Origin of the sequence: Pseudomonas sp. S10E 269, from assembly GCF_002798465.1 — a bacterium.
GTDB lineage: Bacteria > Pseudomonadota > Gammaproteobacteria > Pseudomonadales > Pseudomonadaceae > Aquipseudomonas > Aquipseudomonas pergaminensis.
The window spans coordinates 5,606,645-5,664,315 of record NZ_PHIJ01000001.1 but is presented as its reverse complement, the minus strand read 5'-3'; the positions used below and the strand labels follow the sequence as shown (position 1 = coordinate 5,664,315).

At 60.3% G+C, this 57,671-nt stretch carries 44 protein-coding genes (2 of these 44 running past the window's edge); 31 read left to right on the top strand and 13 right to left on the bottom strand.

The annotated features are described in order from the left end of the window. The 8 genes from CWC48_RS26275 to CWC48_RS26240 form a co-directional block, all read left to right on the top strand. Positions 1-6,870, top strand: partial view of a filamentous hemagglutinin N-terminal domain-containing protein gene (locus CWC48_RS26275; RefSeq protein ID WP_100490707.1) — the 3' portion only. It extends 5,448 nt beyond the left edge of the window; only the last 6,870 of its 12,318 coding nucleotides appear in the window; the start codon falls outside the window, past its left edge; its stop codon occupies positions 6,868-6,870. Beyond that, positions 6,867-7,340, top strand: a complete 474-nt coding sequence (locus tag CWC48_RS26270; protein ID WP_100490706.1) for a hypothetical protein — start codon at positions 6,867-6,869, stop codon at positions 7,338-7,340. The genes CWC48_RS26275 and CWC48_RS26270 overlap by 4 nt, the downstream gene beginning before the upstream one ends. A 246-nt stretch (positions 7,341-7,586) precedes the next feature. Further along, entirely contained in the window at positions 7,587-8,756 is a 1,170-nt protein-coding gene (locus CWC48_RS26265) for an aldo/keto reductase (protein WP_100490705.1), read from the top strand. A 117-nt stretch (positions 8,757-8,873) separates the two neighbouring features. Next, a complete protein-coding gene (locus CWC48_RS26260) occupies positions 8,874-10,007 on the top strand; it encodes an NADH-dependent flavin oxidoreductase (RefSeq protein ID WP_100490704.1) in 1,134 nt (377 codons plus the stop codon). Between the two features lie 285 nt (positions 10,008-10,292). Next, positions 10,293-11,039, top strand: a complete 747-nt coding sequence (locus CWC48_RS26255; protein WP_100490703.1) for a YkgJ family cysteine cluster protein — start codon at positions 10,293-10,295, stop codon at positions 11,037-11,039. Between the two features lie 484 nt (positions 11,040-11,523). Next, entirely contained in the window at positions 11,524-11,868 is a 345-nt protein-coding gene (locus CWC48_RS26250) for an antibiotic biosynthesis monooxygenase (RefSeq protein WP_177409455.1), read from the top strand. A gap of 358 nt (positions 11,869-12,226) precedes the next feature. Beyond that, positions 12,227-13,195 (top strand): XdhC family protein, encoded by a 969-nt coding sequence (locus CWC48_RS26245; RefSeq protein ID WP_100490702.1) that lies wholly within the window; start codon positions 12,227-12,229, stop codon positions 13,193-13,195. A gap of 54 nt (positions 13,196-13,249) precedes the next feature. Further along, positions 13,250-14,128, top strand: coding sequence for an AraC family transcriptional regulator (locus CWC48_RS26240; RefSeq protein ID WP_100490701.1), 879 nt, complete (start codon positions 13,250-13,252; stop codon positions 14,126-14,128). 172 nt (positions 14,129-14,300) lie between these two features. Here CWC48_RS26240 and CWC48_RS26235 read toward each other — a convergent pair whose 3' ends face one another. The 4 genes from CWC48_RS26235 to CWC48_RS26220 all read right to left on the bottom strand — a co-directional run bounded on the left by CWC48_RS26235 (position 14,301) and on the right by CWC48_RS26220 (position 18,627). Beyond that, on the bottom strand, positions 14,301-16,541 hold the full coding sequence (locus CWC48_RS26235; protein WP_100490700.1) for a xanthine dehydrogenase family protein molybdopterin-binding subunit: 2,241 nt from the start codon (positions 16,539-16,541) through the stop codon (positions 14,301-14,303). Between the two features lie 12 nt (positions 16,542-16,553). Continuing rightward, on the bottom strand, positions 16,554-17,027 hold the full coding sequence (locus CWC48_RS26230) for a (2Fe-2S)-binding protein (RefSeq protein WP_100490699.1): 474 nt from the start codon (positions 17,025-17,027) through the stop codon (positions 16,554-16,556). Between the two features lie 110 nt (positions 17,028-17,137). Further along, complete coding sequence (locus CWC48_RS26225) at positions 17,138-17,521, bottom strand: putative quinol monooxygenase (RefSeq protein ID WP_100490698.1); 384 nt, start codon at positions 17,519-17,521, stop codon at positions 17,138-17,140. Positions 17,522-17,712: 191 nt separating this feature from the next. Next, positions 17,713-18,627, bottom strand: coding sequence for a LysR substrate-binding domain-containing protein (locus CWC48_RS26220; RefSeq protein ID WP_010210548.1), 915 nt, complete (start codon positions 18,625-18,627; stop codon positions 17,713-17,715). Positions 18,628-18,874: 247 nt separating this feature from the next. Between CWC48_RS26220 and CWC48_RS26215 the strand changes: the two genes are divergently transcribed. The 4 genes from CWC48_RS26215 to pgm all read left to right on the top strand — a co-directional run bounded on the left by CWC48_RS26215 (position 18,875) and on the right by pgm (position 25,172). Next, positions 18,875-19,897, top strand: coding sequence for a zinc-dependent alcohol dehydrogenase family protein (locus CWC48_RS26215; RefSeq protein ID WP_100490697.1), 1,023 nt, complete (start codon positions 18,875-18,877; stop codon positions 19,895-19,897). A 693-nt stretch (positions 19,898-20,590) separates the two neighbouring features. Next, positions 20,591-22,018 carry a hypothetical protein gene (locus tag CWC48_RS26210; RefSeq protein ID WP_100490696.1) on the top strand — a complete coding sequence of 476 codons (1,428 nt, stop codon included), beginning with the start codon at positions 20,591-20,593 and terminating at the stop codon, positions 22,016-22,018. Then, positions 22,015-23,421: a PLP-dependent aminotransferase family protein gene (locus CWC48_RS26205; protein ID WP_100490695.1), complete on the top strand. Its 1,407-nt coding sequence runs from the start codon at positions 22,015-22,017 to the stop codon at positions 23,419-23,421. Before CWC48_RS26210 ends, CWC48_RS26205 begins: the two co-directional genes overlap by 4 nt. A 107-nt stretch (positions 23,422-23,528) precedes the next feature. Continuing rightward, a complete protein-coding gene (gene pgm / locus CWC48_RS26200) occupies positions 23,529-25,172 on the top strand; it encodes a phosphoglucomutase (alpha-D-glucose-1,6-bisphosphate-dependent) (RefSeq protein WP_100490694.1) in 1,644 nt (547 codons plus the stop codon). A gap of 76 nt (positions 25,173-25,248) precedes the next feature. Here pgm and CWC48_RS26195 read toward each other — a convergent pair whose 3' ends face one another. After that, positions 25,249-25,944, bottom strand: coding sequence for a pirin family protein (locus CWC48_RS26195; RefSeq protein ID WP_100490693.1), 696 nt, complete (start codon positions 25,942-25,944; stop codon positions 25,249-25,251). A gap of 219 nt (positions 25,945-26,163) precedes the next feature. Here CWC48_RS26195 and CWC48_RS26190 point away from each other — a divergent pair, with 219 nt between their 5' ends. Then, positions 26,164-28,617, top strand: coding sequence for a UvrD-helicase domain-containing protein (locus CWC48_RS26190; protein WP_100490692.1), 2,454 nt, complete (start codon positions 26,164-26,166; stop codon positions 28,615-28,617). A 73-nt stretch (positions 28,618-28,690) separates the two neighbouring features. On the opposite strand, the gene CWC48_RS26185 is transcribed toward CWC48_RS26190, so the two are convergent. After that, a complete protein-coding gene (locus tag CWC48_RS26185) occupies positions 28,691-28,963 on the bottom strand; it encodes a DUF1652 domain-containing protein (RefSeq protein WP_049708382.1) in 273 nt (90 codons plus the stop codon). 257 nt (positions 28,964-29,220) lie between these two features. Between CWC48_RS26185 and CWC48_RS26180 the strand changes: the two genes are divergently transcribed. The 4 genes from CWC48_RS26180 to CWC48_RS26165 are packed head-to-tail and all read left to right on the top strand — an operon-like array spanning position 29,221 to position 32,994. Beyond that, positions 29,221-30,030, top strand: coding sequence for an AraC family transcriptional regulator (locus CWC48_RS26180; RefSeq protein ID WP_078048407.1), 810 nt, complete (start codon positions 29,221-29,223; stop codon positions 30,028-30,030). A 49-nt stretch (positions 30,031-30,079) separates the two neighbouring features. Continuing rightward, a complete protein-coding gene (locus CWC48_RS26175) occupies positions 30,080-31,486 on the top strand; it encodes an FAD-binding oxidoreductase (protein ID WP_100490691.1) in 1,407 nt (468 codons plus the stop codon). A 26-nt stretch (positions 31,487-31,512) separates the two neighbouring features. Next, positions 31,513-31,854, top strand: coding sequence for a cupin domain-containing protein (locus tag CWC48_RS26170; protein ID WP_100490690.1), 342 nt, complete (start codon positions 31,513-31,515; stop codon positions 31,852-31,854). A 60-nt stretch (positions 31,855-31,914) separates the two neighbouring features. After that, positions 31,915-32,994: a polyamine ABC transporter substrate-binding protein gene (locus tag CWC48_RS26165; protein ID WP_078048410.1), complete on the top strand. Its 1,080-nt coding sequence runs from the start codon at positions 31,915-31,917 to the stop codon at positions 32,992-32,994. 132 nt (positions 32,995-33,126) lie between these two features. Here CWC48_RS26165 and CWC48_RS26160 read toward each other — a convergent pair whose 3' ends face one another. Beyond that, entirely contained in the window at positions 33,127-33,912 is a 786-nt protein-coding gene (locus CWC48_RS26160; protein ID WP_100490689.1) for a helix-turn-helix transcriptional regulator, read from the bottom strand. 199 nt (positions 33,913-34,111) lie between these two features. On the opposite strand from CWC48_RS26160, the gene CWC48_RS26155 reads away from it, so the two are divergent. The 8 genes from CWC48_RS26155 to CWC48_RS26120 all read left to right on the top strand — a co-directional run bounded on the left by CWC48_RS26155 (position 34,112) and on the right by CWC48_RS26120 (position 44,748). After that, positions 34,112-35,476 carry an APC family permease gene (locus tag CWC48_RS26155; protein WP_100490688.1) on the top strand — a complete coding sequence of 455 codons (1,365 nt, stop codon included), beginning with the start codon at positions 34,112-34,114 and terminating at the stop codon, positions 35,474-35,476. Between the two features lie 9 nt (positions 35,477-35,485). Then, positions 35,486-36,589 (top strand): P1 family peptidase, encoded by a 1,104-nt coding sequence (locus tag CWC48_RS26150; RefSeq protein ID WP_100490687.1) that lies wholly within the window; start codon positions 35,486-35,488, stop codon positions 36,587-36,589. Positions 36,590-36,955: 366 nt separating this feature from the next. Continuing rightward, positions 36,956-38,389: a serralysin family metalloprotease gene (locus tag CWC48_RS26145; RefSeq protein WP_078048413.1), complete on the top strand. Its 1,434-nt coding sequence runs from the start codon at positions 36,956-36,958 to the stop codon at positions 38,387-38,389. A 49-nt stretch (positions 38,390-38,438) separates the two neighbouring features. After that, positions 38,439-38,807, top strand: a complete 369-nt coding sequence (locus CWC48_RS26140) for a protease inhibitor Inh/omp19 family protein (RefSeq protein ID WP_078048414.1) — start codon at positions 38,439-38,441, stop codon at positions 38,805-38,807. 103 nt (positions 38,808-38,910) lie between these two features. Next, positions 38,911-40,662 (top strand): type I secretion system permease/ATPase, encoded by a 1,752-nt coding sequence (locus CWC48_RS26135; protein WP_078048415.1) that lies wholly within the window; start codon positions 38,911-38,913, stop codon positions 40,660-40,662. Continuing rightward, a complete protein-coding gene (locus CWC48_RS26130) occupies positions 40,659-41,972 on the top strand; it encodes an HlyD family type I secretion periplasmic adaptor subunit (RefSeq protein ID WP_078048416.1) in 1,314 nt (437 codons plus the stop codon). The genes CWC48_RS26135 and CWC48_RS26130 overlap by 4 nt, the downstream gene beginning before the upstream one ends. Positions 41,973-41,974: 2 nt before the next feature. Continuing rightward, a complete protein-coding gene (locus tag CWC48_RS26125) occupies positions 41,975-43,303 on the top strand; it encodes a TolC family outer membrane protein (RefSeq protein ID WP_100490686.1) in 1,329 nt (442 codons plus the stop codon). A gap of 35 nt (positions 43,304-43,338) precedes the next feature. Further along, complete coding sequence (locus tag CWC48_RS26120; RefSeq protein WP_100490685.1) at positions 43,339-44,748, top strand: lipase; 1,410 nt, start codon at positions 43,339-43,341, stop codon at positions 44,746-44,748. Positions 44,749-44,873: 125 nt separating this feature from the next. Here CWC48_RS26120 and CWC48_RS26115 read toward each other — a convergent pair whose 3' ends face one another. Beyond that, the gene (locus tag CWC48_RS26115) at positions 44,874-45,098 is read right to left on the bottom strand and encodes a YgdI/YgdR family lipoprotein (protein WP_078048419.1); all 225 of its coding nucleotides are present in this window, start codon (positions 45,096-45,098) and stop codon (positions 44,874-44,876) included. A 186-nt stretch (positions 45,099-45,284) separates the two neighbouring features. Between CWC48_RS26115 and CWC48_RS26110 the strand changes: the two genes are divergently transcribed. The 3 genes from CWC48_RS26110 (at position 45,285) to CWC48_RS26100 (ending at position 50,196) form a co-directional block, all read left to right on the top strand. Next, positions 45,285-46,931 carry a VRR-NUC domain-containing protein gene (locus CWC48_RS26110; protein WP_100490684.1) on the top strand — a complete coding sequence of 549 codons (1,647 nt, stop codon included), beginning with the start codon at positions 45,285-45,287 and terminating at the stop codon, positions 46,929-46,931. Next, positions 46,928-49,183 carry an ATP-dependent DNA helicase gene (locus tag CWC48_RS26105; RefSeq protein WP_100490683.1) on the top strand — a complete coding sequence of 752 codons (2,256 nt, stop codon included), beginning with the start codon at positions 46,928-46,930 and terminating at the stop codon, positions 49,181-49,183. The genes CWC48_RS26110 and CWC48_RS26105 overlap by 4 nt, the downstream gene beginning before the upstream one ends. A gap of 80 nt (positions 49,184-49,263) precedes the next feature. Further along, positions 49,264-50,196: an alpha/beta fold hydrolase gene (locus CWC48_RS26100; RefSeq protein ID WP_100490682.1), complete on the top strand. Its 933-nt coding sequence runs from the start codon at positions 49,264-49,266 to the stop codon at positions 50,194-50,196. Here CWC48_RS26100 and CWC48_RS26095 read toward each other — a convergent pair. Both CWC48_RS26095 and CWC48_RS26090 read right to left on the bottom strand, forming a co-directional pair. After that, complete coding sequence (locus CWC48_RS26095; RefSeq protein ID WP_100490681.1) at positions 50,159-51,625, bottom strand: HAMP domain-containing sensor histidine kinase; 1,467 nt, start codon at positions 51,623-51,625, stop codon at positions 50,159-50,161. The two genes, CWC48_RS26100 and CWC48_RS26095, sit on opposite strands and share 38 nt — an antisense overlap. Next, entirely contained in the window at positions 51,622-52,332 is a 711-nt protein-coding gene (locus CWC48_RS26090; protein ID WP_078048424.1) for a response regulator transcription factor, read from the bottom strand. The genes CWC48_RS26095 and CWC48_RS26090 overlap by 4 nt, the downstream gene beginning before the upstream one ends. 204 nt (positions 52,333-52,536) lie before the next feature. Here CWC48_RS26090 and msrB point away from each other — a divergent pair, with 204 nt between their 5' ends. The 3 genes from msrB to msrA all read left to right on the top strand — a co-directional run bounded on the left by msrB (position 52,537) and on the right by msrA (position 55,621). Continuing rightward, the gene (gene msrB, locus CWC48_RS26085) at positions 52,537-53,037 is read left to right on the top strand and encodes a peptide-methionine (R)-S-oxide reductase MsrB (RefSeq protein WP_100490680.1); all 501 of its coding nucleotides are present in this window, start codon (positions 52,537-52,539) and stop codon (positions 53,035-53,037) included. Between the two features lie 35 nt (positions 53,038-53,072). Beyond that, positions 53,073-54,833 carry a cytochrome c biogenesis protein DipZ gene (locus tag CWC48_RS26080; protein WP_100490679.1) on the top strand — a complete coding sequence of 587 codons (1,761 nt, stop codon included), beginning with the start codon at positions 53,073-53,075 and terminating at the stop codon, positions 54,831-54,833. A 92-nt stretch (positions 54,834-54,925) separates the two neighbouring features. Continuing rightward, entirely contained in the window at positions 54,926-55,621 is a 696-nt protein-coding gene (msrA, locus tag CWC48_RS26075; RefSeq protein ID WP_078048427.1) for a peptide-methionine (S)-S-oxide reductase MsrA, read from the top strand. Here msrA and CWC48_RS26070 read toward each other — a convergent pair whose 3' ends face one another. From CWC48_RS26070 to CWC48_RS26060, 3 genes are all read right to left on the bottom strand, one after another. Then, a complete protein-coding gene (locus tag CWC48_RS26070) occupies positions 55,622-56,050 on the bottom strand; it encodes a nuclear transport factor 2 family protein (RefSeq protein WP_099492023.1) in 429 nt (142 codons plus the stop codon). Between the two features lie 112 nt (positions 56,051-56,162). Further along, on the bottom strand, positions 56,163-57,113 hold the full coding sequence (locus CWC48_RS26065) for an alpha-E domain-containing protein (RefSeq protein WP_012724311.1): 951 nt from the start codon (positions 57,111-57,113) through the stop codon (positions 56,163-56,165). Between the two features lie 2 nt (positions 57,114-57,115). After that, a protein-coding gene (locus CWC48_RS26060; RefSeq protein ID WP_100490678.1) for a circularly permuted type 2 ATP-grasp protein crosses the window boundary here: on the bottom strand, positions 57,116-57,671 show its final stretch. 854 nt of this gene lie beyond the right edge of the window; 556 of the gene's 1,410 nt are visible here — the last part of the coding sequence; its start codon lies beyond the right edge, outside the window; its stop codon occupies positions 57,116-57,118.

Genomic DNA, 57,671 nt, shown 5'->3' with positions numbered 1-57,671 from the left:
ACCAACAGCAACGGCCAGCTCGCCAGCGGCGGACCACTGGTGATCAGCCGCAGCAGCCAGATCGACAACCAGGGCGGCCAACTCATCAGCCAAGGGGTGCTGAGCCTGCTCACCGGCAGCCTGGATAACCGCAATCGCGGTACCGTCGCGGCCAATGACAACCTGGTGATCAGCAGCAGCGGTGCCGTGCAGAACGACAGTGACGGCCTGATCTACAGCCAGAACGCTGGCGTCCGCGTCGACGCCGCGAGCCTCGCCAACGGCAAGGGCTCCCTGCAAGGGCAAGGTGCACTCAACCTGACGGTCAGCGGCGATATCGACAACCAGAGCGGTAAGCTGATTAGCCAGAATGGCGACCTCAGTGTCAGCGCGGCCAGCCTCGACAACCGTGGCGGCACCCTGGCCAGCCTCAAGGGCGCTTTCGAAGCCCATGTCGTCGGCGTGCTGAAAAACGGCTATGACCTGGCCAACAATCGCCAGGGCGGCATCATCCAGGCCCAGCGCCTCAACCTCAGGGCCCTTGGCGGGATCGACAACTACGGTGGGCGGATCGCGGCGCAAAGCGGCGATGCCCTGATCACCACCGCCGACTTCGACAACCGCAACGGCGGCCTGTACGCCCAGGGCCTGGTACAGGTCAGCGGCAACAACTTCGACAACAGCGGCGACAACGACGGACAGATCGCAGGCCAGCGCATCGACCTCAGCCTCAACGGCGCGCTGAACAACCGCCTGGGCGTTATTGAAAGCGACAGCAGTTTGAGCGTGCGTGCGGCCAGCCTCGATAACCAGACCGGCCAGATCCGTGCACTGGGCTCCGGCGGCAAGACCGACTTCCAGATCGGCGGCCTGTTCGATAACCGCAACGGCAAGCTGGAAACCGCCAACAGCGACCTGACCCTCAATGCCAGCAGCTTCCAGAATATGGGCGGCAGTCTGCTGCATGTGGGTAACGGCACCTTTGATATCAGCACCGCCAATATCACCAACGCCGGCGGCAGCCTGTTAACCCGTGGCGGCCTGACCTTGACGGCGGACAACTGGACCAACAGCAGCGTGATCCAGGCCGGGCGCCTGACGGTGAACGTCAACACCCTCAACCAGACGGCGGGCGGACAACTGCTGGCCTCGGACAGCCTGACCGGCAACGGTGGCAATTGGAACAACGATGGGCTGATCGCCAGTGACGGCACGGCCAACCTGACCCTGGCCGGCACCTATGGTGGTAACGGGCGCTACAGCAGCGTCGGCACCCTGGGCTTGAGCGCGGCCCAGGTAACCCTGGGCACTGCCACGAGCATTGCCGGTGGCGGGGATACCACGATCAATGCCGGTGGCCTGAGCAACGCCGGGCGCCTGACGTCCGGCGGTTCCATGACGGTCACCGCCAATAGTATCGGCAACACCGGCACGCTGGGAGCGACCCAGGACCTGACGCTGAAGACGCCCACCCTGGTGAACGATCACGGCCTGATCTTCAGCGGCCGAAACATGGGCTTGCTGGTCAATGACTTCACCAACGACAACGGGGATGTCTACAGCATCGGCAACCTGAACATCTCGGGACTCAATGGCGGTCGCGCCAACAGCGTGACCAACCTGGCGTCCTCGATCAATGTCGACGGGGATTTCTCGCTGTCGGCGAACAGCTTCAACAACAAGACCGAAGGGGTTATCGGCAAAGAGCGGCTGGTGTCGGGCGATATCACGTTTAACGGCAGCACGTTCTATATCGCCGAAAACTACACCTCGGAGTCGACCATCAGCGGCACGCGAGCGAGCCTGGCGGTGGCCGGAAACATTGATGGCGATGTCGGCCGCTTTTCCAACACCGCCTCGACGATTTCTGCTGGCAAGAATATTCGCTTGAACGTGGATACCTTCGAGAACCTGGGGTTGGAGGCCGGCAACTTCGCCCGTAACCGGGTCTATACCGGCGTGCGCAATATCTTCACTAACAAAACTTACGCGAACGAAGCGCTGGACGCCTACGCGCGAAGATATTCCCAGTACGTCTACCGATACACCAAGACCGTGCATGAGCCCGACAAAGGCGGGACTCACACCGAGCTCAACGATTACGGCAAACAAAAAACCACAACCGTGAACACCAAATTCGGTCAGGGACCGGATGTGGCCATTCCCGCCGGCATCCTGGCCGGCACCCTGAGCAGCGATAACAAAGTGTTTACCGCCGGGGGTTGCAGTGTCGCTTCGGTGGTCCAGGCCGGGCAGGCGATACAGATCAACGCCAAGAACACCATCGACAACAGCAATCTGCACGCCAATACCCAGTTCTCCGGGACGACGAAGACCGGGACCGGTACCCAGGTCGGCAGCGCGGCCAAGCCGACGGTCGTCTACCTGAACCCACAACTGCCGCCGAACCTGTCCCAGCAGCGGGTGGACCCCGTGGCGTCGCGGGGTTTCAGCCTGCCGGACGGACAAAACGGTCTGTTCCGCCTGAGCGGCCAGGGCGGTTCTGCGGCCCAGGCAAGCCAAACCAGTGCCGGGCCACAGAGCTGGAGCATGGGCAGCGCGACAGTCAGCAGTGCCCAGCGCCAACAGGGCGCGGATGACGTCCAGGCGCGCAACCTGCAGTTCAGCGATGCGGCGCGGATCGCCGCGAGCACTTTTCAACTCGAACAAACTACCCGGCAGGCCACGGGCGCTGGGGTGTCCGGCAGCGTGATCAGTGTCAGTGCGCCGGGCGATTCCGGCAGTGTCCAGTTGCCGGGGCAGGCGGGCGTGGTTTCCACGGTGGGCAGCCAGGTCATCAATCGCGTGCAGGGCCTGCCGGACACCTCGGGCAGGTCCAACCCGCAGAAGTACCTGATCGAAACCAACCCGGTACTGACCGACCTCAAGCAGTTCATGAGTTCGGACTACCTGCTGGCGAACCTCGGTTACAACCCCGATCAAAGCGCCAAACGCCTGGGCGACGGTTTCTATGAGCAGAAGCTGATCCAGCAGGCGGTGGTCGAGCGTACCGGGCAGCGTTTCATCGACGGCCAGACCTCCGACGAAGCGCTTTACAAGTACCTGATGGACAACGCCATCAAGAGCAAGCAGCAGCTTGACCTGTCGGTTGGGGTCAGCCTGACCTCCCAGCAGGTCGCGGCGCTGACCCACGATATCGTCTGGCTCGAAGAGCATGAGGTGAATGGCGAGAAAGTCCTGGTGCCGGTGCTTTACCTGGCCCAGGCGACTAATCGCCTGGCGCCAAACGGGGCGCTGATCCAGGGCGGGGATGTGACGCTGATTGCCGGCAAAGACCTGAATAACGCTGGTACGTTGCGGGCCAGCAACAACCTTTCCGCGACCGCGGGTAATGATCTGGTCAACAGCGGTTTGATCGAGGCCGGTAACCGCTTGGATCTGCTGGCGGGTAACGACATTATCAACAAGGCGGGCGGGGTCATCGCGGGGCGTGACGTCAATATGACTGCAATCGCCGGCGATGTGATCAACCAACGCACGGTGGTGGGTAATGACGTCAATTACAAAGGTTACAGCGGGCACAACGAGTATGCCGACAGTGGCGCTCGCATCGAGGCGGCGAATGACCTGACCATCAAGGCCTCGCGGGATTTCGTCAGCACTGGCAGCACGTTGCAAAGCGGCGGTGACACAACGATCACCGCAGGCCGGGATGCCTTCATTGCTGCCGCTGAGCAGCACAACAGCGTGGCGGCCGGCGCCAAGAGCAGCAGCGTTACCCAGTACGGCTCGGATCTGACGGTGGGGCGTGACCTTTCTGTCCAGGCGGGGCGTGATCTGGCAGTGGTCGCCAGCCAGATAGAGGCCAAGCGGGACATCGACTTTGGAGCGGGCGATAACCTTACGGTGGCTTCGGCTGCCGATGAAAGCCACTCGTATTCCAAGTCGAAGAAAGTTACGAAACAGGAAGATCACGTCAAACAGATTTCCAGCGTCGTGAGTGCCGGACAAGACGTTACTTTCAGTGCCGGCAAAGATATGGCGCTGATCTCGAGTCGGATCAATGCCGGCAACGAGGCTTACCTGGCAGCGGTTGGACAACTGGATGTACTGGCGGCCCAGGACACCGATTACTCGCTGTATGACAAAAAGAAGAAGGGCAGTTGGGGACGCAAGCAGACCAAACACGATGAGGTGACAAAAACCATCAACGTTGGCACCCAGATCACCACGGGGAGTGATCTGACGCTGGTCAGTGGTGGTGACCAGCGTTATCAGGTCGCGAAGCTTGAAAGTGGCGCGGATCTGACACTGAGAAGTGGCGGAGCCATCACCTTCGAGGGCGTCAAGGATCTGAGCCAGGAAAGCCACGAGAAGACCAACAACAGCCTCGCGTGGAATTCATCGAAGGGTAAGGGCCATACCGACGAAACCTTGCGCCAGAGCGAATTGATCAGCAAGGGCGACCTGGCGATCACTGCCGCCAAGGGTCTGCACATCGACATCAAGCAGATTGACCAGAAGACGGTCAGCCAGACCATCGATGCGATGGTTCAGGCGGATCCCCAACTGGCCTGGCTCAAAGAAGCCGAGCAGCGTGGCGATGTCGATTGGCAGCGCGTGAAAGAGGTCCACGACTCCTTCAAATACAGCAACTCCGGCATGGGCATGGGCGCAATGCTGGCGGTGGTCATTATCGTAACGGTAGTGACGGCGGGTTCGGGAACGGCCGCTACCGTTGGCGCCAGCGCAAGCGGCGCCGCGACAGCCGCGGGGATCAGTGCGACCACTGCCGCCGCGATTGGTGCGGCTGCATCGGCAGCCTATACCGCTGCCGTGGTCCAGACTGTGGTCAGTACGATAAACAACAAAGGCAACCTGAGCGCGGTCCTTAAGGATGTCACCTCGACGGAAAGCCTCAAGGGGTATTTGGTCAGTGGGCTGGTTGCGGGCTTTGCATCGGGTGTACTGGACAAGGCGTTCGGTGTTTCCGCCGAAAATGCCAGTAAAGCGACCCATGGCTTTGACCTGGCCAGCACCAATGAACTGACCAAGTTTGTTGGCTACACCCTGGCTGAAAAGGGCTTTGGTGCCGTCGCCAATACCGCGATCAATGGTGGCAGCCTCAAGAACAATCTGGCCCAGGCCAGTATCAGTGCGGCTGCGGATGTCCTCTCGGCCTCCATCTATAACCGGTTGGGTACCCAGTTGGAATTCACCGGGATTCCGGCCAAGGTCGGCGCACACGCGATTGTCGGTGGCCTGATCGCGGAAGCGGCGGGAGGCAGCTTCCGTACCGGTGCCCTGGCGGCCGGTGCCAATGAAGCCTTCGTCGCTTCGGTCGGCGAGAAGATCTTCGTGGGCGACATGCACGATCAACTGCTGGCGATGACCTCGCAGTTGATCGGCGTAACGGTCGCTGGAGCCGCAGGGGGCTCTGATAAAGAACTGGAAGTGGCGGGCTGGGTCACCCAGCAGGCCACCAAGTTCAACAGCCTCGATCACCCAACTGCCGAGCGATTGCTTAACGAGCTGAAGGCCTGTAGGTCCGGTGGAAATTGCACCGAAGCGAATCAGCGCGATCTGATAGGCAAGTATGAAAAGATCTCGGCCGAACGTTCGCAGTTGATCGACCTATGTGAAACCCGGGCCTGTGTCGAAGGCCTGAAAGCCAACACCATCGCTATGGACGACCCGGTTGCGCAGGAGTTGGTCAGCTTCTACCGGAACAAGGTTTCCTATGACATGACCGGGATGCTGGTGGGCAATCCAGGGCTCATCGCGCAACCGGCCCAAGGGTATGACCCTTGGGGCAATATCTATGTGACCGATGACCAGATCATCACTGCCAAGTACATTAAGGAAGGCTGGTTGACGCCTGCCGAGAGTGCCAATCTCAAGGAGTGGGAGAACAAGACTTCCTGGCTGGACGATGCGGCGGGTCGCAAACTCAGTGTGGTCGAAAGAGCCGCCATGATCAGCAACATGGGCAATACGTTGCTGACCGAGGGCTGGGGGACCAAGGTTGTTGCGGGTGTCGGTAAAGGCGGGAAACCCGGCAATGGTGTGTCGACGGATGCCGATGGGTTCGGAAATAGCGCCGTTGTTACGAAACCGGTCAAGCCATGCTGTTTCGCCGCAGGAACTATGGTTGCCACCCCCCAGGGCCCCCGGGCCATTGACACCCTCAGCGTGGGAGATATTGTCTGGAGTAAGCGAGAAACAGGAGGGGAGCCGTTCGCTGCCGCTATTTCGGCTACACACGTTCGTACTGATCAGCCGATTTACCAGCTTAAGCTGAAAAACATCCGGGCAGATGGAGTTTCAGAGAGGGAAACGCTTCTGGTTACACCGGGCCACCCATTTTACGTTCCGGCACGACATGACTTTGTGCCGGTTATTCAGCTTAAATCAGGCGATTTGCTTCAGTCGTTAGGGGACGGTCCTACTGAGGGTGTCTCGACCAGCGTTGAGTCTCTGGAGTTGTTTCTGCCACAAGGAAAGACCTATAACTTGACCGTGGATGTTGGCCATACTTTTTATGTAGGTAAGTTGAAGACCTGGGTGCACAACGTTGGTCTGTGCGATATCAATGGCAAGCCTGTAGTGCCGAGGAATGCCAAAAATCTAGAAGGCGGGCCTCTGGAGAAAGCCGATAAGTTCAGTGGGCATTTTATGCTGGAGGGCGGGCCTGCCAACGGGGCTCTTTATCGTGCTGATAATAAAGGGAATATAACAAGTTATGCCGTTTATGATGATAAAGGTATGATTCTCAAACGGGTCGATGTGACGGGCGATTCACATGCAGGAATTCCCACGCCTCATGCTATTGACTATGGTCGTAACACATTGCCAGATGGATCGATCAGAGTACAATCTCCGTCGAGCAAGAAACCCCCGCGGGGCATCAGTGCAGAAGAAATTCCATGAAGATAATTAAGATTACAGACGCTGTCAGTTCGCCAAAATACGAGCGTTGGAAAAGCCAATGGGAGGATCAGTCCGAGTTGGATGAATTTTCTTATATTAGTGATGTTGTACACCCTGAAGATGCCTTGATGTTTTGCAAGGTCCTATTTCCAGATTTTGTTTTTCACGAATCAGGTGTGTTTCTGGAAAGCAGATTTACTGTTGAAGCATTCTCTAGTTGGATGGAAACTTGCAACAATGATGTGGTGGCGGTTGAAAAGGTGTTGAATCATATGCATCTGTATGATGTTTTTGGAGGTTGTAGGGAAAGGGTGGATGAGGCTGTTTATGAACAGCTGTGCAGGATTGTTGCTCAGTCATGGAGGATGGTGTTGCTGAGTAAATTTCCAGAAAAGAAATTTTGTGTGCACGCGATAGTGTCCGATCAGGAATATGGCCCAGTGGTTACTTTTTCTCAGGTCAGAGAGTAGTTTCTATGGATGCCTTCTAATTTATAGTTTTATACGGTGTTGCGGTCTCACGGACTGCATTTCCACGCGCGGTCCGCTGACTGTCTGAAATGCTCAGAAGAATCCTTGGAATAGGCAGTGATGCCGACAAAACGGGCAAATGATCCCGGCAGGTGCGCTGCATACTGAAACCAGGATTCACCCGGGGTATCGACGGGTTTAACCAACGTCTATCCCATGGCAGCAATTTACAGATAGGACCCGATCATGCAGCAGGATAATAGAGGCACATCAGAAAACGCATTCCAAGATCATCCAGGCTTCAGCCGCCGTAACGTTTTGATTGGCGGGGCGGTCATTGGGGCCGGTTTGAGTGTTGCACCGCTGTCCTGGGCAGCCTCACCGGATAGCGCAAAAGGCGCTGGCGGCTCAGTGAGCGGAACGCGAGTTACAAACAAGCGCAAGCTTGGTTCTCTGGAAGTCTCGGAACTCGGTGTCGGGTGCATGAACATCAGCGCCAATTATGGGGCGCCTGCTGGCAAAGAGCAGGGCATCAAGGTCATCCGCACGGCCCATGAGCAGGGCGTCACTTTTTTTGATACGGCCGAAGTGTATGGGCCGTATACCAATGAAGAATTGGTAGGTGAGGCGCTTTCCCCGTTTCGCAACGAGGTTGTCGTCGCGTCAAAATTCGGTTTCGACATGGATGCCGGCGGCGCACTCAATAGCCGCCCGGAACATATCAGGAAGGTGCTTGAGGACTCGCTGAAGCGGCTGCGCACCGACCGTATCGATCTCTACTATCAACACCGAGTCGATCCAAACGTACCGATCGAGGATGTTGCGGGTACGGTCCAGGACCTTATAAAAGAGGGCAAGGTATTGCACTTCGGTCTCTCGGAGGCAAGTGCAAGCACCATTCGCCGAGCGCATGCCGTTCAGCGTGTGACTGCGGTCCAAACCGAATACTCCGTCATGGAGAGAAGCGTCGAGCACAACGGAGTACTTGATACCTGTGAACAGCTGGGTATCGGTTTCGTGTGCTGGGGCCCGCTGGGCATGGGCTTTTTACCCGGCACACTGAATGCCAGTACACGGTTCGACGCCAACACCGATTTACGTTCCGGGTTTGAACGATTCACGCCTGAGAACCTGTCAGCAAACGAGCCGATCATTGCTTTGCTCAGGAAGTTCGCACAGGAAAAGCATGCCACTCCTGCCCAGATATCGCTGGCGTGGTTGCTCGCGCAGAAGCCCTGGATCGTCCCGATTCCAGGCACGCGCAAGCTCGATCACCTTCAAGAGAACCTGGCATCCGTCAACGTGAAGCTGACGGCCGCCGAACTGGTGGAAATGGATGCAGCTCTGGCAAAGCTAAAAGTGCACGGTGGTCGAATGAGCCCAATGCATATGCGTGCCGTCGACGTCACCCAGTGACCGTCAGAATTTGAAAGCCGCTGAAGGCGTCCAGTAGCGACTTTCCTCCAGCCGGCGCGTTTTGGCGCGGGGTAGAGAAGGGCGTCATTGATCAACCCATTTGTATCAGGTACTCAAATGAATCAGGTTACGCGTAAGGTGTTCGAGCCATTTGTGTTCGACAACGGAATCGAGTTGCGCAATCGCGTGGCGATGGCCCCCATGACAACGTGGGCCGGCAACGCGGACGGTACAGTCTCCGACGAGGAAATTGCTTATTACCAGCGTCGGGTAAACGGTGTCGGTCTGGTGATCACCGGTTGCACGCACGTGCTCGCCAACGGTATTGGATTCACCGACGAATTTGCAGCGTTCGACGATACATTCGTTCCCAGTCTCAAGCGATTGGCCAAGTCCGCGAAGAGCGGTGGTGCAACGGCAGTGCTGCAGTTGTTCCACGCAGGTAACAAGGCCGTTTCGGAGTTGGTGCCGGACGTTGTCAGCGCCAGCGCAGTGAGTATTGACGCTGGGCCGTTCAGCGTTTCCGCTACCCCGCGCGCAATGACCAAGGAAGAAATCCACGACGTTATCCAGGCGTTTGGTAAGGCGACGCGTCGTGCCATCGAGGCAGGATTTGATGGTATAGAACTGCACGGCGCCCATGGATTTCTGATTCAGAACTTCTTTTCTCCAAAGTTCAATCAGCGCGATGACGAGTGGGGCGGCTCACTCGAGAACCGTCTGCGTTTTCCATTGGCGGTTGTTCATGAGGTTCATCGAGTGATCAAGGCACACGCTGATCGACCGTTCCTGTTCGGCTATCGCATTTCGCCAGATGAATCTGGCGAAAATGGACTGCGCCTCGACGACACCTGCGTGCTTGTCGATGGACTGATCGAAAGCGGTATCGACTATCTCCACGTCTCCTTGGGAAGCGTGCTGGAAACGGTGCCTGTCGACGGACAGGGCGACCAGACCACGGCGAAGGTGATTCTGGATCATGTCGACGGACGCATTCCAGTGATTGCCGCCGGGCAAATCAAGACGCCCCGCCAAGCCGAGGAAGCGCTTGAACTCGGCCTGTCGCTCGTCGCGGTTGGACAGGGCCTCGTCATAAATCCTGACTGGGTGGAACTGGCAGAAAAAGGCCACGACGATCAGATTCAAACGGCGCTGAACCCGGCACGCGTTTCGCAGATCGCGATTCCGCCAAAACTGTGGGGCGTAATCGAGGCCACCACGGGTTGGTTCAAGCTCCAGGGCGCACCGTAACGTAGATTTGGCCGTGGTGCGCAGCTGCGAACCTCAGTCAGCGTGCCTCTGCCACATGGGCTCTAGGCTCATTTCTGACACCAGCCCCACCCTGAGAAAGGCAATCCCGCCGCTCCTCAATCTCCCGTATTTGAGATCGCTTGAATCGAGCAAAGATGCCACTCGATCGAGCAAACACAACCGCTCTGCATTTCACATACTCCCAAGGTGCCTCAAGACCTGCCTGCGCTGTAGGCAGGTGGCGGGTGTTTCTGTGGAAAGTCGAACATACAGGCGAGTAGCGATATGCAAAACAACAGCATCCGGTTTGCGTGCAATGGCTGCGGGATCTGCTGCAAGGGGCGGTTGGTTCCACTGACGTTGAACGAGACAAGGCAGTGGCTGGAAAGAGGGCATGAGGTCGCGATCATACTGGAGGCGTTTGAGCAATCCATTTGGACTGCTGGGCCGCAACAGTTTGCCCACGCCGCAGGACGTGCAGTCGCGGTGCCTTGCGGTAATTCCCATGTGCGGGCCGTTGCAGTGTTTGCGGGCAATGCACTGGTGCAATGTCAAAGCCTCGGTGATGACGGTCGTTGCGGTATCTACGAAGAGCGGCCGCTGGTGTGCCGTATATACCCGGCGGAAATCAATCCGTTCATTGCCCTTGATCCGGAAAACAAGATTTGCCCGCCCGAAGTCTGGGAGGAGGGTGAAGTGTTGTTTACAGATCGGATCGTTGATCCGGTTCTTGCTGATCAGATTGAACGCTCCCGCCAGGCTGACAGAGAGGATGCGCAGGCAAAATTTGCGCTGTGTGAAACCTTGGGGCTGAACGTGGCTGCATGGAAAGGAAATGCGCTGGCGGTGTACTTGCCAGATCGCCTGCAGCTCGCCGAGGCGATTGCCCGCTACGATGCTGGAAAAGTGGGGCCTGCTCGTTCCAACTGGAAGGTCCGCGTCGATGCTCCGGCGTTGCGCCAGCAGCTTCACCAGGTGGGCTTGGCGTTTGATGACCAGCTGCCAACTGACTACATTTTTCATGCGCTGTAGGTACCAGCCGTTCTGATTGATTCGGGCAGCTTTCATTTCTGAAATATATTGAAATATCTCGGTCTGCGGGGTTGATGTTGCTTGATAAGCGTTGAATCAAGCAATCAATCGCGTTGATCGGGCAAGAAGCGAGGTTCGTTGGGGCAGCATACTGAGGTCATGCTGATCAACGATGAAGGACCTCAAATGGCCTCTCTTCTGGCTCCCAGCACATTAAAGGACGCCTGGACCTGGTTGGTTTCGCACGATCCTTGCCGGCAAATTCCCGCTGGTCATTCCAGGCAGCGCTCGATCCGGGCGTTGCGAGCCCCCGCGCAGCGTATTCAACCGATTGTTCACATAGGTTTGAAAACTGGAAGTGTCGATGTGCTGTGTACTTCCGCGTAGCGCTTTGCGGTGTTTGCCGATGTGCGCTCCGTCGACCACCCGCGGTAAGTACTGAAAGTGCACGTCGGCCGTACGATAACTTTTTTGGAGAGCCTTCATGACCTGGTCAAGCCGAAACTGCGGGTTCAGTCACGTCGTTGAATTTACCGTCGACCCTATCCACATGCCGGAGCTGGTGGCGTCGTTGATGAGTCGTATTGAACACTTTACCTGCTCATGTCCAGGGTTCATCAGAGCGTGCGTGCAGGTGAGTGACGAAGGCGATCGCGCGCTCATGCAGCTTCTCTGGTCCTCCAGGCAACACGGGGAGCAAGCGCTGGAGAGGGCGCAACGCCTGGAGCTCGATCTGTTTCACATGGTGGGCCAACCGTCGGCCAAAGCGCTGCTCTTCAACTCCTTTAATGTCATCGCGCAGGTGCAAGCGCACCGCTTGTCGACGTAAGCAACACGAATGATTTTCAGGGGTGTCCCATGGATCCCATGATCGGTGAGCGAGCACGTGCCGCAACCGTGAGGATCACGCCTTTGGCTGGCGGTGCCTGATACTGACGGGCAGGGCATTTGCGGGTAGTTGTTCGTGCACATCGCCGAATGCGGCAATGCCCTTCATCAGTTTAAGCAGTTGAAATCGCTGAAACATAGGGTTACAAGCGCGCTACCTCCAAGTCTTTAATCAAAATAGGCAATATTGTCGTTTGATCAGGCAATTATCGCCAGATTCGAAGACCCATACTGAGGTCGATCTTCCGTCCGCCTAAAAGGCGTTGGTCCTCGGTTGAAGTATCGGTTTGAGACCCACCATGCAAAATCTTGACGTGCAGGTCATTCAGCAAGCCCTCAAGTGGATCGAGCAAGGCCATCAAGTGTGGTTGTGTACGGTCCTGGCAACCTTTGGCTCTGCGCCGCGTGGCCCTGGGTCTATGTTGGTCGCGTTATCGTCCGGTGCGTTCTGTGGCTCGCTGTCGGGTGGATGCGTGGAAGACGACTTTCTGCAACGGCTTGGTCGACATGAGTTTGACGACTTCAACCAGATTGTTCGTTATGGCGAGAGTGGACTGCCACCGTCGCGGGCGTTGCCTTGCGGCGGGGTTCTGGATGTCCTGGTAGAAAAATTCGAACCCGATTGCGCTGCGCAGGAGCACTTCGCGGTGTTGCTGCGCGCGCTGCAGGGGCAGCATCTGTTGGTTCGCCATATCGCCCTTGGAACGTGCCGTCGACACATTGAGGTCGGTGTGAGTGTCGACGCCATTGTCGCTGTAGACATTGATCAAGTGCGCATTCTCGTGGGGGCAGCCCGGCGCCTGCTGGTCGCAGGCCTCTCACCGGTGGCCGAGTTCTGTGCCAGTTTTGCATGCTCCCTGGGCTATGAAGTGATCGTGTGTGACCCGCGCGAAGAACTGACTTCAACGTTTGCCATGCCACACGTAAAGCTAATGAAGGTGATGCCCGCCAGCTATATTTCCCAAGGCGGATGCCATGCAGCGACGGCTGTTGTCGCCTTGACTCATGATCCTCGACTTGACGACCTGACCTTGCTCGAAGCCGTCAGGACACCCGCATTTTATATCGGCGCCATGGGCTCCCGGCGCACCAGTGAAAAGCGCTTGGAAAGGGTCAGACGAATCGGCGGGCTGGACGATGATGCGCTTGATCGCATCCATGCGCCGATCGGACTCAAACTGGGAAGCAAGACCCCGGCAGAGATCGCACTTGCGGTCATGGCCGATGTTGTTCGGGTGAGTAACGGCGTGAGCCGTGCCCATCTCTAAGTCTGGTTTTTTTGGGATTTGAATGTGAATAGCGATGTGTCAAACGACCAAGTCATGACTGATATCACGCGTCTCGCCAGATCGGTTAGCCAGCTGGTACCGGGCGATGGTGACCGCATCACCGACATTCCCGGCCTGAGCCTGCATCGGCGTAAAGCCGTTACGGCGCCCATGCACTGTATCTACGGCCTGGGAATTGGCGTGACCTTGCAAGGCGGCAAGCAGGTGATCGTCGGCAGTGAAGTACTCCCCTATACGCCCGGCGAGTCGATGGTGACCAGTGTCGATCTCCCGGTCACTTCCCATGTCACTCAAGCCAGCGTGCTCAAGCCATTCCTCGGCATGATGCTGGCACTCGACAGCACCACCGTGACGCAGGTCGCCGAGCGCATGCGGTTATCGCAGCGTATGCGAGATGACGCGTTTCGTCCCGTGACCGTACAGCCTTTGGATGTGGGGGTGCTGGATGCGCTGAGGCGCTTGGTGGACCTGCTCAAAGAGCCCCACTGGATTGAGACCCTCGCTCCGCTGATCAAGGAAGAGATCATTGCCCGGCTGTTAAACGGAACCCATGGCCCGCAGTTGCTGCATGTCATTGCTGCCGGTTCACCCAGTCAGCAAATTGCCAAGACATTAGCCTGGCTCAAAGTTAATTTCCGTCAGACGTTGCGCATGGATGATCTGGCGGCACAAGCGCATATGAGTCCTTCCACGTTTCGCCAACACTTTCGAGCCGTGACCGGAATGAGCCCGCTGCAGTATCAGAAGCAGTTACGGCTACAAGCAGCTCGACAGTTGATGCTCAGCCAGAATATCGATGCAAGCAGTGCGGGCGGGCTGGTGGGGTATGAAAGCTCATCGCAGTTCAGCCGCGAATACAGTCGCCTGTTCGGAGAACCACCTCAGCGCGACATCAAGCGGATTCGCCTGTGACGGAATCAGTGGCGTGTGAGAGGAGCCTCTAACCAGGACGTTTGCAGCGTCCTGTTCGGCTCCCTCGCACGTATCCACTGGCAGGCACATAACCCCCCTCATTTCTCCCGGCCAACGCCCCCACCTCGAACCGCTGGGTGACGTTGACGGGATCTGGCTTCGCTTCGTCGATTTATGCCAGCTTGAAAGGCAGTTCGCGTATTGGCTTACCCGTCAGACTGGCAATGGCGTTTGCAAAAGCGGGGGCCAGTGCCGGCAAGCCAGGCTCGCCCATGCCTGTGGGCGGTTCGGCGCTTGGCACTATATGGACCGCGAACTCGGGCATGTCGGTGATGCGCGGAACGCTGAAGTCTGCAAAGTTGCTTTGCTGCACGACGCCGTCTTTCAGGGTGATGGCATTGCCTGGCAAACACATCGACAAGCCAATCAGCGCCGCGCCTTGCACTTGGGCCTCAACGCTGCGTGGGTTGACAACCAGGTTGCAATGGACACCGGCGGTCACGTGGTGCAGCACCGGGCGACCGTTCTGCACTGAGGCTTCCACCACATAAGCCACTACCGAACTGAAACACTCATGGACCGCAACGCCCCACGCGTGTCCGGCAGGCAGTTGACGTGTGCCATACCCGCTCTTGTCCACCGCTAATTGCAGCGCTTCGCGATGGCGCGGGCTTTGCTCGCCAAACAGCTTCATTCGGTATGCCACCGGGTCTTGCTTCGTCGTTCGCGCAATCTCGTCGAGCAATGTCTCCATCACAAAGGCGGTGTGGGTAGAGCCCACGCTGCGCCACCACAGCACGGGTACGTTGAGCTTGGGATGGTGGACTGTCAGCCGCATCGGTAGGGGATAAGGGTCACGCATGCCTTCTGTCGCCGTCGGGTCAATGCCGTTCTTAATCTGGCCTCCAAACATCGTGTCGGTAAGGATCGATTGCCCGATCAAGACATGGTCCCACGCCACCACCGTGCCGCTGTCGTCAAAGCCTATACGCGCGCGATGCAGGTGCATGGGGCGGTAATAGCCGCCCTTGATATCGTCTTCGCGGCTCCAGAGAGTCCGTATGGGAACATTCAGCCCAACTGACCGTGCGGCTTTAGCGACTTCACACGCCTGCACGATGAAATCACTGGTGGGCACGCCACGCCGGCCAAAACCACCGCCGGCCGTTTGCACGTTGATTTGAATGTGCTCGGGTTTCAGATTCAGTACCTTGGCCGCTGCGGCACTGTCACCCCCCGGAAACTGAGTGCCAACCCACAGTTGTGCGCCCTTATCGGAAATCTGCACGGTGCAGTTCAGCGGTTCCATGGGCGCATGAGCCAGGAAGGGAAATACGAACTCTGCCTCCAATTGATGCTTGGCTGTAGCAAGCGGTGCCATGTCGGCGTCAAAGTGGACCAAGCCCGGTTGACCCACTAACGCCCGGTACTGGATCAGTTGCTGTTCGCTGTCTACCTTCTCGACGGTGGCCAAGTCCCATTGCAGCTTCAATGCGTCGCGTCCAAGCTTCGCCTGCCAGTAGCCATCGGCAATCACCGCGACACCTTCGGCGCCGCCGTCCAGAGGTACTCGCAACGCGGCTTTTACCCCCTTAATTGCGCGTGCGGCGCTGTCATCCAGAGAGGCGATTTTTGCACCGAACACCGGTGGGCGCGCAACGACGGCAGTGAGCTGTCCGGGCAAGTGCATGTCGATGCCGAAATCCTGCTGGCCACTGCTCTTGGCCTTGGCATCGATGCGCGTAGTGGCCTGGCCAATGATGCGGAAATCCCTGGGATCCTTGAGCGTGACCTTGTCGGGCACGGGCAACGCCATTGCAGCCTCTGCCAGTTCCCCGTAACTCGCTTTAAGGCCTGCCGGGCCAAGCACCATGCCCGCTTGAGTGCTAAGGCGTGTGACGTCCACGTTCCAGCGTGCGGCCGCTGCCGCGAGCAGCATGGCCCGAGCGCGCGCACCCAGTTCGCGGTACTGGGTGTAGCTGTTTTTGATCGAATTGGAGCCGCCGGTGAGGTGCATGCCGAAGACCGGGTCCTGGTAGGCCGTGTTGTTATTGCCGTTGCGGCTACGCACGAGGCTCCAGTCGGCATCGAGTTCCTCAGCGAGAATCATCGGCAGTCCGGTCTGAACGCCCTGACCGAACTCCAGCCGGTTGATCGTTACAGTGACCTGTCCGCTGGAGTCGATCTGCACGAATGCAGAGGGTTGCTGACTCGGTTTGAGCAGCGCAGCGTCATCGCCAGTGGCTTCCTGCGCCAGCGCCAAGTGCGGAAAGGCACCCAGAGCCAGGCCGCCAATCCCGACGATTTTGAGGAAACTACGGCGTGGAAGTGTGAAGGCACCGTCGGCTTGGTCGCGTTCGAGTAGGTGTTGCAGGGAACGCGGAAGCTCTTGGGAAAAGATGTCGTTCAGCATGGTGAGCTCCGGTCAGGCAAGGACTTTAGCGGCATCCGCCACCGCCGCGCGAATACGGGCGTAGGTACCGCAGCGGCAAATATTGCCCGCCATGGCTGAATCGATCTCGGCAGCGGTGGGTTGCTTGCCTTTGGGTTGGGCTTTTAGAAAAGCCGTCGCGCTCATGATTTGACCGCTCTGGCAGTAGCCACATTGCGCCACGTCGTGCTTGACCCAAGCCTCATGCACGGCAGCACCGACCGGGTCGCTGCCATTTGTCGCCGCTTCGATGGTGGTGATCATGCGACCCTCGGCCGCTGCTATTGGCGTCACACAGGATCGAATGGCCTGACCATCCAGGTGAACAGTGCAGGCGCCGCACAGCGCCACGCCGCAGCCAAACTTAGTGCCGGTCATCCCCAAGGTGTCACGCAGGGTCCAGAGAATGGGGGTGCTGGGATCTACGTCAACCGTGTATTCACGGCCATTGATGGTGAGGACGCTCATGATAGGACAGCTCTCCGGAATGTGTGAGCAGCAGCTTGCTCTTAATAACGGCTAACTATAGAGCTGTGCCTGCGGGCCTGATTGCACAATCCGAGCAAATAATTGCCCAATCATTGACCTTGCTGTGCGCTGAGTTGCACCGGGTCGGTTTCGATAAGCGTTCTGGACACGATCATCGACTTTGTCGTATTCACGTATTTCTGAAAATGGGCAGATGCGATGTGGCTTTTGTAGGCCGCTTCGTTTGCATAGATTTCGAAGAAGTGAAGGCGGTTCGGGTGGTCCTTTTCCGCCACCGAATAAATCGCCAGCACGCCTGGCTCAAGGCGAACAGAGTCAGCCATTTCCTCCTTGACCGCCGTTTGGTAAGCCGCCAACTGAGCAGGGTCTATCACGAGCTGTGCAATGCGCACGACTTTTTCGGTCGGCTCGGCGGCCAACACCGAACCTACCCAAATGCATCCAGCTACAACAGCTATACGCAGGACTGACATGTGCATTTATTCCAGATGGCTACTCATGTTGCGTTCTCGGGACGTTGAGCAAGCCTGGGGGCATCCTTTTCAAGCCATCCAAAGCATGCCCTCAGATGTGCCCCCAATGTAGCAATCCACTGGAAGTGAATGGAGCTCCATGGTTTGTGGAAAGGCAGAAATGATCAGCCGCACAGCCTGCCAGACGTCGCCTAAAGACTCTCAGGGTCGCCAAAAAACATCTGAATCCGCGATCGCAACCACCGCTCCCCCGGGTCATTATCCTGCGAACCACGCCACGCCATGTGCAGTTCAAAGCTGCGCACCGGCAGCGGCGGGTCTTCCGCGCGTAAGCCGCCCGCCGAGGTCAAGGCCTCGGCCGCGTAGTCCGGCACGGTCGCCAAGATATCCGTTCCCGCGAGCAATGTGCCGAGGCCGTTGAATTGCGGCACGGCCAGTACCACGTGGCGTTTGCGGTCGAGTTTTTCCAGTTCTTCATCGATGAAGCCGCTCAGGTCGCCTGCGAAGGACACCAGGGCGTGGGGGCGGGCGCAGAAGTCGTCGAGGCTCAGGGAGCCCGGTACGCTGTCGGCGCGCAGCAGTTTCGGCAGGCTGCGGCGCAGTACTTTGCGCTTGGCGTTGGCCGGGAGGTCGGCGGTGTAGCTGACGCCGATGGAGATCTCGCCGGAGGCCAGCAGGCCGGGCATCAGGATGTAGTTGACGCGGCGTACTACCAGGACGATGCCGGGGGCCTCGGCGCGCAGGCGCTTGAGCAGTTGCGGCAGCAGGGCGAATTCGACGTCGTCGGACAGGCCGATGCGGAACACGGCAGTGCTGGTGGCCGGGTCGAATTCGGCGGCGCGGCTGACGGCGGTGGAAATCGAGTCCAGGGCCGGGGAGAGCAGGGCGAAGATTTCGACCGCTCGGGCCGACGGTTCCATGCTGCGGCCGGTGCGCACGAACAGGGGGTCGTCAAACAACCCTCGCAGGCGTGACAACGCCGCGCTGATGGCCGGCTGACCGAGGAACAGTTTCTCGGCTGCGCGGGTCACGCTGCGCTCATGCATCAAGGTTTCGAATACGATCAAGAGGTTAAGGTCGACACGACGCAGGTCGTTACGGTTCATCTTGTGTCCTGGAAGAGTCAGCAAACTTGACGAGAGCAGCCATATAAGAAGAATGACCGGCATGAATCTTACGGGTAAAGGCTGTTACTCTGCACAGGAAAATTGAGTTTTCTTACAAGCTCTGAGGCCTATTCCTCAGTTGCGGAATCAATGACAGGCATGTCGACTATTAATGGCGACCGGTGGTCTTACCCGGAAAGCCCAGATAGAGTTCATGGCATTAGAGGTTACTTTGACGAGGTTTGCGATGTCCCGCACGATCCGTTTTCACAAGTTTGGTCCGGCCGAGGTGCTCAAATGCGAAGAGCATGCAGCCGCGCAGCCCGCACCGGGCGAAGTGCAGGTGCGTGTCGAAGCGATTGGCATCAGCTGGTATGACATTCTGTGGCGCCAGAACCTGGCGTCTTCCCATGCACGCTTGCCGTCCGGCCTCGGCCATGAGATGGCAGGAGTCGTGGTCGCTGTCGGCGATGACGTGGATGATTTGGCAGTGGGCGACAAGGTGGCCAGTTTTCCGGCCGAGAGTCCCAATGATTACCCGGTGTATGGCGAACAGATCGTCCTGCCCCGTTCGGCCCTGACCCGCTATCCGGATGTCCTGAGCCCGATTGAAGCCAGCGTGCACTACACGCCGCTGCTGATTGCCTACTTTGCCTATGTGGATCTGGCGCGGGTCAAGCCTGGGCAGTTTGCACTGGTGACTGACGCCAGCCACTGCGCCGGCCCATCTTTCGTACAGCTGGGCAAGGCCCTGGGCGTACGGGTGATTGCCGCCACCAAGGACAGCGAAGAGCGCGAGTACCTACTGTCCCTCGGGGCAGAGAAGGTCATCGTCACCGAAGAGCAGGACCTGCTGATGCAAATCAACAAGTTCACTGATAACCGTGGCGTCGACGTGGTGTTCGACGGCCTGGGCGGCCCGCAGATGTCGCTGCTCGGCGATGTGCTGGCACCGCGTGGCAGCCTGGTACTGTATGGCTTGCAGGGCGGTAACCAGACGCCATTCCCGGCGTGTGCAGCGTTTCAAAAGAACATTCAGTTCTTTGTGCATTGCATCGGCAACTTCACTGGCAAGCCTGAGCTGGGCATTATCCAGGACCAGGTGGCCTTGCAGCGGGCCCTGCGCGATATCAACCAATTGACCGCCGACCGGGTGCTGGTGCCGCTTAAAACCACGGTGTTTCCGTTCAGTCAGTTTGTGGAAGCACACCGTTATATGGATGAATGCCCTTGCCGCGAGCGGGTTGCGTTGCAGGTTGAAGCTGTTTAAGCCGTAGGAAGATTCGCAAACGACGATGGCGCATGAGGCAAATGCGCCATTTGGCAGGGCTGATCCTGCACCGCCCATCAGGTGCCTGTCTGGCCCCTTAGCCCCTGGACCTCACCTTTTTCCCTGACGCCGCCCTGAATTCCAGCGCGGCGTCTTTGTGTGTGCGTTTTTTACGTGCCGGCCGTCATTCATCTGCACTGGTTTTCGGCGTTGTTCTGTATCTATTAATCATTATCCCAGCACTGATAATTACGCCTTCACCTTCATCTCAAGGAATGAGCAATGAATGAATATCCGGCACTACTGTCGCGAGGGGCCGACACTAAAGGCGCAGCTTCCCTGTGGCCTCAGAGCATTAACAATGGGCGTATAAAGCTGCAATCCAGGAAAAGGGAAAGTTGCTGGGTTTATGTGTCGGACATTTCCTTTAATGGTGGGTTAAGAATCTGCAAGGACCTGTCGGAAAGATCCTAGGGTCGTGGCTGAATGCATTTTTATCCCGTAAATCCGGCGCTCTGGCGCGTCCATGGCTTTGGGGGCTTCCCGGCGGCATCGGTGTTGTTTTGTTGCGCGGTGCTAATGTCTAGTCATCGGCGCACAAGTCTGTGTGCAGTTTTCTTACACGCGTAATAGGTCGAGCAAGTACTGTCAGCAGTTGCTTGGAACGGATATTTAAACTCAGGTAGTAGAACGATGAGCACTATTCACGAACAGGCTATGAACTATGTTTACCAGCAAGTTCTGCAACGTTTGATTGGCTACTTTAATCGCGCAGAGCGAACGGCACTCCAGTTGCTGGTCCAACGAATCGTTGTGGCGGCGGGCGGTATGGAACAGGTCGGGGATTACAAGGTGCTGGTGGCCCATGGGGGAGGTGAAGCGAGCACCTACACCCTGGCGTTGTTGCGTGCCGCGCAACTGACCATCGCCGGTCGCGCCCCCCGCACCTTTCACTTGCGGGTCGCGACGCTGCGCCATGCCGGGATGACCGAAGGCCGGCTCGACAGCCTTAACCTGGGCTATGGCCGCTTGTTTCTCCACGATGATCCCAGGGTTGAGTTACTGATGGTGGAAAACCAGGAAGTATTGCCCTTCAACCACCTGCGGCCCGCCTCTGCCGTCGGGCGGGAGATCAGCCAACGCAACATGCTGATGATCGGCCACGTGACTTCGGGTGATTGCCGCGCAACCTTGTGCAATGACACCTACTTGGCACTCGGCGATTTCTATCAGCGCGTTACCACCTGCAATGGTGGGGTGCATGCCGTGGTCAACGGCGACTCATTGCGCAAGCAAAGTCAGTTTCTGGCGTGGCTGAAAAAAACCGCCCAAGGCGCGGGGCTTGCCATCCCACCCAATTGGCCGGTGTCGCTCACGGGCCTGTTTGCGCGCATGGAGGAATGGAGCGCTGGCTATTACCGCGATGTGTATGGCGAGCATTATGTTGCGAGTGACAACCCCAGCAGGGCCGGCCATCGTCACTTGGCCTACATCGGCATTGCCGATCTGCTGGCGGATGTCGACACACAGCAGTCGCCGATGCTCAACGAGTTCATGGCCTATGCGCCCGACCCATTGGGCTTTCATTTCAGCCATCCGAGCTACTCCAGCCCACAGCTGATGGCGCACCTGCGAGGCTTGCAGGCTCAATGCTTGCGCGATCTTGACTATGAGGACGGCGTGCGAGGTTTTGTCCATCAGGCTTCCCAACGCATGCGCAGCGTGCAGGTGCCCGAAGAGTTGCTCGCGCGGGCTCAGAGCAGTGAAGGGCGCATCCAATCCAGAACCTACGCGCAGCACTACTTTGGCCTGGATGAAACACAGCTGATCTGCCTGCTGTTTTCTCCGTTTATCCATCATGGTGAGCGGCTGGAAGGCTATCTGCGCCAATGCCACCCGGGCATGCTCGTGGCCCTGCCAGAACTGCACAAGGTCCTGCAGGGCAAGCCGTCCGCCGAGATGTTGCAGCAGTGGGTCATCGATACCAGCGGCTTGCCGATGCCGCTGGTGCAACACCTGTACCGCAAGCGGCCGCTGATCGCTGGGAGCGGCAAAACAACCCACAGTGCGGGGGCCATGACTCGCGGCAGCGCGCAGGCCTGTCAATTGTCCGGGCGATGACACTGCGCGGCGCACGGCAGGCGGACTTCGCGTACCAGGCGGTTTATCGCTACATGATCACGCTGATCAACGAAGTGAGCACCAATGCCCGGGTAAAGCTGCCCTCCCTGCGGCAGTTGGCGGGGCGCCTGAATGTGTCGATCTCGACGGTACAGTACGCATACTCACTGCTGGAAAAGGAGGGCCGGGTCTACTCGGTGGCCAAGTCGGGCTATTACGCCTGGCCGCTGTCTTCAAACCCACAGGCGTGGGCCGGTGGAGATCTGCTCGACCGGCTCTACGCCGCAGCGCGCAGGCCGGGCATGGTGGTGCTCAGTGGCGATGAACCCGCGTTGCTGGCTTCGCTGGACAGCAGCCTGTTACGCCTCGAGCGAGAGTTGGTGCGCCAGTACCCACAGCATCTGCAACCCTGGTCCCAGCCTTGCGGTGTGTGGGAACTGCGCGCAGTGCTGGCGGCACGCTATACCTCGTCGCCGACGCGTTGTTGGCATGCCGATGACGTGTACATCGGAGCCGACCTGCGCGGTGTGCTGCACATTCTCATCGATGTACTGGGCCTGAGGGGGACCACGGTGATTGTCGAATCACCCTGTGACTGGTTGGTCCTGCGCCTGCTCCAGGATGCGGGGGTGCGCATCATCGAATTGCCCTGGATGCCGGACGGTCGCCTGGACCTGGTCAGCCTTGACCGCGTGTTAGCCAACGAACCGGTGCACCTGGTGCTGCTGTCATCAAAGGTCAGCCTGCCGGCAGGGGGTGTGATGCCGCACCACGACCGCCTGGCCGTTGCACAAATGCTGGATCACTACGGTTGCTGGCTGCTGGAGAACGACACCTTTGGCGAACTGGGATTCAATCATCAACAGCCAGCACTCCGGGAGCTGGTGAACCCTGAGCGGCTCATGGTGTTTTCTTCGTTCGAGAAGATCCTGGGTTCGGAAGCGCCTTATGGTTATCTGCTGTCCCGGCGCATGAGCAGTGAATTACAGCGCCAGTTCCTGCTGCGCGCCTTTCGTTTGTCGTCGATCCGCCAGCGCGCGATTGCGCGCCTGTATCAAAGCGGGCGAATCGACCAGCACCTGCGTGCATTGCGCCGAGACTTACATGAGCAGGCGCAGGCGATGAGCCAACGGTTGGACCAGCATCTGGAGGGACAGGTGAGCTTCAGTGCACCCGCTGCCGGGGCGACGTTCTGGTTGCACTCAACGCACCCGGTGGACATGCGCCAGGTATTCCAGCGGCTGCTCGGCCAGCAGGTGGTGATTGCGCCCGGTGAACTGTTCAGCGTCAGCGGCCTGCATCAACAGGATTTTCGCCTGAGCCTGACCTTTCATGGGCAGCCGGACCTCGATGCTGCCTTGGCGGCCATCGGCGAGGCGCTGCATCAGGCCCGGATGGGATGATTGCGTGAAGTTTCTCTCACTGTTGTAGGATCGATACCGTCGCGCAGGAGTCCAACTCTCAGTAAACTGCCGTTTTTTTCCCGAATCCTTCTTTCCGAGGTTTATGCATGACAATCAGTCCTTTTGCGGGCAAGCCGGCGCCAGCCCAGTTGCTGGTGGATATCCCGCGACTGGTTACGGCCTACTACACCGGCCAGCCTGATGCAGCAATCTCCACCCAGCGCGTGGCGTTCGGTACCTCCGGTCACCGTGGCAGCTCGTTTGAACTGAGCTTCAACGAATGGCATGTACTCGCCATCAGCCAAGCTATCTGCCTGTATCGCGAAGCCCAGGGCATCAATGGCCCGCTGTTTGTCGGCCTGGATACTCACGCGTTGTCGACACCTGCCGGTGCCAGCGCCCTGGAAGTGCTGGCCGCCAATGGCGTGCACGTGATGCTGGCGCAAGGCGATGAATACACGCCGACTCCGGCGATTTCCCACGCCATCATCTGCTACAACCGTGGCCGCACCAGCGGCCTGGCCGACGGCATCGTCATCACGCCGTCGCACAACCCGCCGCAGAGTGGCGGCTACAAGTACAACCCGCCCAATGGCGGCCCGGCCGACACCCACGTCACCAAGTGGATCGAAGCCAAGGCCAATGAGCTGCTGGCCAATAAACTGGCGGGGGTCAAGCGCGTCACCCACGCCCAGGCACTCAAGGCCGATACCACCCATCGCCATGACTACCTCAACAGCTATGTGGCTGATCTGGTCAATGTGATCGACATGGACGCCATCCGCAGTGCCGACCTGCGCCTGGGCGTAGACCCGCTGGGCGGAGCAGGGGTGCGCTACTGGTCGGCGATCGCCGAGCATTACCGCCTGAATCTGGACGTGGTGAACACCGAAGTCGACGCCACCTTCCGCTTCATGAGCGTCGACTGGGACGGCCAGATCCGCATGGACCCGTCCTCCAGCTACGCCATGCAGGGCCTGATCGGTCTCAAGGAACGCTTCGACGTGGCATTCGCCTGCGACCCGGACCACGACCGCCACGGCATCGTCACGCCGTCCGGTGGCCTGTTGGCACCGAACAACTACCTGGCCGTGTCCATCGACTATCTGTTCCAGAACCGTCCTGACTGGCGCGCCGATGCTGCCGTGGGCAAGACCGTGGTCAGCAGCGGCTTGATCGATCGCGTCGCGGCGCGCATTGGCCGTCGCCTGTACGAAGTGCCGGTCGGCTTCAAGTGGTTCGCCGACGGCCTCTTCGAAGGCTCGTTGGGCTTTGGCGGCGAAGAAAGCGCCGGCGCCTCGTTCCTGCGCAAGGATGGCACCGTCTGGAGCACGGACAAGGACGGCCTGATCCCGGCACTGCTGGCTGCAGAAATGACCTCGCGCAAAGGTCAGGACCCGAGCCAGATTTACCGTGGCCTGACTGACGCCCTGGGCGAACCGTTCGCGATTCGTGTCGACGCCAAGGCCACACCGGCGCAGAAAGCCTTGCTGGGCAAGCTGTCGCCGGATCAGGTGACGTCCACCGAGTTGGCCGGGGAAAGCATCCAGCAGATCCTCAGCCATGCGCCGGGTAACAACCAGGCAATCGGCGGGTTGAAGGTGATGACCGAAAACGGCTGGTTCGCTGCACGGCCATCGGGCACCGAGGATATCTACAAGATCTACGCCGAGAGCTTTATTGGCGAAGACCACCTCAAGCAATTGGTGGAAGAGGCGCAGGTGCTGGTAGACGGCGCTATCAGCCAGTAACCCATTGTAGGAGCCCGGCTTGCCGGCGGTGGCGTTCGTAAGATCGCTATCGCCGGCAAGCCGGGCTCCTACAAAGTTAAGCGAGGTCAACCAAGACAATCTCGCTGTCTTCAATCGCGGTTACCCGCAACACCTGTTCATCCTCTACGGCGACACCGTCTCGCGCTTGCGCACGCACGCCGTTGACTTCAATCACGCCCGTCGCCGGTACCAGGTACGCACGGCGTCCGCTGTCCAGCCGGTATTCAGCACTTTCCCCGGCTTTCAGGTTCGCGGCCACCAGGCGTGCATCCGCACGAATGCGCAGGCTTTCGCTGTCCCCGGCCTTGCCACTGGCCAGCATCACAAAACCTTCGCGATCCCCCTTGGGAAACGGCTTGGCGCCCCACGAAGGCGGCAGACCGGCTTCATTCGGAATGATCCAGATCTGGAAGATCTTGGTTGGCGTCTCTTCCAGGTTGTACTCGCTGTGGGCGATCCCGGTGCCGGCGCTCATCACCTGCACGTCACCGGCTTCGGTGCGGCCTCTGTTGCCGAGGTTGTCGGCGTGGCTGATCGCCCCTTCGCGCACGTAGGTGATGATCTCCATATCGCGGTGCGGATGCTGCGGGAAGCCGGTGCCCGGCGCAATGATGTCGTCGTTCCATACTCGCAGGTTGCCCCAGTGCATGCGCTTGGGGTCGTGGTATTCAGCGAATGAGAAGTGGTGATGGGCGTCAAGCCAGCCATAGTGGGCGCCGCCCAGGGAATTGAAAGGTCGAAGTTCAAGCATGATCGTCTCCTGTGGATGGCGCCTATGATCCTGCAGCTCATGATCGATAAAAAGCCGGAAATATGCCTGATTCCTATCAGTCGATTAGATGAGTTGGTGGCGTTTTGACTTTCAGTTCATCGCCTAACTGCATGACAGCAAAGCAATTGGCTGGAACTCAACGTCGATTCCGGCGACCATGGCGCACTTGTCTGAACCCAGCTCATCGCAGGAGTCCGCGTGTCGCAACAAAAGCCTGATCTTCCTCCCGAACTGCGCCCCTTGGCCGAAATGCCGCTATTGAAACGCCTGGCCGCGCGCCTGTTTGGCCATGGCTTGACCCGTTTGCGCGCTCAGCACCGGTTTTCCTGGTTGCACGGGCAGGCCGACGGTTTTCGCAGTGGGCATGAGGCAGGTGTGGAGTACGGCTACCGCGAGGGCAAGGCCGATGGCATCGAGGAAGGCCGGCAAGTCCTGCTGATTCGCGACTTCCGCCCGGATGAGCACCGAGCGCCGGGTGTGGATGACAGCCTCTTCGATGATTGGCGCCTGCCGCTGACGGCCGAGTTGAAGAAACGCATCAAGGCTGACGTTGCGCGGTTGCTGCCGGCCCACGCGCAGCCAAGCGCTGCACAGTGGAAGATGATCTTCAGCGATACGCCTTCAACCTCAGTGATAGCCGGCGCCGGTGCGGGCAAATCCACCTCCCTGGTGCTGCGTATTTTGCTCCTTACCCATTACCTGGGCTTCGAGCTGAGCTCAATGACGGTGGTGACCTTTACCCGTGAGTCGCGCAAAGACTTCATCAACAAGCTCATGGAAATTCTCAGCCTGTGGGGCCAACCCCTTGGCATGAAAGAAGCGCAGGCCGTGGTGCGAACCTTTCACTCGCGCATCCTGCCGATGGTGCGCAGCCTGCCGGGCTTTGAGCGCCTGCAAGCGTTCGAAAACCTCAGTGCAGGCTTTGAGGATATCGACAGCAACCCCTTTGACCTGCGCATCAACGACGCCCAACGCCAGCAGATGAACGCCTGTTACCACCGCCTGCACGGCCAGCATGCGCGCTTTCGCGAGCTGATAGCGCCGCTGGCACGCCAGGGCCTGCAGCTCAAGGAACTGGAGCGCGAGCATCCCGATGTGCAAAAGCGCGTGGCCGTGACCGAACTGGCGGCCAAGCGCGATGAAGAACTGTGCGATCTGATCGAAGACCTGTGGTTCCGCGTGGGTGCGTGGCCGATCAAGGGCATCGAGCCCAATCGCCAGACCCTGGAGATCAACGGCGCGCAGTTTCACTGCCATGGCTATATACCGGAGCTGGACGCCTGGGTGGTGCTGGGCTTTGACTCAAGGGAAAACGCCCAGATCAGCCGGCCAAATTCAAAATTGTCCGTACGGGCAGAATGGGCGGTAAAGCGCACCCTTTTTCAAGCTTTCTGTCGTAAGCCACTGATATGGCTCGATAGTTATGAATCTTCAAAGCGGCTCTTAAGCAGTTTGGCCGGTGATGCCAGCGCCGGGCCAGGCTTTGATTACAAGGTTAAGGGCGAACTCGCCTCTGCGCCGTTGCTGGACAGCTTTGTGATGGCGGCCGGGTTTATCGAAAACCTGGGGCTGGACGTGCCCACTGCGGTTGGGCAGATGAGCTTTGCCAAGGACGACCCGGACCGGTTCTTCTTCGAAGCGCTGAGCATCTTCTGGAAGGCCCTGGAAGATCACCTGTTGGACCAGTCGCCACCGATCATGACCTACAACCGCATGTTTTCGCTGTTCGGCGAAAACACCCCGGAAAACCTCAAGATGCTCAGTGATCCGCTGTTGCGGCCGCTGTCGCATTTGATGATCGACGAGTTCCAGGATGTCTCGCCGCAGATTGTCTCGTGGATCCGCGCCAGCCTGCGCGAGATTCGCAGTCGCGGCCCGGCCATGCACGTCGGGCGCGGTGCCCAGCGCTCGTCGCTGCTGTGCGTGGGGGATGACTGGCAGTCGATCTACGGCTGGCGCGGGAGTTCGCCCAAGTACTTCATGGCGTTCAACCAGGAATTCCCGTCACCCGCCACCACTCGCGTGATGCTTGGGGAGAACTACCGCAGCCATCAACACATCATCGACGCCGCCGAGCACATTGTGCGGGCGGCACCCGCCATCCCCGGCAAGAAGGCCAAGGCCAGCGGGGCGCCCAAGGATTTGGTGCCCGTCAAGGTGCTGGAGCGCGATGATGCCGCATTGGGGCGGCAGTTGCAGGCGCACTACCAGCGCGGCGAATCAGTGTTAATGCTTTATCGAAAAAGTAGCGATAAGTTACTGATTCAAGAGCATATTCAGTCTGTAGTTAATGTGGATTCTAGCTTGCCACCCCAGGCGCGCAGGCTAAAGCAACTGACCTATCACAGTGCCAAGGGGCTGCAGGCGGACGCGGTATTTCTGCTTGGGGATTGCCAACACGTGACCAGCTCACCGTACAAGAACCAGGTGTACCGCATGGCTGGCCTGGGCAAGGACGGTGACAGCGAGCCGTACGACACTGCGCAAAAGGACGAAGTGTTGCGCCTGGCCTACGTGGGCATTACCCGGGCGGTGAGCCATTGCTATTGGTACGTGGAAAAGCCCGAAGGCCAGGCGGTGAATGTGCCGAAAGCGTCAGAGCGGGTGGATGGCAGGAAAGCCTTCTTCGACGACCAACGAACCCCACTGTAGGAGCCGACTTGCCGGCCATGAGGTCCGGGAAAGACGTGGTGCTCCTGCGAAGCCAGCGCCTACGGAGGTCGGCTCAGGCCCGCAGGGACTGCGGCGGCACAAACGACTCCAATTCATCCTCCACCGCCTCGATAATCCGCTCTACATCGGCGGCGTTCATCACGGTGGCGCAGGGGATGCCGGCGATGGCGATCAGGGTTTCACCGCTGGCACGGTCGAACAGGCGGACGATCATGCTGCCGGGCGCATCCATGCTGCCCTCGAAGCCCATCGGATGAAAATGCCAGCGCATCAGTTGGCAGGCGTTGGGGAACGTCACTTTGTTCATGTTGCCCACCTTGTTCATTGAGCGCTTCCTTTAGCTCGCGGCAGGGGGCCATGACCTTCACTGGTCTTGGCATCGAAGAGCTTAAAAATAGCATCCGTGCGCAGCCGCAAGGTGAGTTTTTTGCCTCCGTTCGGCGGTTGTTTTCGATAAGTTTGATGTGGATCATGTCCTACTTGAAAGTGGGCAAAAGGCCATTAGTCAGAAGTTCCAATTGGCCATTGATGGCCTTGGCAAAATTCGGCAATCTCCACGGTTTACCCGCCATAGAGCCGCCCATGCCCGACATCGCCCTGGACGATGACTCCCAGCACTCCCACGCCACACGCGAGCTGGTGCTGCGCCATCACCTGTGTTGGCGCCACCGGGACCTGGAGGGCGTGATGTCCTACTACCACCCGGATATCCAGTACCACGACTTCTTCCAGAACCGTGTCGTCGGTTTCGCCGACTTGCGCGACTACCTGCAAGCCAGCATGCCACGCGAGGCCGACGAGGCGATCGAGCACACCGATCGCATCCGCGCCGATGGCGACACTGCGTTCATCCAGTACCGCATTACCTTGCGCGGCGGGCAGGGCTTGGTGTCGTTCCGCACCAGCGAGGCCATCACGGTGCGCGACGGGTTGATCTGGCGGGTCAACGAGTACGCCTCCCTGGTGCATGAACAGCCGGCCCAGGCCGCGCGGCCCTCGGTCAGCCGCCTGGGGCTGTCGCCCCAGCAATTGGGGCACATGGCCAATGACCTGCAGCAGTATTTCGAATGCAAGCAACCCTACCTGGACCCAGAGCTGGACCTGCAGCGGGTTGCCAAGGAGTGTGGCTACAGCCGCAACCAGATTTCCTACCTGCTCAACCAAGTGCTGGGCCAAAGTTTCTATCGCTATGTCAACCAGGCAAGGCTCCAGCATTTGCTGGCCGCGCTGGACAAGGCCGTCCCCCCGATAAAAATCGACGACCTGGCGTTTGCCGCAGGCTTCAATTCGCTTTCGGCGTTCTACAGTGCGTTTCGCCAGCACACGGGCCAGTCGCCCAAGGCCTACGTCAAACAAATTTCCCTGCGTGCACGCGCGCAAGACAGCCCCTGACAGCCCGCTCTAGGATCGACCCTATCGAAACGAGGTGGGGGAACCTGGCATGCCGGCATGGCGCACGATCAGTTTATGGATGGACCAACTGGACGACCCGCTGCAAGCGCGGCCTGCGCTGGCGCATGACTTGGATGTCAACGTGGCCATCATCGGCGCCGGTTACACCGGGCTGTGGACCGCGTATTACCTGAAACGCCAGGCCCCCGAGCTGAAAATCGCCATCATCGAGGCACAGACCGCCGGCTTCGGCTCCTCCGGTCGCAATGGCGGCTGGCTGATGGGCAACCTGCTGGGGGAGGACCGCTTGCTTGCCGGCCTGAACCCCGAACAACGCCGCGCCTCGTTTGACCTGTTGCACGCCATCCCTGACGAAGTGGCCCAGGTGCTGGCGCGTGAAGGCATCGACTGTGACTACCGCAAGGGCGGCGCCTTGTACTGCGCCGCACGCTATCCCGAGCAGGAAGGCAGCCTGCGCCGCTACCTCGACAAACTCTATGCCCAGGGCCTGACCGAAGCCGACTACCGCTGGCTCGGCCCGCAGCAACTGGCCGAGCAGATCCGCATTGCCAAGCCGTATGGCGGCATTTATGCACCCCACGTCGCGACCATCAACCCCGCCAAGCTGGTGCGCGGCCTGGCGCGAGTGGTGGAGAACATGGGTGTAACGATCTACGAGAACAGCCCGGTTACCCACTGGCAATCCGGCCGCCTGCGCACCGCCAAGGCCAGTGTGCGCGCAGCCTGGGTGGTGCCGGCGGTGGAGGGCTACGCGAACACGTTGCCGCTGCTGGGCCGTTACCAATTGCCGGTGCAGAGCCTGATCGTCGCCACGGAGCCATTGCCGGCCAGTACCTGGGATGAGATCGGCCTCAGCCACGGCCAAGCCTTTGGCGAAAGCAGTCGCCAGGTCACCTACGGCCAGCGCACGGCGGACAACCGCCTGGTGTTCGGTGCCCGCGGTGGCTACCAGTTTGCCGGCAAGCTGCGCCACAACTTCGACTTGACCGACAGTGAGGTGGAGCTGCGTCGCTATCTGTTCGGTGAGCTGTTCCCGCAGCTCAAGCACGTAAGGATCAGCCATTCCTGGGGTGGCAACCTGGGCATGTCGCGCAATTTCCGCCCGCACATGCTCTGCGACCACAAGACCGGCATCGCGCTGTCTGGCGGGTATGGCGGGGAGGGCGTCGGTGCCACCAACCTGGGCGGCCGCACCCTGGCCGACCTGATCCTGGGCCACGACACCCCGCTGACCCACCAGCCCTGGGTCATCCGCGAGCGTGGCCTGGAGGCACTCAAGCCCTGGGAGCCCGAACCCTGCCGCTGGCTCGGCTACAACGCGATCATTCGCAGTTTTGTCCATGAAGACCAGGTGTTGGCCAACCCCAATACCGCCCCGTGGCGCCGCAAGCTGGCGACCGGCGTGGCCGGGTTCATGGAAGGTTTCATGCACTAAGCCGTTTCACTCACACGGGAAAACCCATGAGCATCACTCAATTCAAAGACACGCTGAACGCCCACCTGCCGGACTCGTCGCCCGTCGTCGCGCCGCTGGGTGAGCCCATTGCCGTGGCCTCGACCCTGAGCGTCGAGCGCAACGACGGCGTCGAGACCGGCATCTGGGAGTGCACCCCCGGGCGCTGGCGTCGACAGATCAAATCCCAGGAGTTTTGCCACTTTGTCCAGGGCCGCTGCACCTTCACCCCGGACAACGGTGAAATCGTCCACATAGAAGCCGGCGATGCACTGATGTTGCCGGCCAACAGCACCGGTATCTGGGATATCCAGGAGACCGTGCGCAAGACCTACGTATTGATTCTGTAACGCTTTGATCCTTGATCGCCTGCCATAAAAACAGCCCTAAAACCGCCAGGAAATCGAACCATGAAAGCCATTGCCCTGTTGCCCTTGATGTTGGTGGCCTCTATCAGCCAGGCCGCCGAGACGGTGAAAATCTACAACTGGTCGGACTACATTGCGCCGGACACCACCAAGAACTTCCAGAAAGAAACCGGTATCGGTTTCACCTACGACGTGTACGACAGCAATGAAACCCTCGACGGCAAGTTGATGACCGGTAAATCCGGCTACGACGTGGTGTTTCCGTCCAACCATTTCATGGCTCGGCAAATCCAGGGCGGCGCTTTGAAGAAACTCGACAAGAGCCAGTTGCCCAACTGGAAAAACCTCAACCCTGTGCTGCTCAAGGCCCTGGAAAACAACGACCCCGGCAATGCCCATGGCTTTCCGTACCTGTGGGGCAGTACCGGCATCGGCTACAACATCGACAAGGTCAAGGCGGTACTGGGCGACAACGCGCCGGTCGATTCCTGGGACCTGATCTTCAAGCCCGAGAACATGGCCAAGCTGCAGAAATGCGGGGTGGCGATTCTGGATAATGGCCCGGAGTTGCTGCCGGCCGCGCTCAACTACCTGGGTTTGCCACATCACAGCAAGAAGCCCGAGGACTACAAAAAGGCTGAAGATCTACTGATGAAAGTGCGACCTTATGTGGCGTACTTTCATTCCTCGAAATACACCGCGGACCTGGCCAACGGCGACATCTGCGTAGCAGTGGGCTTCTCTGGCGACATCCTGCAGGCGGAAAGCCGTGCCAAGGAAGCCAAGAACGGCGTGAACATCGGCTACAACATTCCCAAGGAAGGCGCTGCGATCTGGTTCGACATGGTCGCCATGCCCGCCGATGCGCCCAACGAAAAAGCCGGCTACGCATTCATGAACTACCTGTTGCGCCCGGAAGTGATGGCCAGCATCACCAACTACGTGCACTACGCCAACGGCAACCAAGCCGCCGACAGCCTGGTGGACCCGGCCATCAAGTCTGACACCAAGGTCTATCCGAGCCCGGAAATGATGGGCAAATTGTTCGCGTTGGAAGCGATGCCGTTGAATATCGACCGGGTGCGTACGCGAGTGTGGAACACCATCCGCACCGGTAAGTAAGTGCGACGCCCGCCCCCCTGTGGGAGCGGGCTTGCCCGCGAATACGGAGTGTCGGTCAATAAATCTGGCGACTGGTGTACTGCATTCGCGGGCAAGCCCGCTCCCACATTTAAACCGAGTACAACCTCGGGCTCATGGGTTTTCCAGGTCATGCCCCAACGACTGGATAAACAACGAAAACAGCTCCGGCTGTGACGAGATATCCAGCTTCGCGTACAAATGCCGACGATGCACCTTCACTGTATCCGGCGAGATGTTCAGCCGTTCGGCCATGGCCTTGGAGGAGAACCCGCGCAGTACCAGTCGGGCGATCTCCAGCTCGCGGTCCGAGAGCACGCCGCAGCCGAACTGACTCAACGCATCCCTGATCTGACTGTCCATCGCCGGCGCACGCTGGGTGCTTTGCTGCCAGTGCTGTTGCATCAGCGGTAACACCCAGGCGGCCACGGTGGTCATCAGCCCGGTCTCTTCAAAGCTGAAGCGTCGTTGCATGCCTAATGACAGCGACAAGGTCCCCGCGCCCGGCAATTGCAGAATGAATTGCACCTCGTCTTCCAGCACGTTGTCATGGAAGTAATTGAGGAAGTATTCACTCTGGCGAAAATGATCCGGCGCCACTTCCTCCAGGCGGTACACGCCGCTGGCATAGCCCTCGCGACAGGCCTGGAAAAACGGGTCGAGCAGATACAAACCATTGAGGTACACCAGCATCGACGCTGGTTTGCTGCTGGGTTGGGCGTCGTATTCTTCGAGGGCCTGGGGCGGGCCATCCACCGGGTAGTAGATCGCCAGGGCGTTATCAAAGGGCATGCACTGATGCAGCAACAAGACAAGCTGTTTCCAGAAACGCTCGGTGCCGATGTGCGCGACGGTGCGGCCCAGGCCGGCGTGCATGCCAACCTCCCGAAACAGGCTCATATGACAGGCTCCCGCCAGCAAAAGATCGGCCAAGGGTTCGGCTTTTGCCGGGTGGCGTCAAGGGGAGTACGCCAATAGGGGAATTGGCTGACATAAACGTCGTGTTTATTGTTCTCATCATTCAGCGGGAAACATATCCCGCGATGATCAGATTTTTCGTTTCTGCCTCACACCAAGAACAACGACAGAGGATAACGATATGAGCACTTCCCCCACGCCCGACGGCGTGCTGAAACCCACCTTGAGTGTCTTCGATGTGGTCGCCATTACCGTGTCGGCGGTGACGCCGGCCAGTTCTGTATTCGTCATTGCGCCTTTCGCCATCCAGCAGGCAGGCAGCGGCGTGTTCCTCGCGTTTGTGATGGCCGGTTTACTCGCACTGATGTTTGCCTTTTGCTACGCCGAACTCGGCCGCGCCCACAACAGCGCCGGCGGTGAGTACGTGTACGCCAAGCGTGTGTTCGGTGGCATGGCCGGCTATGCGACGTTTCTCACCGTGCTGGTGATGTTGCTGTTTATCCCGCCGGTACTGGCCACGGGCGCGGCGACCTACCTGAATAACGCCCTCGGCACGACATTCGACTCCCAGACCGTCGCCCTGGTGATCGTGGTGTGCAGTTACGCCCTGGGCATCCTCAACATCAAGCTCAATGCCTGGATCACCGGCACCTGCCTGTTGCTGGAAGTGGCGGCCTTGCTGGTGATCGTGGTGATTGGTTTCGGCAACCCGGTGCAACCGGCCAGCGTGCTGTTCCAACCGCAGATCGTCGAAAACGGCGTGCTGCACCTGGCGCCCTGGGCCCTGGTGATCGGTGCCGTGGGCATCGGCCTGTTTTCCTACAACGGCTACGGCCCGGCGGTGTTGCTCGCCGAGGACATGAAATGCGGCGGCAAAGGCGTGCACAAGGCGGTGCTGTGGTCCCTTGGCCTTGTGGTGGTCATCGAACTGGTGCCAATCACCGCACTGTTGATCGGCGCGCCGTCCCTGAGCGAGATGATCAGCAGCCCGGACCCTATCGGCTACCTGTTGACCAGCCACGGCAATGAAACCTTGTCGCGCCTGGTCAGCGCCGGGATTTTCCTGTCGGTGTTCAATGCGATCGTCGCCATCGTGATCCAGATCGGCCGCGTGGTGTTCAGCAGCGGGCGCGATGCGCTGTGGACGCCGACCGTCAACAAGCTGTTCACGCGTATTCATCCGCGCTGGGATTCGCCGTGGTTGGCTACGCTGTTCCTGGCGATTCCTTCGGCGCTGCTGAGTTTCAGCTCCAACCTGGCCGACCTGACCTCGTTCAGCGTGCTGCTGATCATGCTGGTGTACCTGGTGGTGGCGTTGAGCGCGCTGATGAGCCGGGTGTTGCTGCGTGATCGCGAGCATCCCTATCGCATGCCGCTGTGGCCGCTACCGGCATTGCTCGCAGTACTGGGCGCGGGGTACCTGTTGGTCACCCTGGTGGCCGCCGCGTCGGTGCGGGACATCATGATTATCATCGGCCTGCTGGCAGTGTCGGTGATCCTGTATTGCATCAGTGGCCGGTTGAGTCCGGTCTTCCAGAAATTATAAGGAGTGGTTATGCGCGCACGTCAATTGGGCATTACGTTGGGCCTGGGCACGCCCGGTGAGTGGAACGCCATCACCGACGTGCCAGGTGTCCGGGTCGGGCACAGCACGATCAAGACGCTTATCGACGGCAAGCAGGTGCGTACTGGCGTCAGCGTGATCCAACCGCGTGCTGGCGAGGCACGCCAGCAACCGTGCTTTGCTGGCTATCACGTGCTCAATGGTAATGGCGACGCCACCGGCCTTGAGTGGATCAGCGAAGCGGGGCTGTTGACCACGCCGCTGGCCATCACCAACACCCACAGCATCGGCACGGTACGCGACAGCCTGATCGCCCTGGAGCGCGAGCGCCTGGCGGACCCGGCGGTGTACTGGTGCATGCCGGTGGTGATGGAAACCTATGACGGCCTGCTCAACGATATCTGGGGCCAGCACGTCGGCCCCGAGCACGTGCGTGAAGCGGTGCACAACGCCGAAACGGGACCCGTGCAGGAAGGCGCGGTCGGTGGCGGCACCGGCATGATCTGCCATGAGTTCAAGGGCGGCATCGGCACGGCCTCGCGGCGCTTGCCGGCGGAGCAGGGCGGCTGGACCGTCGGCGTGCTGGTGCAAGCCAACCATGGCAAGCGCCAGGAACTGCGGGTGGATGGCTACCCGGTGGGGCGCCGGCTGATGGAGATTCCCTCGCCATTTGCCGAGCAAGGCACACCGGGCATGGGCTCGATCGTGGTGATCCTGGCCACCGATGCGCCGTTGTTGCCGCACCAATGCCAACGCCTGGCGCAACGCGCATCGATCGGCATCGCCCGGACCGGTGGCGGCACTGAGGACTCCAGCGGCGACCTGTTCCTGGCGTTTGCCACGGGCAACCAGAATTTGCCGCCGGCGGACTACGGGCGCAGGCAGCTGCCCTTCAGCACAGCGTTGCAGATGGTCAACAACGACCATATCTCGCCGTTGTTCAGCGCTGCGGCGGACGCGGTGGAAGAAGCCATTATCAATGCAATCCTGGCCGGGGAGGACATGCTCACCGATCACGGCGTCCTGGTGCCTGGCCTCAAGGGTGACACGTTACTGTCGGCACTTGGCAAGACGGGTTGGAGTGTGTCCCGGTAATAGGGGCCACTTGAAGTTATTAATAAAAGTAGTGGCTGTTTAATGTTGCCAATGACACCCTGGCAATATAATGGATCCAATAACTAACAGCGCCGGTCAACTTGATCGGCGTTAGTGCTATTTAATATTTAAATAACTGGGCGTTGTTTTTTGTCGGACAAACGCCACGCTGCCCAACAAACACGGCCTGTAACTTCCCCAAGTTGTAGGTTCGGCGGTTTTTAGTGCTGGAAAAGATGTAGACGAAAGATTTCAAGTTGTGTCAGTTTTCTTACGCCTTCAAAAGAGGCGAGTGATAGGACGATCTCGCCCGCGGGGTTCCTATCGATCAAAGACTGATGCACTTGCAAACAAGGAAGTACGTTTATGTCAAAAGTAAAAGACAAGGCTATCGTGTCGGCGGCGCAAGCCAGCACCGCTTACTCGCAAATCGATAGCTTCAGCCATCTGTATGACCGTGGCGGCAACCTCACGATCAATGGCAAACCCTCCTATACCGTTGACCAGGCGGCCACCCAGCTGCTGCGTGACGGCGCCGCGTACCGGGACTTTGACGGCAACGGCAAGATCGACCTGACCTACACCTTCCTGACGTCGGCCTCTTCGAGCACCATGAACAAACATGGCATCGCAGGCTTCAGCCAGTTCAACGCACAGCAAAAAGCACAGGCCGTACTGGCCATGCAATCCTGGGCGGACGTGGCCAACGTCACCTTCACCGAGAAAGCCACCGGCGGTGACGGCCACATGACCTTTGGCAACTACAGCAGCGGCCAGGACGGCGCGGCCGCCTTCGCCTACCTGCCCGGCACCGGCGCAGGCTACGACGGCACGTCGTGGTACCTGACCAACAACAGCTACACGCCAAACAAGACCCCGGACCTGAACAACTACGGCCGGCAAACCCTGACCCACGAAATCGGCCACACCCTGGGCCTGGCCCACCCTGGCGACTACAACGCCGGGAATGGCAACCCGACCTACAACGACGCGACCTATGGACAGGACACGCGCGGCTACAGCCTGATGAGCTACTGGAGCGAGAGCAACACCAACCAGAACTTCAGCAAAGGCGGGGTCGAGGCTTACGCGTCCGGCCCGCTGATCGACGACATCGCGGCGATCCAGAAGCTCTACGGCGCCAACTACAACACCCGCGCTGGCGACACCACCTACGGCTTCAACTCCAACACCGGGCGTGATTTCCTCAGCGCCACCTCCAATGCCGACAAGCTGGTGTTCTCGGTGTGGGACGGTGGTGGCAACGACACCCTGGACTTCTCCGGCTTCACCCAGAACCAGAAGATCAACCTCAATGAAGCGTCGTTCTCCGACGTTGGCGGCCTGGTGGGCAACGTGTCCATTGCCAAGGGCGTGACCATCGAGAACGCCTTCGGCGGCGCGGGCAATGACTTGATCATTGGCAACAACGCGGCCAACGTCATCAAGGGTGGGGCCGGCAACGACCTGATCTACGGTGGCGGCGGGGCGGACCAACTGTGGGGCGGCGCGGGCAACGACACCTTTGTGTTCGGTGCCAGCTCCGATTCCAAGCCTGGTGCTGCGGACAAGATCTTTGACTTTACCTCGGGTTCGGACAAGATCGACCTGTCCGGTATCACCAAGGGCGCAGGCCTGACCTTCGTCAATGCCTTCACCGGGCATGCCGGCGATGCTGTGCTGACCTACGCCGCAGGTACCAACCTGGGCACCTTGGCAGTGGACTTCTCCGGTCACGGCGTGGCGGATTTCCTCGTCACTACCGTCGGCCAGGCAGCGGTCAGCGACATCGTGGCGTGATGCACGGGCGCGGCGCTTCGGCGCCGCGCTTTACGGCTGGAGCAGCAAGATGCAGCGTTTTTTCACTTTGATCATTTGCATCGTGCAGGTGATGTTCGTGTCGGCAGGAGCCCACGCAATGGCGAGCAGTCTCGTATTACCCACCACCGCCCAGTTGGCCGGGCATTGGCAGTTGCACCAGCAGGGCCAAGTGTGCGCGCTGGACCTGTTGGAGCAGGCCAATGCCTTGGGCGGTGATGTGGCGTGCGTCGCGCAATGGTTGGGCGACAAGCCCCTGACCTGGACCCCAACACCGGACGGGATCTGGTTGATGAACGCCGAAGGCAGTGGCATTACCCACCTCAACCGGCAGAAGGAAGGCGAATATAAAGGGCGCACGCCCACTGGCCTGGAAGTTGTATTGCAACGTACACCTTAGTTGCGGTTATAAGCCGATCACTTGATTTTATTAGTTGACCGCTCCGTGCATCGGGGCTGGGGCAACTATTGCGCGTAATTTGCTTCAGGGAAGATGAAAAGCCATGGCGAAGTCCCATGCCGTCGCGCCGTTATTCAAGGCGCTGGGTGAATACAAAGGTATTTTGATCAGTGTGGGCTGTTTCACTGCATTGATTAACCTGCTGATGCTGGTGCCGTCGATTTACATGCTGCAAGTGTACGACCGCGTGCTGTCCTCCCAGAATGAAACCACCCTGGTGATGTTGACGCTGATGGTCGTGGGCTTCTTTGCCTTTATAGGCCTGCTGGAGGTGATCCGCAGTTTTATCGTGATCCGTATTGGCAGCCAGTTGGAGCGGCGCTTCAACTTGCGCGTCTACAAGGCCGCGTTTGAACGCAACCTGCAACGCGGCCAGGGGCACGCCGGACAGTCCCTGGGCGACTTGACCCATATCCGCCAGTTCATCACGGGACCTGCGCTGTTCGCGTTTTTCGACGCGCCGTGGTTTCCCATCTACCTGTTTGTGATTTTCCTGTTCAACGTATGGCTGGGCGTGTTGGCCACGGCGGGTGCCGTGCTGCTGATCGGGCTGGCGTGCCTGAATGAATACCTGACCAAAAAACCGTTGGGCGAAGCCAGCGGTTACTCCCAGCAATCCACGCAATTGGCCACCAGCCACTTGCACAACGCCGAAACCATCCAGGCCATGGGCATGCTCGGCGCGCTGCGCAGCCGCTGGTTTGCCGTGCACTCGCAGTTCCTCGGCCTGCAGAACGCGGCCAGCGATACCGGTTCGGTGATCACTTCCCTGAGCAAGTCCCTGCGCCTGTGCCTGCAGTCGTTGGTGCTGGGCCTGGGCGCACTGCTGGTGATCAGGGGCGACATGACTGCCGGGATGATGATCGCCGGCTCCATCCTGATGGGCCGGGTGTTGAGCCCCATCGACCAGTTGATTGCGGTGTGGAAGCAATGGAGTTCGGCCAAGCTGGCCTATCAACGCCTGGATGACTTGCTGCGTGAGTTTCCCCCGGAAGTCGAGCAGATGAAGCTGCCGGCGCCCAAGGGCCAGGTCAGTTTCGAGCAGGTCAGTGCCGGCCCGCCGGGGCGGCGTATGGCGACGTTGCACCAGGTCAGCTTCAACCTGGGTGCTGGTGAAGTACTGGGTGTGCTCGGCGCGTCGGGCTCCGGCAAATCGACCCTGGCCCGTGTGCTGGTGGGGGTATGGCCGACGCTGGCCGGCACCGTGCGCCTGGACGGTGCTGACATTCACCGCTGGGATCGCGACGACCTTGGCCCGCATATCGGCTACCTGCCCCAGGACATCGAGCTGTTCAGCGGCAGCATTGCCGACAATATCGCGCGCTTTCGCGATGCCGACCCCGAGCAGGTGGTGCGTGCCGCGCAGCAGGCCGGCGTGCATGAACTGATCCTGCGCCTGCCCCAGGGCTACGACACGGTGCTTGGCGACAACGGCGGCGGCCTGTCCGGCGGCCAGAAACAACGCGTAGCCCTGGCCCGCGCGCTGTATGGCGGGCCACGCCTGATCGTGCTGGATGAGCCCAATTCGAACCTCGACACCGTCGGCGAGGCCGCCCTGGCCAGTGCCATCGTGCAGATGAAAGCCCAGGGCAGCAGCGTGGTGCTGGTGACCCATCGCTCCTCGGCGCTGGCCCAGGCCGACAAGCTGCTGGTGCTCAGCGACGGGCATCTGCAGGCGTTCGGGCCCAGCCAGGAAGTGCTGCGGGCATTGTCCGGCCAGCAGGAGGCGCCGAAGGAAAAACCCGGCGTGAGTTTCAGTCGTCAGTACCAGGCCGGAAGGAATCCAGGCGCATGAGCAGCATTACTGTTGAACCACGCTTCAAAGAGCGCGACGCCCGGTTTTTTGCGCGCATGGGTTGGCTGCTGACGCTGGTCGGTGCCGGTGGGTTTTTCCTGTGGGCCAGCCTGGCGCCCTTGGACCAAGGCATTCCGGTCCAGGGCACGGTGGTGGTGTCGGGCAAGCGCAAGGCTGTGCAGACCTTGAGCCCTGGCGTGGTCAGCCGGATTCTGGTGAAGGAGGGCGAGCATGTGAAGCAGGGCCAGCCGCTGTTTCGTCTCGACCAGACCCAGCACCAGGCCGACGTGCAGTCCCTGCAGGCCCAGTACCGCATGGCCTGGGCCAGCGTGGCACGCTGGCAAAGCGAACGGGATAACCACACCAGCATCCGCTTTCCCGCTGAACTGAGCGCCAATCCCGACCCGGCCCTGGCGTTGGTGCTTGAAGGCCAGCGCCAGTTGTTCAGCAGCCGTCGCGAAGCCTTTGCCCGCGAGCAGGCCGGCATCCGCGCGAATATCGACGGCGCCACGGCGCAGCTGGGCGGCATGCGCCGTGCCCGCAGTGACCTCACTGCCCAGGCGCAATCCCTGCGCGACCAACTGAGCAACCTGCAGCCCTTAGCGGACAACGGCTACATCCCGCGTAACCGGCTGATGGAGTACCAGCGCCAGTTGTCCCAGGTGCAGCAGGACTTGGCGCAAAACACCGGGGAAAGTGGCCGCGTCGAGCAGGGCATTCTTGAATCGCGTCTGAAATTGCAACAGCACAGCGAGGAATACCAGAAGGAAGTGCGCAGCCAACTGGCCGACGCGCAACTGCGCAGCCTGACCCTGGAACAGCAACTCACCTCCGCCGGGTTCGACCTGCAACACAGCGAAATCAATGCCCCGGCAGACGGCATCGCGGTCAATCTCAGTGTGCACACCGAGGGCGCCGTGGTGCGCGCCGGTGAAACCTTGCTGGAAATCGTGCCCCAGGGCACACGCCTGGAGGTGGAAGGGCACTTGCCGGTGCACTTGGTGGACAAGGTTGGCACGCACCTGCCAGTCGACATCCTGTTCACCGCCTTCAACCAGAGCCGCACCCCTCGGGTACCGGGGGAGGTCAGCCTGATTTCCGCCGACCAGATGCTCGACGAAAAGACCGGCGCGCCCTATTACGTGCTGCGCACCACGGTCAGCGACGCCGCGCTGGAAAAACTCCACGGCCTGGTGATCAAGCCCGGCATGCCCGCCGAGATGTTCGTGCGCACCGGCGAGCGCTCGTTGCTCAACTATCTGTTCAAGCCGCTGCTCGACCGCGCCGGCTCCGCGTTGACCGAGGAATAGACATGAAACCTGTGTTTATCGCCTTGTTGTTGAGCTGCTCCACCGCCCAGGCGGCCATGGGCCCGTTCGATGTGTACGAGCAGGCCTTGCGTAATGACCCGGTATTCCTCGGCGCCATCAAGGAGCGCGACGCCGGCCTGGAAAACCGCGCCATTGGCCGCGCCGGCCTGCTGCCCAAGCTGTCCTACAACTACAACAAGGGTCGCAACAACTCCCAGGCCACCTTGCCGGACGGGCGCGGAGGCACTTATCACGATGACCGCAACTACAACAGCTACGGTTCTACGTTCAGCCTGCAACAGCCGCTGTTCGACTACGAGGCTTACGCCAACTACCGCAAGGGCGTGGCCCAGGCGCTGTTTGCCGATGAGAGCTTTCGCGACAAGAGCCAGGCGCTGCTGGTGCGGGTGTTGAGCTATTACACGCAGGCGCTGTTTGCCCAGGACCAGATCGATATCGCTCGCGCCAAGAAAAAGGCGTTCGAGCAACAGTTCCAGCAGAACCGGCATTTGTTCCAGCAAGGCGAGGGGACCCGCACGGACATTCTCGAAGCCGAATCGCGCTACGAACTGGCCACCGCCGAAGAGATCCAGGCGCTGGATGAGCAGGATGCGTCTTTGCGCGAACTGGGCGCCTTGATCGGCGTGCAAAGCGTCAACATCGATGACCTGGCACCGCTGAACCAGGGTTTTGCCGCGTTCGCCCTGACCCCGGCCAACTACGACACCTGGCATGAACTGGCGATCAGCAACAACCCCACGCTGGCGTCCCAGCGCCAGGCCCTGGAAGTGGCGCGCTATGAAGTGGAGCGCAACCGCGCCGGGCACTTGCCCAAGGTCACCGCATATGCCAGCTCGCGTCAGCAGGAGTCGGACAGCGGCAACACCTACAACCAGCGCTATGACACCAACACCATCGGCGTCGAAGTCAGCCTGCCGCTGTATGCCGGGGGCGGCATCTCGGCGTCGACCCGCCAGGCCAGCCGTGCCATGGAGCAGGCCGAGTACGAGCTTGAAGGCAAGACCCGCGAAACCCTGATCGAGCTGCGTCGACAGTTCAGCGCGTGTCTGTCGGGGGTGAGCAAGCTGAGGGCGTATCAGAAGGCCCTGGTATCGGCGGAGGCGCTGGTGGTGTCGACCAAACAAAGCATCGTGGGCGGGGAGCGGGTCAACCTTGATGCACTGAACGCCGAGCAGCAGTTGTACAGCACTCGACGTGATCTCGCGCAGGCGCGGTATGACTACTTGATGGCGTGGACCAAGTTGCATTACTACGCGGGCAACCTGCGCGATACCGATTTGGCCAAGGTGGATGAGGCGTTTGGGCGTTGATTGTGGGGTTTGACAACAATAAGAGAGGGATCGATATGGGTGTATTTGACTATAAAAACCTCGGCAGCGAGGGCTCTAAGGCCTTGTTTGCGGATGCGATGGCGATCACGTTGTACAGCTATCACAACCTGGATAACGGTTTTGCCGTGGGTTACCAGCACAATGGCCTGGGACTGGGATTGCCGGCCACGTTGGTCGGGGCATTGCTGGGCAGCACGGATTCCCAGGGCGTGATCCCGGGCATCCCGTGGAACCCTGATTCGGAAAAAGCGGCATTGGACGCGGTGCAAAAGGCCGGCTGGACGCCGATCAGCGCCAGTGCCCTGGGCTATGGCGGCAAGGTCGATGCGCGGGGTACGTTTTTCGGCGAGAAGGCGGCCTACACCACCGCCCAGGTCGAGGTGCTGGGCAAGTACGATGACGCTGGCAAACTGCTGGAAGTCGGCATCGGATTTCGCGGCACCTCCGGGCCTCGGGAGACCTTGATCAGCGACTCCATCGGCGACCTGGTCAGCGACTTGCTCGCGGCGCTAGGGCCCAAGGACTATGCGAAGAATTACGTGGGTGAGGCCTTTGGCGGCTTGCTCAAGAACGTGGCTGACTACGCCAGCGCCCATGGCTTGAGCGGCAAGGATGTGGTGGTCAGCGGCCATAGCCTGGGCGGCCTCGCGGTCAATAGCATGGCGGACCTGAGTACCGATAAGTGGGCCGGCTTCTACAAGGACGCCAACTACGTGGCCTACGCATCGCCCACCCAGAGCGCCGGCGACAAGGTGCTCAATATCGGCTACGAGAACGACCCGGTATTCCGTGCGCTGGATGGCGCATCGTTCAACCTGTCGTCACTGGGCGTGCACGACAAACCCCATGAGTCGACCACCGACAATATCGTCAGCTTCAACGACCACTACGCCTCGACGCTGTGGAATGTGCTGCCTTTTTCCATCGTCAACCTGCCGACCTGGATCTCGCACCTGCCCACCGGCTATGGCGATGGCATGACGCGCATTCTCGAATCGGGCTTTTATGAGCAGATGACCCGTGACTCCACGGTGATCGTCGCCAACCTGTCAGACCCGGCGCGGGCCAACACCTGGGTGCAGGACCTCAACCGCAACGCCGAGCCGCACAAAGGCAATACCTTCATCATTGGCAGTGACGGCAATGACTTGATCCAGGGCGGGAAGGGCGCGGACTTTATCGAAGGCGGCAAGGGCAATGACACGATCCGTGATAACAGCGGGCATAACACCTTTTTGTTCAGCGGGCACTTTGGCCAGGACCGAGTGATCGGGTACCAGTCGACGGACACGTTGGTGTTCAAAGGGGTGGAGGGGAGTTTGGATTACCGCGAGTACGGCGGGGATACGGTGATCAGTGTTGGGGGGGATACGGTGACGTTGGTGGGCGTGAGTGGAGGGTTGGGCGATGTGGTGATCGGGTAGGGCTGGAATGGGCGGGCTTTCTGCGGCGGTGGGGCGATTTTGATGGGGCTGCTGCGCAGCCCAGCGCGGGGCAAGCCCGCTCACCACAGCAGCCCGCTCACCACAGCAAGCCCGCTTCGGGGGGATCAGTTTTCCTGGCGCACGGTGGCCACGTCATCGGCCTTGACCCGTACACGCTTGCCGGCGATATCGGTGAATTCGTAAAAGCCGTCGGCGGTCTTGGTTTTTGGGGTGTCCTTGGTCAAATACTGCGTGCCGTTTTGCAGTGTCACTACGGTTTGCGTTGCGCAACCGGCCAATACCAGAAAAGTGAGTGCAACCAGTGGCAGCCCCAAATTCTTCATGTTCATAACCCTTACCTTAACCTTGAAAAGTCCCACGCCAGAGGCCGCGGGCAACAAATGTTACGCCATCAACTCCCCCATCTGATCACTTTTATGCAAAAAGTTGCAGGCGCCATTTATCTGTTACCGATTGCAACCTGGCATTGGCGACGGCACTCTGTATGCATAACCAGTATTTGATCGCTGCGCACCATGGCCAATCCCCTCGAAGAACCGCTCTATTACCTGCATAACTTCCGCCAGGTCCTGCAATGGCTGGGGCAGCGCTATGCAGACTTGCTCGATGCTGACGAAGCGCATTTCATTCAGCAATTTGACAGGTTGCCGCAAGCGTCACAGGCGTTGTTGGTGCGCATGGTGATGCGCAAAGGTGTGCATTTTCGTGCGGGCAAGCTCAATTACCTGGAGATCGGTTGCCCCCATGCGGCAGCTGAGCCACTGCTGGCCCTGGGCTGGGTGGATAACGAATGCCTGCTGGCCTTTGAAGAACTGTTCGCCTTGCTGCAAAAAGGCGAGCTGCTCGCAGCGTTCAAGCCCTGGATCGACCAGCCCAAGGGTAAGAAAGCCGATTGGCTGGCAGGGTTGTCGGCGCACTTCACCGACAGCCGCTGCTTTGCCAACTGGTGCCCTGATCTGGCCGACACGTTGTACAGCCTCACCGTGATGGAACTGTGCGATCGCCTGCGCTTGATGTTCTTTGGCAACCTGCATCAGGACTGGTCCGAATTCGTGCTGGCGGACCTGGGCATCTACACCTACGAAAAAGTCGAGTTCTGCGCCGAATCCCGGGGTTTGCGCAGCCGTGACGACGTGCTGGGCTTTCTGTTCCTGCACCAGTGCCAGCAGGCCTTTGAAACCGGTGACGCGCTGGAGACGGTATTGGCCCAGGTTGCAACGCTGCAAACTGACAACCCCTGGCTGGAAAAACGCCGGGCCAAGCTATTGTTCCAGGTGGGCCAATATTGCGAGCGCACGGCCGAATTGGCGCTGGCGGAACGCATCTATCGCACTTGTGCCTACCCCGGCGCCCGCTCACGGTTGATCCGCGTGCTGGAACGCCAGGAGGACTACGTGCAAGCCATGGCCCTGGCGAACACCGCCCAACAAGCCCCGGAAAGCGCCGCCGAACAGCAGCACCTGCTGCGCGTGATGCCACGCCTGCGGCGCAAACTGGGCGAGCCGGCCTTGCCCAAGGTCAAGCCCCGGCCCGTCACGCGCCTGGACCTGGACCTCGCGCTCCCGGAACCTTTAATGTCGGTGGAATACTGCGTGCAGGCGCACCTCAGCGAGCCCGATGGGCCGGTGCACTACGTTGAAAATGGGCTGATCAATTCGCTGTTCGGCCTGCTGTGCTGGGACGTGATCTTTGCCCCCTTGCCGGGATCGTTTTTCCACCCGTTCCAACGCGGGCCGGCGGATTTGCACAGCGAAGACTTCCACCCGCGCCGCGCGCCACTGTTCGCCGCCTGTTTCGAGCAACTGCAGGACGAGCGCTACAAAGCCACCATCCGCCAGCGCTACAGCGAAAAGTGGGGGATCCAGTCGCCCTTCGTGTTCTGGAACTTGCTCAGCGAAGAACTGCTGGAACAGGCCCTGGCCTGTCTGCCCGCCGAACACCTGCGCTACTGGTTTGAACGGCTGCTGCTGGACATCCGCGCCAACCGCGCCGGCATGCCGGATTTGATCCAGTTCTGGCCGGCACAAAAGACCTACCGCATGATCGAGGTCAAGGGACCCGGCGATCGCCTGCAAGACAACCAATTGCGCTGGCTGGAGTTCTGTGGCGAATACCAGATGCCGGTGACCGTCTGCTATGTGCGCTGGGCAGCGTCCGCTTGAGCTACAGCGTTGCCGTGCGTGCGCTGTGTGAACTCACGGCCAAGGTCGGTGACCTCGACCTGCGCTTCACGCCGTCGCCCAGCGCCCAGGAAGGCATTGTCGGCCATCGCACCGTCGCCTCACGGCGCAGCCAGCACTACCAGAATGAAGTGGCGCTCGAGGGTGTGTATCAGCAGTTGACGGTGCGGGGCAGGGCAGACGGCTACGACCCGGACGCCAACCGCCTGGAAGAAGTGAAGACCTATCGCGGCGACCTCGACGCCCAGCCCGCCAACCATCGGCAACTGCATTGGGCCCAGGTCAAAGTGTATGGCTGGTTGATGTGCCAGAAACTCGGTCTTTCCGAGATCGACCTGGCGCTGGTGTACTTCGATATCGTCGGCGAAGGCGAGACGCTGCTCAACCAACGCTTCCACGCCAGCGAACTGGAGCCGTTCTTCAATCAGCAATGCGCGCTGTTCCTCGGTTGGGCCCAGCAGGAAATGGCGCACCGCGAAGCGCGCAACAGCGCCGCGCAGACCCTGGCATTCCCCCATGCCGGCTTCCGCCCTGGCCAGCGCTCGCTTGCCGAAACGGTGTACAAGGCCGTCAGCACCGGCCGCTGCCTGATGGCCCAGGCGCCTACCGGCATCGGCAAGACCATCGGCACGATTTTCCCCTTGCTCAAGGCCCTGGCGCCCCAGCGACTGGACAAGCTGTTCTTCCTCACCGCCAAGACCCCCGGCCGCAAACTCGCCCTGGATGCTGCCGACGTGCTGTATGCCAGCAGCCCCGACCTGCCACTGCGCGTGCTGGAGTTGGTGGCGCGGGACAAAGCCTGCGAACACCTCGACAAAGCCTGTCACGGTGACTCCTGCCCCTTGGCCAAGGGTTTCTACGACCGTTTGCCCGCCGCACGTATCGCCGCGTCCAAGGTGCGCCTGCTCGACCAGCGCAACCTGCGCGACGTTGCCCTGGCCCATGACGTCTGCCCCTATTACCTGAGCCAGGAAATGGCGCGCTGGGCCGACCTGGTGGTCGCCGACTACAACTACTATTTCGACTTTGGCGCCATGCTGTTCGGCCTGGCCCAGCTCAATCAATGGCGGGCGGCGGTGCTAGTGGACGAGGCGCACAACCTGGTCGAACGGGCCCGCGCGATGTACAGCGCCAGTGTTGACCAGTACCACCTCAAGACTCTGCGCGACACCGCTCCCGAGCCGTTGAAGAAACCCTTGAAGCGCCTCAACCGTGAGTGGAATGCGCTGCACAAGGACCAGCTCGCGCCCTACCAGGCCTATGCCGCCCGCCCGGAAAAACTGCTGCAGGCCTTGAGCCTGTGCGCCAGCAGCATGGGCGAATATTTCAATGACCATCCCGAGTCACTGAGTGGCGACCTGCAATCCTTCTATTTCGACGTGCTGCAATTTGCCAAAGTCGCCGAGCTGTTCAATGAACACTTCATCTTCGATATCAGCAAGCGTCAGCTCAGTGGAAAGCGCAGCAGCTCGACCCTGTGCCTGCGCAACGTGGTGCCTGCCGAATTCATCCGCCCACGATTGACCGCTGCCCGCAGCAGCGTGCTGTTTTCCGCAACCCTGAGCCCGCGGCATTACTACGCCGACTTGCTGGGCTTGCCGGCCGACACGGCATGGGTCGATGTGGAGTCACCGTTCAAGGCCGAGCAATTGCAGGTGCGTATCGTCGATGAAATCTCCACGCGTTTCGTGCATCGCCATGCCTCCCTGGAACCCATCGTTGAGCTGATCGCCCGCCAGTACACCGGGCAGCCTGGCAACTACCTGGCGTTCTTCTCAAGCTTTGATTACCTGCAACAAGTGGCGCAGTTGCTGGCCGAGCGACATCCGCAGATCACACGGTGGCAGCAGTCACGCGGCATGGCCGAAGCCGAGCGCCAGGCGTTTCTCGACCAATTCACCGAACACAGCCAGGGCATTGGTTTTGCTGTGCTCGGCGGCGCCTTTGGCGAAGGCATCGACCTGCCCGGCGCCCGCTTGATCGGCGCCTTCATCGCCACCCTTGGTTTACCCCAACTCAACCCGGTCAATGAGCAGATGAAACTGCGCATGGGCGCGATATTCGGTGCAGGCTACGACTACACCTACCTGTACCCCGGCATTCAGAAGGTGGTACAGGCCGCGGGCAGGGTGATCCGCAGCCAGCAGGACCGTGGCGTGGTGATGTTGATCGATGACCGCTTCGGCGAAGCGCGGGTACGCCAGTTGTTGCCACGCTGGTGGGCGGTTGCATGAGTTATTCCCGCCATCAATGATGCTGGTGGCCCTGTGAGCAATGCCGCACGCTGGGCAAAACCTTCGAAAAGGTTATGCCCATGAGCCCGCAATTAATCCTCGTCAACGGTATTGAGTTAAGCGTCCACATAGCGGGCCCCGAACACGGCTCGCCGATTTGGCTGCTGCACGGTTTTCCGGAGTGCTGGCATTCCTGGCGCGAGCAGATTCCTGCCCTGGCGGCGGCGGGCTATCGGGTGTTTGCCCCGGAAATGCGCGGCTACGGCCAGTCAAGTTCGCCGGCAGAAGTTGCCGACTACGAGTTGCTGACGCTGTGTGGCGATATCCAGCAGGCCATGGACCATTTTGGCCATGCGCAGGTGGTGATGGTCGGCCACGACTGGGGCGCGGTCGTGGCCTGGCACCTGGCGTTGCTCGAACCTGAGCGGGTCACGCGCTTGATCACGATGTCGGTGCCTTTCGCCGGGCGCGCACGGCGGCCGGTGATTGAAATCATGCGCGAGCTGTACGCCGACCGCTTCAACTACATCCTGTATTTCCAGGAACCGGGCGTAGCCGAACAGGAATTGAACGCCGATGTCGAGCGTACCTTGCGCCTGTTCATGCAGGACCAGGATGTGTTCCTGCAAAGCAAACCGGCGAACGCCAGGCTGCTTGAAGGCGTCGCAGCCCCCGGCGCCTTGCCGCAGTGGTGTTCCCAGGCGGATTTGGATATCTACGTGCAAACCTTCGCCGAGCATGGGTTTCGCGGCCCGCTGAACTGGTACCGCAACTTCGAGCGCAACTGGCAACGCAGCGAACGCCTGGCGGGCAGGCAGGTGCTGCAACCCACGCTGTTCCTGATCGGCGACCGCGACCCGGTGGGGGTCTTCGAAGCTCACACGCTCAAGCGCATGCCTGACTCAGTGCCCAAGCTTGAGCAGCACGTGCTGCCCAACTGCGGGCACTGGATCCAGAACGAGCAGGGGCAGCGGGTCAACGCGCTGATGCTCGGGTTTCTAGGGAAAACTTGAAGGTTGCGCCCCGACCCGGTTGATCCACCAGGCGAATGCTGCGCCCGTGCAGTTGCAGGATACGGTGCACGATGCGCAAGCCCAGGCCGCCGTCACGGCGGGCGCCGCCGATAGTGAACGCGCGCAGGAACAGGCCTTCGCGCAGCTCCGCGTCGATGCCCGGGCCGCTGTCGCTGACCGTGACGGCCACGGCGTTGGTTTCGGGCGACAGGATGACTTCGATTTCGCCGTTGACCGGCGTATGACGCAGCGCATTATCCAGCAGATTGGTGAGTACCCGCTCGATCAGGCCCAGGTCAGCGAACACGGTGGGCACCCGCGGTGGCAGGGTGGCGGTGAGCGCGATGGCACGTGCTTCGGCGGTCAGTTCAAATTTCTGGAAGATGTCTTGCACCAGGTCCGGCAATGAAAAGCCTTCGATCACCGGCTGTACAAAGCCATGCTCCAGGCGCACCAACTCCAGCAACGACTGGGCGAGGCCGCCGACTTTGCGGCTCTGGTCGAGGGCGATGCCGAGGTAGCGGCGACGTTCCTCTGGGCTCAGGCTCGCGTCCTTGAGTGACAGGGTTTCCAGGTAGCCATGCAACGAGGCCAACGGTGTGCGCAGGTCGTGGGAGATATTCGCGACCATTTCCCGACGTTCCTGATCCTGGTGGGTGATGGCGCGCCATTGCTCGCCCAGGCGGTTCTCCATTTGCACGAAGGCGTGGTCGAGTACGGCAATTTCATCGCCGCTGTTCAGTTCGGTCGCAATCGGCTCGGCCGGTTTGGGCGCGCCGTTGATGTCGAACTGGCCGACTTTGTCGGTGAGCTGGCGCAACGGCCGGGTGATCCAGGCAAATGCGATCAGGCCGGCCATCAGGCACAGCAGGGCGACCAGGCCGATGGACCAGAGTGCAATCTTCAACGCCATGCCGGTGGCATCCTTGGCGTCGTACACGTCGTGGGCTTCACCGAGCAGCACCACATACATAAAGCCGGCCTGCTGGCCGCCGACCTTGAGCGGTGCCGCGCTGAATACCTTACGCCCATCGACGCTGCGCGGGTCGTCACCGAGGATCGGTAGCATCGCGCCGCTGAGAAAGCGCCGAATCGGCGTCAGGTCCACCTGGTCGCGCAGCATGTGCCCCTTGGGTGCGGCGTTGCCGACCACACGGCCGTCGATGTCGAGCAGGTACACCTCGACGCTGGGGTTGACCAGCATCAGCTGGCTGAACAGGTTGCGCACCGCGTCGGGCTTGAGGCCGTCGGCGTCCATCAGTTGGGTGTCGCGGGCAATATGCGCCGCCAGGTCGCGGGACAGGCCTTGCACTACTTCCAGTTCGTGCATGTGGTTGGAGCGCACTTGCAGCCAGGCCGAGGTGCCGCAGCAAATCAGCAGTAATACGGCGAACACCACCGACAGGCGCTGGGTCAGGCTGAGCTTCATGGCGGGCTCTCGGCAAACTTGTAGCCACGGCCCCACACCGTGAGGATGCGTGCCGGGTTGGCCGGGTCAATTTCAACCTTGGCGCGCAGGCGGTTGATGTGGGTGTTGACCGTGTGTTCATAACCTTCGTGGCTGTAGCCCCACACCGCGTTGAGCAGGTCCATGCGCGAAAACACTTTGCCCGGCTGCCGAGCGAAGAAGTACAGCAGGTCGAATTCCCGTGGGGTGAGGTCCAGGCGCTGGCCTTGCAGGGTGGCATCGCGGGTCAGCGGGTTGATGAACAGCTGGCCGAGGTCGAGGCTGCCGGCGTCCATTTTCAGGTTGCGTGCCATGGCGTCCACGCGGCGCAACAGCGCCTTCACGCGGGCCACCAGTTCCGGCATGGAGAATGGCTTGGCCAGGTAATCATCCGCGCCCAGCTCCAGGCCGAGGATGCGGTGCAGTTCGCTGGAACGTGCGCTGGTGATGATGATCGGCGTGTAGCGCGTCATGGCGCGGGCGCGCCGGCAGATTTCCAGGCCATCGACGCCGGGCAGCATCAGGTCGAGGATCAGCGCATCCCAGCCGCCTTGCTCCAGCAGGCGCAGGCCTTCGTTGCCGTCGGCGCTGTGCACCACCTCGAACTGTTCATCACGCAAGTGCAGGCAGATGAGGTCGGCAATATGGGCATCGTCCTCGACCACCAGGACACGTTTGGGCTGATCCATGTAGATAAACCTTCGCTTGTAGTCCGCGCATTGTGCGGGTTTTGCCACCGTGTAGTTATCACGAATTGTTTAACTCTGCGTGAGGATTCCGCGACCGTCCCACGAGCATGATCGCCTCATTGGTAACGGTAAGCACCTCTCATGTGGTGAGCGAGCAAGCTCGCTCACCACAGGCGCTGCGCCAGTCATAAATTGGAGAACATCATGTACTCACGCCGACAACTATTACTGGCCAGTGGCGGCCTCGGCGTCGCCGTCCTGGCCGGCGGCCTGATCAAACAGCTCAACATGGTCACCGAAGCCGAAGCCGCCGAAACCTTCGACGTCACCCACACCGACGCCGAATGGCGCAGCCTGCTGACCGCCGAGCAATACAACATCCTGCGCGAAGCGGGCACCGAACGTCCCTACACCAGCGCCCTTAACGACGAACACCGCGCCGGCACCTTCGCCTGTGCCGGTTGCGCGCTGGCGCTGTACTCCTCAACCACCAAGTTCGACAGCCATACCGGCTGGCCCAGCTTCTGGCAGCCACTGGACAACGCCGTAGCCAGCCATACCGACACCTCTTATGGCGTGGTGCGCAAGGAAATCCACTGCCGTCGCTGCGGCGGCCACCAGGGGCACGTGTTCGATGACGGCCCGGCACCGACCGGGCTGCGTTACTGCATGAATGGCGCCGCCATGACGTTCACGGCGGCTTAGGCCAATGTTTTTTCATTCGTATAAGGGAAGGTCCCATGTGGCTTCTGGTTCTCGCGTACCTGGGCGGCGTGCTGACAATCGTCAGCCCGTGCATCCTGCCAGTTCTGCCTTTTGTCTTCGCTCGCACCGGGCAGCCGTTTTTGCGCAGTGGCTTGCCGCTGTTAGCGGGGATGGCGGTGACATTCGCCCTGGTGGCCTCGCTGGCGGCAGTGGGCGGCGGTTGGGTGGTGCAGGTCAATCAATACGGGCGCTGGCTCGCGTTGCTGTGCGTTGCCCTGTTCGGACTAACACTGTTGCTGCCGCAACTGTCGGAGCGCCTGACGCGCCCCTTGGTAGCCGCCGGCAGTCGCTTGTCGGAAGCCGCCGGGGCCGATGCCAGGCCGCGCCCGGGCGCGTCGTTCCTGATCGGCGTGGCCACCGGGCTGTTGTGGGCACCCTGCGCCGGACCGATCCTGGGGCTGGTGCTCACCGGCGCCGCGCTGCAGGGCGCCAGCATCGGCACTACCTTGCTGTTGCTGGCCTACGCCGCCGGTGCTGCCACCTCCCTCGCGCTGGCATTGCTGGTCGGCGGTAAAGTCTTTGGCTTCATGAAGCAATCCCTCGGCGCCGGTGAGTGGCTGCGCCGTGGCCTGGGTGCGCTGATGCTGGCCGGTGTGGCCGCCATTGCGCTAGGCCTGGATACCGGCGTATTGGCGCGGGTGTCGACCGCATCCACCGGTGGCCTGGAACAAAGCCTGGTGGACAAGCTCAACGCCAAACCGGAACAAAAGGGCGGGGCGATGATGGCCGGGGGCGCGATGATGGCCGCCGCCAACCACAGCGACACCCTGCCGATCGAAGGTGTGCTGCCGCCTCTGGAGGGCGCCGTGCAATGGCTCAACAGCCCACCACTCACGGCTGAAGCACTCAAGGGCAAAGTGGTGCTGGTGGATTTCTGGACCTACTCCTGCATCAACTGCCTGCGCACCTTGCCGTACGTGAAGGCGTGGGCCGAGAAATACCGCGACCAGGGCCTGGTGGTGATCGGTGTGCACGCGCCGGAATTCGCCTTTGAACGCGATGTGAGCAATGTCACCAAGGCCATGAAGGACCTGGGCATCACTTACCCGGTGGCGATCGACAACAACTACAAGATCTGGCGCGCATTCAACAACCAGTACTGGCCGGCCCATTACTTTGCCGATGGCAAGGGCCAGATTCGCTACCACCACTTTGGCGAGGGCGACTATGCCGAGTCCGAGCGGGTGATCCAGCAGTTGCTGCGTGAAGCCGGGGCCAAGAACGTTGCGGGTGGTTTGATCGAGGCCGACGCCAAGGGCGTGCAACTGGCACCGGACACCCACGAAGTGCAGTCGCCGGAAACCTACCTGGGCTTCCAGCGCGCCGAAAACTTCGTCACCACCGGCACCCTGGCCACCAACCAAGTGGTGAACTACCCGGCCGCCGGCAACCTGGCCCTGAACAACTGGACCCTGGAAGGCCAATGGAACGTCGGTGGCCAGCAAGCCACCCTCGGCCAGGCCGGTGGGCGCATCGTCTACCGCTTCCACGCCCGAGACCTGCACCTGGTGCTCGGCCCTGGCGCTGATGGCAAGCCGGTACGCTTCAACGTCACGGTCGACGGCCAAGCCCCAGGCGCCGCCCACGGCACCGACGTCGCGCCGGATGGCAGCGGCACCGTTACCGAGCAGCGCCTGTACCAACTGGTACGCCAGCCAGGCGCCGTCAAGGACCGAACCTTCACCATCGAATTCCTCGACCCGAACGTATCGGCCTACGCCTTCACCTTCGGCTGACCCGAAAACCGTCACCTCGGTGATATGAAAACCCACCCCCGTAGGAGCCGCTTGCCGGCTCCTACAGTGGACTGTGCTCAGGAGTGAACACTATGAAGATCTTCAGCTACCTGCCGGTGCTTGCCTTTGCCGCTTTCATCGGGCAAACCCCAGCCTTGTCGTTCGGTGCCTCCGACGATGCCGTCGCCATTGCGCCACCCGCCCTCGACCTGCCCGCAGACAGCAGCAACCTGCAAACCGCCGTGTTCGCCGGCGGCTGTTTCTGGGGTGTACAAGGCGTGTTCCAGCATGTGCAAGGCGTAACAAACGCCGTTTCCGGCTACGACGGCGGCGCCGCGAGCACCGCGCAATATGAGTCCGTCAGCGACGGCAACACTGGCCACGCCGAAGCGGTTTCCGTGACCTACGACCCGAGCAAAGTCAGCTACGGCAAGTTGCTGCAGATCTATTTCTCGGTAGCCCACAACCCCACCGAACTCAACCGCCAGGGCCCCGACACCGGCACCCAGTACCGCTCGGCGATCTTCGCGCAGAACGCCGAACAGCAAAAAATCGCCCAGGCCTACATCGCCCAACTGGACGCAGCCAAGTCCTTTGACAAACCCATCGTCACCCACATCGAGACGGGCAAGACGTTCTACCCGGCGGAGTCCTACCACCAGGACTTCCTCACCGAAAATCCGTCCTACCCCTATATCGTGATCAATGACCTGCCCAAAGTGGCGCAACTCAAAAAGCTGTTCCCCGACCAATACCGCGCCGAGCCGGTGCTGGTGAAAAACCAGTAATCAGCCCTTGGCCTTGGCCAGGTACGGCGCCAGGCGCCGGCCCATTTCTTCACCCAGGGCCTGCAGCCCACTCAACGGGCGGACCATCACTTCAAACTCGATGATCTGCCCTTGTTCATTGAAGCGGATCAGGTCAATGCCCTTGAGCTGCTTGTCACCGACGCGCGCACTGAACTCCAGCACGACACTGTGGCCGTCGCCACTGGCCAGTTCGCGGTGATAGGTGAAGTCTTCGAATACCTTGATGACGGTGTTGAGGATCATCGACACCACCGGCGCGCCAGGGTAGGGGGTGTGAGCCATGGGCGAGCGGAATACGGCGTCCGGCGCCAGCAGTTCGGGCAGTGCGTTGAGGTTACGATCCGCCAGCATGGCGTGCCAGCGTTGCAGGGTCTGGGCGGCGGCAGGGGTGAGGTTGAGTTCGGACATGCGCGGTACCTGTTCTTATGATGGGAAGGCAGTTCACCTGCCCAACATAAGAGCGGTACCAAAGCAGGGTCAATCACCCGAATTGACAGTTAAGTGATCGCAATGAACAGGGTCAGACCACTTCCAGGTACGAGCTATGAATCGCCCGCGCCAACTCGCGCACGGTGTCGATGAACTCGGTGAGCCGGCTGTGCAACCCGTCCTCCAGAATCTCATCAATCCCGGTGTACCTTAGCCGCGCCTCGAACTCCGCCGCCAACCGTTGCGCCGTGCGCCCATAACTGCCGGGCAGGTCCGCGAGGATATGGCTCAATTCTTCAATGCACGCATGCAGCGAGCGCGGCACATCGCTGCGCAACAACAGCAGTTCCGACACCGACCGCGCATTCAGTGCGTTCGGGTACAGCTCGGTGTACGCCTCGAATGACGACAGCGCACGGAGCAGGGCGCTCCACTGGTAATAACCGCGTGCCGACAAATCGCTGACTTCTTCCGATTCCTCGCCGAACATTTCATAGCGCGCATCCAGCAAACGCAGGGTGTTGTCCGCGCGCTCGACAAAGGTGCCCAGGCGGATAAACCGATAGGCGTCATTGCGCATGATCGTCCCGGAGGTCGCCCCACGGAACAGGTGCGAACGCTGCTTGACCCAGTCACAGAAGTGGCTGATGCCATGCCGCGCCAGGCCGCCGGCGGCGATGCTGCGCATTTCCAGCCAGGTGGCGTTGAGGTTTTCCCACATGTCGGCGGTGATGCGCCCACGTACCGCGTGGGCATTGCCACGGGCGGCGCGCAGGCAGTTGTAGATGCTCGCCGGGTTTTCTTCGTCGAGGGCGAAGAAGTGCAGCATGCGCTCGGCGTCCAACTGTTTATGACGTTCAAGGTAACTGTCCAGTGTGCCGCTGCTGAGCAACGACATGGCCAGTTCGTCCAGGCCATCGCTGCGTCCGGCCTGGGGCATCAACGACAACGAGTAACTGACTTCCAGCATGCGCGCCAGGTTCTCGGCACGCTCCAGGTAACGGGACATCCAGTACAGATCTGCGGCGGTTCTACTCAACATACTCAGCCCTCCACCACCCAGGTGTCCTTGGTTCCGCCGCCCTGCGACGAGTTGACGATCAACGAGCCTTCCTTAAGCGCCACGCGGGTAAGGCCGCCGGGCACCAGGCGGGTTTCCTTGCCCGAGAGTACAAAGGGCCGCAGGTCGATATGCCGTGGAGCGATGCCGTTTTCGACAAAGGTGGGACACGTGGACAGGCTCAAGGTCGGCTGGGCGATGTAGGCGTGGGGCCTGGCCTTGATGCGCTGGCGGAAGTCCTCGATCTCGGCGGCGGAAGAGGCCGGACCGACCAGCATGCCGTAGCCGCCGGAGCCCTGGGTTTCCTTGACCACCAGTTCCGGCAGGTTGGCCAGGACGTGGGACAGCTCATCGGGCTTGCGGCACTGGAAGGTCGGTACGTTTTGTAGCACCGGTTCTTCATCCAAGTAGAAGCGGATCATTTCCGGCACATAGGGGTAGATCGACTTGTCGTCGGCCACGCCGGTGCCGATGGCATTGGCCAGCACCACATTGCCAGCGCAATAGGCGGCGACCAGGCCGGGCACGCCGAGCATCGAT

Excerpts from the sequence above, each read along its gene's own strand:
- CWC48_RS26270 (WP_100490706.1), top strand. The coding sequence starts at position 6,867 with ATGAAGATAATTAAGATTACAGACGCTGTCAGTTCGCCAAAATACGAG.
- CWC48_RS26265 (WP_100490705.1), top strand. The coding sequence starts at position 7,587 with ATGCAGCAGGATAATAGAGGCACATCAGAAAACGCATTCCAAGATCAT.
- CWC48_RS26260 (WP_100490704.1), top strand. The coding sequence starts at position 8,874 with ATGAATCAGGTTACGCGTAAGGTGTTCGAGCCATTTGTGTTCGACAAC.
- CWC48_RS26255 (WP_100490703.1), top strand. The coding sequence starts at position 10,293 with ATGCAAAACAACAGCATCCGGTTTGCGTGCAATGGCTGCGGGATCTGC.
- CWC48_RS26250 (WP_177409455.1), top strand. The coding sequence starts at position 11,524 with ATGACCTGGTCAAGCCGAAACTGCGGGTTCAGTCACGTCGTTGAATTT.
- CWC48_RS26245 (WP_100490702.1), top strand. The coding sequence starts at position 12,227 with ATGCAAAATCTTGACGTGCAGGTCATTCAGCAAGCCCTCAAGTGGATC.
- CWC48_RS26240 (WP_100490701.1), top strand. The coding sequence starts at position 13,250 with ATGACTGATATCACGCGTCTCGCCAGATCGGTTAGCCAGCTGGTACCG.
- CWC48_RS26235 (WP_100490700.1), bottom strand. The coding sequence starts at position 16,541 with ATGCTGAACGACATCTTTTCCCAAGAGCTTCCGCGTTCCCTGCAACAC.
- CWC48_RS26230 (WP_100490699.1), bottom strand. The coding sequence starts at position 17,027 with ATGAGCGTCCTCACCATCAATGGCCGTGAATACACGGTTGACGTAGAT.
- CWC48_RS26225 (WP_100490698.1), bottom strand. The coding sequence starts at position 17,521 with ATGTCAGTCCTGCGTATAGCTGTTGTAGCTGGATGCATTTGGGTAGGT.
- CWC48_RS26220 (WP_010210548.1), bottom strand. The coding sequence starts at position 18,627 with ATGAACCGTAACGACCTGCGTCGTGTCGACCTTAACCTCTTGATCGTA.
- CWC48_RS26215 (WP_100490697.1), top strand. The coding sequence starts at position 18,875 with ATGTCCCGCACGATCCGTTTTCACAAGTTTGGTCCGGCCGAGGTGCTC.
- CWC48_RS26210 (WP_100490696.1), top strand. The coding sequence starts at position 20,591 with ATGAGCACTATTCACGAACAGGCTATGAACTATGTTTACCAGCAAGTT.
- CWC48_RS26205 (WP_100490695.1), top strand. The coding sequence starts at position 22,015 with ATGACACTGCGCGGCGCACGGCAGGCGGACTTCGCGTACCAGGCGGTT.
- pgm (WP_100490694.1), top strand. The coding sequence starts at position 23,529 with ATGACAATCAGTCCTTTTGCGGGCAAGCCGGCGCCAGCCCAGTTGCTG.
- CWC48_RS26195 (WP_100490693.1), bottom strand. The coding sequence starts at position 25,944 with ATGCTTGAACTTCGACCTTTCAATTCCCTGGGCGGCGCCCACTATGGC.
- CWC48_RS26185 (WP_049708382.1), bottom strand. The coding sequence starts at position 28,963 with ATGAACAAGGTGGGCAACATGAACAAAGTGACGTTCCCCAACGCCTGC.
- CWC48_RS26180 (WP_078048407.1), top strand. The coding sequence starts at position 29,221 with ATGCCCGACATCGCCCTGGACGATGACTCCCAGCACTCCCACGCCACA.
- CWC48_RS26175 (WP_100490691.1), top strand. The coding sequence starts at position 30,080 with ATGCCGGCATGGCGCACGATCAGTTTATGGATGGACCAACTGGACGAC.
- CWC48_RS26170 (WP_100490690.1), top strand. The coding sequence starts at position 31,513 with ATGAGCATCACTCAATTCAAAGACACGCTGAACGCCCACCTGCCGGAC.
- CWC48_RS26165 (WP_078048410.1), top strand. The coding sequence starts at position 31,915 with ATGAAAGCCATTGCCCTGTTGCCCTTGATGTTGGTGGCCTCTATCAGC.
- CWC48_RS26160 (WP_100490689.1), bottom strand. The coding sequence starts at position 33,912 with ATGAGCCTGTTTCGGGAGGTTGGCATGCACGCCGGCCTGGGCCGCACC.
- CWC48_RS26155 (WP_100490688.1), top strand. The coding sequence starts at position 34,112 with ATGAGCACTTCCCCCACGCCCGACGGCGTGCTGAAACCCACCTTGAGT.
- CWC48_RS26150 (WP_100490687.1), top strand. The coding sequence starts at position 35,486 with ATGCGCGCACGTCAATTGGGCATTACGTTGGGCCTGGGCACGCCCGGT.
- CWC48_RS26145 (WP_078048413.1), top strand. The coding sequence starts at position 36,956 with ATGTCAAAAGTAAAAGACAAGGCTATCGTGTCGGCGGCGCAAGCCAGC.
- CWC48_RS26140 (WP_078048414.1), top strand. The coding sequence starts at position 38,439 with ATGCAGCGTTTTTTCACTTTGATCATTTGCATCGTGCAGGTGATGTTC.
- CWC48_RS26135 (WP_078048415.1), top strand. The coding sequence starts at position 38,911 with ATGGCGAAGTCCCATGCCGTCGCGCCGTTATTCAAGGCGCTGGGTGAA.
- CWC48_RS26130 (WP_078048416.1), top strand. The coding sequence starts at position 40,659 with ATGAGCAGCATTACTGTTGAACCACGCTTCAAAGAGCGCGACGCCCGG.
- CWC48_RS26125 (WP_100490686.1), top strand. The coding sequence starts at position 41,975 with ATGAAACCTGTGTTTATCGCCTTGTTGTTGAGCTGCTCCACCGCCCAG.
- CWC48_RS26120 (WP_100490685.1), top strand. The coding sequence starts at position 43,339 with ATGGGTGTATTTGACTATAAAAACCTCGGCAGCGAGGGCTCTAAGGCC.
- CWC48_RS26115 (WP_078048419.1), bottom strand. The coding sequence starts at position 45,098 with ATGAACATGAAGAATTTGGGGCTGCCACTGGTTGCACTCACTTTTCTG.
- CWC48_RS26110 (WP_100490684.1), top strand. The coding sequence starts at position 45,285 with ATGGCCAATCCCCTCGAAGAACCGCTCTATTACCTGCATAACTTCCGC.
- CWC48_RS26100 (WP_100490682.1), top strand. The coding sequence starts at position 49,264 with ATGAGCCCGCAATTAATCCTCGTCAACGGTATTGAGTTAAGCGTCCAC.
- CWC48_RS26095 (WP_100490681.1), bottom strand. The coding sequence starts at position 51,625 with ATGAAGCTCAGCCTGACCCAGCGCCTGTCGGTGGTGTTCGCCGTATTA.
- CWC48_RS26090 (WP_078048424.1), bottom strand. The coding sequence starts at position 52,332 with ATGGATCAGCCCAAACGTGTCCTGGTGGTCGAGGACGATGCCCATATT.
- msrB (WP_100490680.1), top strand. The coding sequence starts at position 52,537 with ATGTACTCACGCCGACAACTATTACTGGCCAGTGGCGGCCTCGGCGTC.
- CWC48_RS26080 (WP_100490679.1), top strand. The coding sequence starts at position 53,073 with ATGTGGCTTCTGGTTCTCGCGTACCTGGGCGGCGTGCTGACAATCGTC.
- msrA (WP_078048427.1), top strand. The coding sequence starts at position 54,926 with ATGAAGATCTTCAGCTACCTGCCGGTGCTTGCCTTTGCCGCTTTCATC.
- CWC48_RS26070 (WP_099492023.1), bottom strand. The coding sequence starts at position 56,050 with ATGTCCGAACTCAACCTCACCCCTGCCGCCGCCCAGACCCTGCAACGC.
- CWC48_RS26065 (WP_012724311.1), bottom strand. The coding sequence starts at position 57,113 with ATGTTGAGTAGAACCGCCGCAGATCTGTACTGGATGTCCCGTTACCTG.